Source organism: Paracoccus sp. Arc7-R13, from assembly GCF_004010775.1.
Taxonomy (GTDB): domain Bacteria; phylum Pseudomonadota; class Alphaproteobacteria; order Rhodobacterales; family Rhodobacteraceae; genus Paracoccus; species Paracoccus marcusii.
On record NZ_CP034816.1, the window covers coordinates 1 to 47,236 of the forward strand.

General features: G+C 58.7%; 47 protein-coding genes and 3 pseudogenes. 31 read left to right on the top strand and 19 right to left on the bottom strand.

Annotated features, from left to right (window positions below):
* Positions 1-93 precede the first annotated feature (93 nt).
* On the top strand, positions 94-591 hold the full coding sequence (locus EOJ32_RS19460; protein WP_164871519.1) for a helix-turn-helix domain-containing protein: 498 nt from the start codon (positions 94-96) through the stop codon (positions 589-591).
* Between the two features lie 2 nt (positions 592-593).
* Here EOJ32_RS19460 and EOJ32_RS19465 read toward each other — a convergent pair whose 3' ends face one another.
* Positions 594-842, bottom strand: a complete 249-nt coding sequence (locus tag EOJ32_RS19465; RefSeq protein ID WP_127899967.1) for a hypothetical protein — start codon at positions 840-842, stop codon at positions 594-596.
* A 153-nt stretch (positions 843-995) separates the two neighbouring features.
* Positions 996-1,127, bottom strand: a pseudogene (locus EOJ32_RS20725) (helix-turn-helix domain-containing protein); the annotation flags it as partial.
* A gap of 275 nt (positions 1,128-1,402) precedes the next feature.
* Here EOJ32_RS20725 and EOJ32_RS19470 point away from each other — a divergent pair.
* The 4 genes from EOJ32_RS19470 to EOJ32_RS19485 all read left to right on the top strand — a co-directional run bounded on the left by EOJ32_RS19470 (position 1,403) and on the right by EOJ32_RS19485 (position 3,490).
* The gene (locus EOJ32_RS19470) at positions 1,403-1,651 is read left to right on the top strand and encodes a type II toxin-antitoxin system ParD family antitoxin (RefSeq protein ID WP_127899968.1); all 249 of its coding nucleotides are present in this window, start codon (positions 1,403-1,405) and stop codon (positions 1,649-1,651) included.
* Positions 1,648-2,022 carry a type II toxin-antitoxin system RelE/ParE family toxin gene (locus tag EOJ32_RS19475; protein ID WP_206692794.1) on the top strand — a complete coding sequence of 125 codons (375 nt, stop codon included), beginning with the start codon at positions 1,648-1,650 and terminating at the stop codon, positions 2,020-2,022. The genes EOJ32_RS19470 and EOJ32_RS19475 overlap by 4 nt, the downstream gene beginning before the upstream one ends.
* Positions 1,976-2,518: a hypothetical protein gene (locus EOJ32_RS19480; protein WP_127899969.1), complete on the top strand. Its 543-nt coding sequence runs from the start codon at positions 1,976-1,978 to the stop codon at positions 2,516-2,518. The genes EOJ32_RS19475 and EOJ32_RS19480 overlap by 47 nt, the downstream gene beginning before the upstream one ends.
* A gap of 156 nt (positions 2,519-2,674) precedes the next feature.
* Positions 2,675-3,490: a phosphatase PAP2 family protein gene (locus tag EOJ32_RS19485; RefSeq protein ID WP_127899970.1), complete on the top strand. Its 816-nt coding sequence runs from the start codon at positions 2,675-2,677 to the stop codon at positions 3,488-3,490.
* 502 nt (positions 3,491-3,992) lie between these two features.
* Here EOJ32_RS19485 and EOJ32_RS19490 read toward each other — a convergent pair.
* Positions 3,993-5,012: an acyltransferase gene (locus EOJ32_RS19490; RefSeq protein WP_127899971.1), complete on the bottom strand. Its 1,020-nt coding sequence runs from the start codon at positions 5,010-5,012 to the stop codon at positions 3,993-3,995.
* Between the two features lie 923 nt (positions 5,013-5,935).
* Here EOJ32_RS19490 and EOJ32_RS19495 point away from each other — a divergent pair.
* Positions 5,936-6,241: a hypothetical protein gene (locus EOJ32_RS19495; protein ID WP_127899972.1), complete on the top strand. Its 306-nt coding sequence runs from the start codon at positions 5,936-5,938 to the stop codon at positions 6,239-6,241.
* Between the two features lie 145 nt (positions 6,242-6,386).
* On the opposite strand, the gene EOJ32_RS19500 is transcribed toward EOJ32_RS19495, so the two are convergent.
* On the bottom strand, positions 6,387-6,785 hold the full coding sequence (locus tag EOJ32_RS19500) for a hypothetical protein (protein ID WP_127899973.1): 399 nt from the start codon (positions 6,783-6,785) through the stop codon (positions 6,387-6,389).
* Between the two features lie 761 nt (positions 6,786-7,546).
* Here EOJ32_RS19500 and EOJ32_RS19505 point away from each other — a divergent pair.
* Positions 7,547-8,044: a helix-turn-helix domain-containing protein gene (locus EOJ32_RS19505; RefSeq protein WP_164871519.1), complete on the top strand. Its 498-nt coding sequence runs from the start codon at positions 7,547-7,549 to the stop codon at positions 8,042-8,044.
* 2 nt (positions 8,045-8,046) lie between these two features.
* On the opposite strand, the gene EOJ32_RS19510 is transcribed toward EOJ32_RS19505, so the two are convergent.
* Together EOJ32_RS19510 and EOJ32_RS20730 are read right to left on the bottom strand one after the other, a co-directional pair.
* Complete coding sequence (locus EOJ32_RS19510; RefSeq protein WP_127899967.1) at positions 8,047-8,295, bottom strand: hypothetical protein; 249 nt, start codon at positions 8,293-8,295, stop codon at positions 8,047-8,049.
* Positions 8,296-8,448: 153 nt separating this feature from the next.
* Positions 8,449-8,580: pseudogene (locus tag EOJ32_RS20730) on the bottom strand (helix-turn-helix domain-containing protein); the annotation flags it as partial.
* 275 nt (positions 8,581-8,855) lie between these two features.
* On the opposite strand from EOJ32_RS20730, the gene EOJ32_RS19515 reads away from it, so the two are divergent.
* The 4 genes from EOJ32_RS19515 to EOJ32_RS19530 all read left to right on the top strand — a co-directional run bounded on the left by EOJ32_RS19515 (position 8,856) and on the right by EOJ32_RS19530 (position 10,943).
* Positions 8,856-9,104 (top strand): type II toxin-antitoxin system ParD family antitoxin, encoded by a 249-nt coding sequence (locus EOJ32_RS19515; RefSeq protein ID WP_127899968.1) that lies wholly within the window; start codon positions 8,856-8,858, stop codon positions 9,102-9,104.
* A complete protein-coding gene (locus EOJ32_RS19520; protein ID WP_206692794.1) occupies positions 9,101-9,475 on the top strand; it encodes a type II toxin-antitoxin system RelE/ParE family toxin in 375 nt (124 codons plus the stop codon). Before EOJ32_RS19515 ends, EOJ32_RS19520 begins: the two co-directional genes overlap by 4 nt.
* On the top strand, positions 9,429-9,971 hold the full coding sequence (locus EOJ32_RS19525) for a hypothetical protein (protein WP_127899969.1): 543 nt from the start codon (positions 9,429-9,431) through the stop codon (positions 9,969-9,971). The genes EOJ32_RS19520 and EOJ32_RS19525 overlap by 47 nt, the downstream gene beginning before the upstream one ends.
* 156 nt (positions 9,972-10,127) lie before the next feature.
* On the top strand, positions 10,128-10,943 hold the full coding sequence (locus EOJ32_RS19530) for a phosphatase PAP2 family protein (protein WP_127899970.1): 816 nt from the start codon (positions 10,128-10,130) through the stop codon (positions 10,941-10,943).
* 502 nt (positions 10,944-11,445) lie between these two features.
* Here EOJ32_RS19530 and EOJ32_RS19535 read toward each other — a convergent pair.
* Complete coding sequence (locus EOJ32_RS19535; RefSeq protein ID WP_127899971.1) at positions 11,446-12,465, bottom strand: acyltransferase; 1,020 nt, start codon at positions 12,463-12,465, stop codon at positions 11,446-11,448.
* Between the two features lie 923 nt (positions 12,466-13,388).
* Between EOJ32_RS19535 and EOJ32_RS19540 the strand changes: the two genes are divergently transcribed.
* The 7 genes from EOJ32_RS19540 to EOJ32_RS19570 all read left to right on the top strand — a co-directional run bounded on the left by EOJ32_RS19540 (position 13,389) and on the right by EOJ32_RS19570 (position 20,033).
* Positions 13,389-13,694 carry a hypothetical protein gene (locus EOJ32_RS19540; protein WP_127899972.1) on the top strand — a complete coding sequence of 102 codons (306 nt, stop codon included), beginning with the start codon at positions 13,389-13,391 and terminating at the stop codon, positions 13,692-13,694.
* Between the two features lie 96 nt (positions 13,695-13,790).
* Positions 13,791-14,210 (top strand): transposase, encoded by a 420-nt coding sequence (locus EOJ32_RS19545; RefSeq protein WP_205963144.1) that lies wholly within the window; start codon positions 13,791-13,793, stop codon positions 14,208-14,210.
* Positions 14,207-14,563 carry an IS66 family insertion sequence element accessory protein TnpB gene (gene tnpB, locus EOJ32_RS19550; protein ID WP_071209476.1) on the top strand — a complete coding sequence of 119 codons (357 nt, stop codon included), beginning with the start codon at positions 14,207-14,209 and terminating at the stop codon, positions 14,561-14,563. The genes EOJ32_RS19545 and tnpB overlap by 4 nt, the downstream gene beginning before the upstream one ends.
* A 69-nt stretch (positions 14,564-14,632) precedes the next feature.
* A complete protein-coding gene (locus tag EOJ32_RS19555) occupies positions 14,633-16,198 on the top strand; it encodes an IS66 family transposase (protein WP_127897300.1) in 1,566 nt (521 codons plus the stop codon).
* Between the two features lie 418 nt (positions 16,199-16,616).
* Complete coding sequence (locus EOJ32_RS19560; protein ID WP_206692795.1) at positions 16,617-18,065, top strand: lipopolysaccharide biosynthesis protein; 1,449 nt, start codon at positions 16,617-16,619, stop codon at positions 18,063-18,065.
* A gap of 35 nt (positions 18,066-18,100) precedes the next feature.
* Positions 18,101-19,126 carry a phosphoribosyltransferase family protein gene (locus EOJ32_RS19565; RefSeq protein ID WP_127899976.1) on the top strand — a complete coding sequence of 342 codons (1,026 nt, stop codon included), beginning with the start codon at positions 18,101-18,103 and terminating at the stop codon, positions 19,124-19,126.
* 25 nt (positions 19,127-19,151) lie between these two features.
* A complete protein-coding gene (locus EOJ32_RS19570; protein WP_127899977.1) occupies positions 19,152-20,033 on the top strand; it encodes a glycosyltransferase family 2 protein in 882 nt (293 codons plus the stop codon).
* Between the two features lie 98 nt (positions 20,034-20,131).
* Here EOJ32_RS19570 and EOJ32_RS19575 read toward each other — a convergent pair whose 3' ends face one another.
* A complete protein-coding gene (locus EOJ32_RS19575) occupies positions 20,132-21,154 on the bottom strand; it encodes a glycosyltransferase family 2 protein (RefSeq protein WP_127899978.1) in 1,023 nt (340 codons plus the stop codon).
* Positions 21,155-21,322: 168 nt separating this feature from the next.
* The gene (locus EOJ32_RS19580) at positions 21,323-22,498 is read right to left on the bottom strand and encodes a nucleotide sugar dehydrogenase (protein ID WP_127899979.1); all 1,176 of its coding nucleotides are present in this window, start codon (positions 22,496-22,498) and stop codon (positions 21,323-21,325) included.
* A 181-nt stretch (positions 22,499-22,679) separates the two neighbouring features.
* Between EOJ32_RS19580 and mobV the strand changes: the two genes are divergently transcribed.
* Complete coding sequence (mobV, locus tag EOJ32_RS19585) at positions 22,680-23,969, top strand: MobV family relaxase (RefSeq protein ID WP_127899980.1); 1,290 nt, start codon at positions 22,680-22,682, stop codon at positions 23,967-23,969.
* Here the strand turns inward: mobV and EOJ32_RS19590 are convergent.
* Entirely contained in the window at positions 23,932-24,255 is a 324-nt protein-coding gene (locus tag EOJ32_RS19590; protein WP_127899981.1) for a hypothetical protein, read from the bottom strand. The two genes, mobV and EOJ32_RS19590, sit on opposite strands and share 38 nt — an antisense overlap.
* 274 nt (positions 24,256-24,529) lie before the next feature.
* On the opposite strand from EOJ32_RS19590, the gene EOJ32_RS19595 reads away from it, so the two are divergent.
* The 6 genes from EOJ32_RS19595 (at position 24,530) to EOJ32_RS19620 (ending at position 31,569) form a co-directional block, all read left to right on the top strand.
* Positions 24,530-25,462 carry an IS5 family transposase gene (locus EOJ32_RS19595; protein WP_127899982.1) on the top strand — a complete coding sequence of 311 codons (933 nt, stop codon included), beginning with the start codon at positions 24,530-24,532 and terminating at the stop codon, positions 25,460-25,462.
* 304 nt (positions 25,463-25,766) lie between these two features.
* Entirely contained in the window at positions 25,767-26,864 is a 1,098-nt protein-coding gene (locus EOJ32_RS19600) for a glycosyltransferase family 4 protein (RefSeq protein WP_164871520.1), read from the top strand.
* Between the two features lie 7 nt (positions 26,865-26,871).
* Positions 26,872-27,861 carry a glycosyltransferase family 2 protein gene (locus tag EOJ32_RS19605; RefSeq protein ID WP_127899984.1) on the top strand — a complete coding sequence of 330 codons (990 nt, stop codon included), beginning with the start codon at positions 26,872-26,874 and terminating at the stop codon, positions 27,859-27,861.
* A complete protein-coding gene (locus tag EOJ32_RS19610; RefSeq protein ID WP_127899985.1) occupies positions 27,858-28,832 on the top strand; it encodes a glycosyltransferase family 2 protein in 975 nt (324 codons plus the stop codon). The genes EOJ32_RS19605 and EOJ32_RS19610 overlap by 4 nt, the downstream gene beginning before the upstream one ends.
* Entirely contained in the window at positions 28,832-31,258 is a 2,427-nt protein-coding gene (locus EOJ32_RS19615) for a GNVR domain-containing protein (protein ID WP_127899986.1), read from the top strand. Before EOJ32_RS19610 ends, EOJ32_RS19615 begins: the two co-directional genes overlap by 1 nt.
* A 74-nt stretch (positions 31,259-31,332) precedes the next feature.
* Entirely contained in the window at positions 31,333-31,569 is a 237-nt protein-coding gene (locus tag EOJ32_RS19620; protein ID WP_127899987.1) for a hypothetical protein, read from the top strand.
* Between the two features lie 98 nt (positions 31,570-31,667).
* Here the strand turns inward: EOJ32_RS19620 and EOJ32_RS19625 are convergent, their stop codons facing one another.
* Together EOJ32_RS19625 and EOJ32_RS19630 are read right to left on the bottom strand one after the other, a co-directional pair.
* On the bottom strand, positions 31,668-32,753 hold the full coding sequence (locus EOJ32_RS19625; protein WP_127899988.1) for a mechanosensitive ion channel family protein: 1,086 nt from the start codon (positions 32,751-32,753) through the stop codon (positions 31,668-31,670).
* Between the two features lie 162 nt (positions 32,754-32,915).
* On the bottom strand, positions 32,916-34,007 hold the full coding sequence (locus tag EOJ32_RS19630; RefSeq protein WP_164871521.1) for an acyltransferase: 1,092 nt from the start codon (positions 34,005-34,007) through the stop codon (positions 32,916-32,918).
* A gap of 1,097 nt (positions 34,008-35,104) precedes the next feature.
* On the opposite strand from EOJ32_RS19630, the gene EOJ32_RS19635 reads away from it, so the two are divergent.
* Positions 35,105-35,707: a sugar transferase gene (locus EOJ32_RS19635; protein ID WP_206692796.1), complete on the top strand. Its 603-nt coding sequence runs from the start codon at positions 35,105-35,107 to the stop codon at positions 35,705-35,707.
* 434 nt (positions 35,708-36,141) lie between these two features.
* On the opposite strand, the gene EOJ32_RS19640 is transcribed toward EOJ32_RS19635, so the two are convergent.
* From EOJ32_RS19640 to EOJ32_RS19650, 3 genes are all read right to left on the bottom strand, one after another.
* On the bottom strand, positions 36,142-36,744 hold the full coding sequence (locus tag EOJ32_RS19640; protein WP_045983288.1) for a recombinase family protein: 603 nt from the start codon (positions 36,742-36,744) through the stop codon (positions 36,142-36,144).
* A gap of 139 nt (positions 36,745-36,883) precedes the next feature.
* Complete coding sequence (locus tag EOJ32_RS19645; RefSeq protein ID WP_127899991.1) at positions 36,884-38,179, bottom strand: O-antigen ligase; 1,296 nt, start codon at positions 38,177-38,179, stop codon at positions 36,884-36,886.
* Positions 38,179-38,964 carry a family 16 glycosylhydrolase gene (locus tag EOJ32_RS19650; protein WP_045983279.1) on the bottom strand — a complete coding sequence of 262 codons (786 nt, stop codon included), beginning with the start codon at positions 38,962-38,964 and terminating at the stop codon, positions 38,179-38,181. Before EOJ32_RS19650 ends, EOJ32_RS19645 begins: the two co-directional genes overlap by 1 nt.
* A gap of 118 nt (positions 38,965-39,082) precedes the next feature.
* Here EOJ32_RS19650 and EOJ32_RS19655 point away from each other — a divergent pair, with 118 nt between their 5' ends.
* Positions 39,083-40,195, top strand: a complete 1,113-nt coding sequence (locus tag EOJ32_RS19655) for a glycosyltransferase (RefSeq protein ID WP_164871522.1) — start codon at positions 39,083-39,085, stop codon at positions 40,193-40,195.
* 16 nt (positions 40,196-40,211) lie between these two features.
* Here EOJ32_RS19655 and EOJ32_RS19660 read toward each other — a convergent pair whose 3' ends face one another.
* On the bottom strand, positions 40,212-41,234 hold the full coding sequence (locus tag EOJ32_RS19660; RefSeq protein WP_240542622.1) for a replication initiator protein A: 1,023 nt from the start codon (positions 41,232-41,234) through the stop codon (positions 40,212-40,214).
* Between the two features lie 328 nt (positions 41,235-41,562).
* Positions 41,563-42,540 carry a glycosyltransferase gene (locus EOJ32_RS19665; protein WP_127899994.1) on the bottom strand — a complete coding sequence of 326 codons (978 nt, stop codon included), beginning with the start codon at positions 42,538-42,540 and terminating at the stop codon, positions 41,563-41,565.
* A gap of 111 nt (positions 42,541-42,651) precedes the next feature.
* Here EOJ32_RS19665 and EOJ32_RS19670 point away from each other — a divergent pair, with 111 nt between their 5' ends.
* The 4 genes and pseudogenes from EOJ32_RS19670 (at position 42,652) to EOJ32_RS19680 (ending at position 45,525) form a co-directional block, all read left to right on the top strand.
* Positions 42,652-43,314 carry a ParA family protein gene (locus EOJ32_RS19670; protein ID WP_127899995.1) on the top strand — a complete coding sequence of 221 codons (663 nt, stop codon included), beginning with the start codon at positions 42,652-42,654 and terminating at the stop codon, positions 43,312-43,314.
* On the top strand, positions 43,314-43,616 hold the full coding sequence (locus EOJ32_RS19675; RefSeq protein WP_045983283.1) for a hypothetical protein: 303 nt from the start codon (positions 43,314-43,316) through the stop codon (positions 43,614-43,616). Before EOJ32_RS19670 ends, EOJ32_RS19675 begins: the two co-directional genes overlap by 1 nt.
* A gap of 417 nt (positions 43,617-44,033) precedes the next feature.
* Positions 44,034-44,143 (top strand): annotated as a pseudogene (locus tag EOJ32_RS20735) (branched-chain amino acid ABC transporter permease); the annotation flags it as partial.
* A 449-nt stretch (positions 44,144-44,592) separates the two neighbouring features.
* The gene (locus tag EOJ32_RS19680; RefSeq protein ID WP_127899982.1) at positions 44,593-45,525 is read left to right on the top strand and encodes an IS5 family transposase; all 933 of its coding nucleotides are present in this window, start codon (positions 44,593-44,595) and stop codon (positions 45,523-45,525) included.
* A gap of 77 nt (positions 45,526-45,602) precedes the next feature.
* Here EOJ32_RS19680 and EOJ32_RS19685 read toward each other — a convergent pair whose 3' ends face one another.
* Together EOJ32_RS19685 and EOJ32_RS19690 are read right to left on the bottom strand one after the other, a co-directional pair.
* On the bottom strand, positions 45,603-46,088 hold the full coding sequence (locus EOJ32_RS19685; RefSeq protein ID WP_127899996.1) for a hypothetical protein: 486 nt from the start codon (positions 46,086-46,088) through the stop codon (positions 45,603-45,605).
* An 81-nt stretch (positions 46,089-46,169) separates the two neighbouring features.
* The gene (locus EOJ32_RS19690) at positions 46,170-46,568 is read right to left on the bottom strand and encodes a hypothetical protein (protein WP_127899973.1); all 399 of its coding nucleotides are present in this window, start codon (positions 46,566-46,568) and stop codon (positions 46,170-46,172) included.
* Between the last annotated feature and the right edge of the window lie 668 nt (positions 46,569-47,236).

Here is a 47,236-nt window from a genome sequence, read left to right on the forward strand (position 1 = left end):
TTGGAACGAAAGCGCTTAGAATTGGAACAGTTCCCAGAACGTCGCCTGCAAGGAACCTGGGTCCAGACCGAACGGTCCGCCCATGAAGCCTGGATGAACCTTATCGCCAAATCTCCGGTCGGCGCTCAGATCATGCATGCACTGACAGCCAGGCTCGGGGATCATAATGCTGTCGTGATCTCCCAAGTGGCGCTTGCCAAGATAATTGGACGCTCTGAGCGCGCAGTCCGGACAGCCCTGTCCGTCCTGAAGGCAGATAACTGGATTGAGGTCCGGCAACTTGGAAATGCTGCAACGGTGAACGCTTACATCGTCAATGATCGCGTGGCCTGGACAGGAAAGCGTGATGGCATCCGCTACAGCCTGTTTTCGGCAGCGGTCGTCGTTTCCGAAGAGGAACAACCGGATCGCGACAGCCTTGGCCATCAGGCCGCATTGCGGCGTATCCCGGATCTGCTTCCAGGAGAGATGCAGCTGCCATCAGGCGAAGGTCTTCCCCCGGTCTCGCAACCCATTCTGGAAGGGATGGAGCCGGATCTTCCAGCCCGCCAGAGATCTTATGATCCGCAAACCGGCAAGCGACTGGATTGACATCAACCGCCTGTCAGGCGCGCCCACAGCCCCCGTGGGCGCGATCTAGTTTCCCGCTCACCATCACTAGGTGGCGGCAAAAGCCGCATCTTCTCTTCTTCGGCTTGGTCCAAGCGCTTTCGGAGATCCAGGACCGTTGTCTGAAGGTCGTCGACACGCGCCTGCAACGCCTGCTTCAAATCTTCTCGGCCAGCCCTTTCGGCCTCCAGAAGCTCCTTAAGGTGTTTCACCCGCAACTCGACCTCGGACATGTCCCGTCCTGTCCCGTCCACTGTGTTTAGGACACCTCCGGACGCCACAGGACGGCTTGAATCCGGCGTGGTATTCCTGTCCGTTTCTGTCCTATCGACTCTGTCCCATGCCCCATCAATGGACAGAGAGAAGGGGAAAACACGGTGCAGCTCGGAGGGATCGATCTGATATCCACCCTTCTCATTCCGACCAGCGGACAGCTTTCCTTCCTTTATAGCGGTTTGAATTGTAGATTTTCCTCGCCCGCAGAGTTGCGCGGCCTCTCGCAGTGAAAGCATTGTCATACTGGCTGTCCCGCTATGTCTATCTCGCCTTGGTTGTGCTGTCCGAGATGTGTCCTACACAGAACCACCACAGGACAGGATCGCGCAATAGCAAAACCATCTCCCTCGTTGACGGGACACATTAAGGACAGATGACAGGACACTGATCGGACACACAAAAATGTCCTTCTTTGCGTATCTGATGGGGTGTGGGATGGTTCATAAACTGAGTGTCTTGGTAATTCAGTGCAAATGTATTACATATTGGTACAAGTCATCTTAGTTAGGAGCTTCTCATGCCGCGCACCACGTCCGTCTCGCTCGGTGAGCATTTCAGCGGCTTCATCAGCGCCCAGGTCGATGCCGGCCGCTACGGCTCGGCCAGCGACGTGGTCCGGGCGGGACTGCGGCTGCTGGAGGAGCATGAGGCGAAGGTCAAAGCCCTGCAGGACGCCCTGGTTGTGGGCGAGCAGTCCGGGGAGCCGCGCCCCTTCGACTTCGATAGCTTCAAGGCGCGGAAGCGGGCGGAGTTCGAGGCCGGATGAAACCCCTCGCCTTCTCGCCAGCGGCAGAGGCGGATATCGACGGCATCTGGGATTACAGCGCGAAGACCTGGGGGCCGGACCAGGCGGATCGGTACACCGACGAAATCCGCGATGCCTGTCTGGCCCTGGCCCATGACCGCAAACAGGGTCGCCCCGTCGATGTGCGCCCCGGATACCTGCGGCTCTCGACCGGATCGCATGTGATCTACTACCGGGATCGGGGCGACCGACTGGATGTCATCCGGTTCTGCACAATCGCATGGATGCCGACCGCCATCTCTGACCGAACTTGCAGAGTGATGCCTTCTTTCCCTTGGGACCAGGATGCAGAATGGTCATGCAGGAAACAGCGTCAGGGACAACGCGGATGAGGATGAGCTGGTAGGGTGTTCTGTTGTCCGCGCTGCTGGTCTTGGCGGGCGGCCCCGCCATCGCCAATCAGCCGAGCGCGCCCCCTCGGAACCCTTTGCCCTCTGTCCGCCGGTCGTGCGGAAGTTTCTGGAAGCGGTCGGGCTTTCGCCGGAGCTGCCGGACTATGCCCGGCCGATGGTGGTGATCGACACTCAGGGCCACCGCTCGACTGCCTGCCCCGAACGCTGCCTGCTCGGGAGCATGCCCAAGCCGCGGCGTTTCTGCATCAGAGCGGCATCATCAATGGCCCAGGACCAGGAGGCGGGATCCGTCTGCCGGATCGGTGAGGCGCGTCTCCAAGAGACGTCCTTCATCGGCCTCATCCTGTCTTATGACCTGGCCTGGATGAATAACCCGACCTGCCTACAGCAGGCGCAGCAGGACCTGGACGTGCTGCAGGATCGGTCGCCCGGAACGCCCCCTCACTCAACCCTGACCCTGCCTTCCTCCTCGTAATGGGTGTTATGCGCCGGAGCTGGGAACAGGGTGGGGATCAGCGCAGGGTTGTGGGGGTGGGTCACAAAAAGACAGGTGCTTCGCACTCGACCTGCTTTTTAAAAGCTTCTAATGTAACACTTCTGTGACAATTCAATTTTTAGTCTGGGAAGTTTTATGTTTTTTGACGACACAGCTAAGCCGCCTAACAACCACTATGGCTCTAAGCGTTTTTTGCTTTGTCTATTTTATTTGTTTTTACTGTTTTATTTATTTTTTGGTTGGTCAAAAAACCTCTGGATCATCTCTATTGATCACGGTTTTTTTAATTTTTTTGGCGAAATAACACGTCAATCTTGGGCATTGGACACATTGATTGTCCAGATGTTCCGTACCAACACGGCTAAAATCGTGCCGTTGCTTGCTTGCATCGTCTGGCTGCTGTTTGAGCGTAGACGCCAAGGAAAGAGTATTGAATTCTTTATCTTGCTGCTTATAGGATCGTTTCTAGCGATGACCGTGTCTCGCATAATGCAAAATTTTTCTGCCTACCGCCCACGTCCTCTTCACAATTCCAATATTGAATATCAGTTGCCCTTTGGCATTGAAATTTCCGCTCTCGAAGGTTGGAGTTCCTTTCCGAGCGATACGAGTGCACTTGCTTTTGCTATCGCATCCGGAATTTTTTTGGCATCCAAACGTTTAGGTGTTGTAGCGTTCCTATGGACTATTATTGTAGTAGCGTTTCCAAGAGCTTATGCTGGTCTGCATTACCCGAGCGATCTTGCGGGTGGCGCTTTAATTGGCCTGCTTTGCACCACAGGATTTGCTCCATTAATTCTTCATGCAGTCACACAAAAAGTAAAAGGTATTAATGATAAATGGATGCCTCTTCTATGGACATTAGTATTTTTATATCTGTTCCAGATGGGCACAATGTTTGACGATGTTCGGCGCTACGGGTCCTTTTTAAAGGAAATTATTGGGGTTTAGGATTAATACCTATGTCTTCTCTTTTGGACTGGAAGCAGCAGAATACCTATAGGGCCTCCTAAATCTACCATCGTTTCATATCACGGACCCGTCGTCCTCTGCCCTAGACCCAGAGGACCCTGCCAGATCACACTGAAGATCGACATTCCTTGGCGGTTTCGGGCACGGTTTCGGGCGGGGGCGGTTCTGCGATGGCGGATGCGATCATTCCGTCGAACAATCCAAGATCGTGCAGCCTGGCCTGAGTGACGTCCCAAACCCACTAACGGCTTTCCAGCAATTCTCTGCTTTCCCGAGTGAGATGGTTAACATCGCCGAAGCTGTAATTGCTTCTTTCGTTCGCGCACCGTGCCGGTAGTTTCCATTCGTCCTTCCTGCCCGTGCGCGATCGCCTGTGCCATGCATTCGGCAGACTGTCCAGCTTGGCACTGCCGGCACACCCTGATTCGCTTGCTGTGACCGACTTCAGCGGCGCCGGCTGGCGGGGCTGCCATTCGCGGAATCACGAAGCGGAAAGGGCGCGGTTCTTGGTGAGGGCAAGCGGGAAGTGGTAGAACCACCGCCCGCCCGCCCTTTCGGCGACGATCTTCAGCCCTAAAGACAGCAGGATAGCGGCGACCGTTACAAGAGGCACGCCCAGCATCGAGATCACCATTCCCCCTTGGGTTGCCTTCGCCAGAAGTGCAGCAAGAACGGCCACGATTGGCGAGTGCGCAACATAGATGCCAAGCGTGTTCTGCCCCAGATACACAGGAACGCGCCGAATGAGGTCAAAGCTGCACAGAAAAATCGACATTGCCAGTCCGACGACGATGCCCAAAATCGCCATCAGGAAGGTCATCGTTCCCATCACCGGCGTGGCAAAACTGCCTTTGTAGATGATCGCAAAGGCCACGCCGAAGGCCAGCAACGACAGTGGGAACGTCGCCGGGTGGCGAAGCGTGTCAGAGTTGATCAGCGGTTTTGCATACCATGCGCCGAACAGGAACATGGGCAGGAACTTTAGAACGTTGTTATGGGCATAATTCGCGAACTCGATTAGCCCCATGTAGGTTACTAGTGACAGCATCAGCGCCACAACGAAGATTGCGTCCCTGCGCACCGTCTCTCCGGCGCGGGCGATGCAGAAATAGATCGCGAGCGCCCAGATGAACCATAGAACGCTGCTGGGACTGTAGAAGAATTCGACCCACCTGTTGGCTGCCGGTGCCGACGTCAGAGGCGATACCGTTTCCCACAGCAGGTGAATGACGGACCACAGTACGAACAGGTAAATGAGCCCCGCCACTTTCCTGTAGAAAGCGTCAGTGCTTGCGCTTCGGGCCGATTTCTTCATTAGAAAGCCCGAGATGAAAAAGAACATTGGCATCCGGATCGGCGACATGAAGTTGTTGAGCAGCCAGTAATGCGCATCCGCCATATTCTGGCGGTCCAGAGCCATCGTCGCGTGAAACACAACGACCAAGGCAATAGATATTCCCTTAGCAAAATCAAGGTGATCAAGGCGGTTCTGCAGGGTCATCTGTCAACGAATCCTTTGCTGCTCCACGTAACCGCCCGATGAGTACATTTGAGGTTGCCAAAGTCTCAGGGCCAACGCCAAAAAATTGCAGTTTCGCGGGTCAAGTAGCAGGCTTGTTGCCTGCTGTCGCCCCTCAAGCGGTTTTTAAGCGGGAGGTCCAGGAGGGAGGATCTGGCGAAGCGGAACGGCCACGAAAACGGCCGGCGCTGGTTCCCCGCTCTGGCTGATCGGCTGCATCTGGGCGCGGTCGTGGCGAAGTGCGCGCGCTTCTGTGCCAGGCCTCATGCAAGAGGGCTTGTACGGATATAACCAGTATGCCTAATGCCAACTATTACCTCAATAATAAAAAATCCCCACCCATATTTCTTTGGATGGATTTTGTCCGGGGAATAGCTATTCTCGCAGTGATCTCGCTTCATTCCATTACTATAGCTGAAAAGCAAGGTTTCATTCCAAGCGAGGTTTGGAAAACCTGAACGAAACCCTGTCTCTATTTCGGATGCCAATTCTAGTATTTTGTCTGGTATGCTCTTATCAAGATCACTTACTAAACCGAGTCAGGCCTACCTAATGGATAAAATAAGAGGGATTTTATGGCCATTTCTTGTATGGTCAACGATCTATTGCGTCGTTATTGATATCCATTTTAGTAGCATATGGGAGCTTAGAAAGCTCTACACAGGTGGAAGTAATCTGTGGTTTCTTTTTTTTACATTCATTTATTATCTTGCAGCAAAGCCATTGGATAGAATAAACCCTCTTCTAGTTTCTGCTTTAGCCTTGTCATTGTCTTTTTCGTCACCGGATGGTGAAAATATTAGGAGCAAATTTTATATTTAATGTCATTTTTCTTTTTGGGCGCTTATACGAGTCATCGTTTTATTTATCTAATAAAATTTCTAGTTTCACGGTGGATCTAGTTGTTGGCCGCCATTGTAATTGGTACTTCTATCGCAACGGCAATGTACGAATTAAAATTCGGTCCAAATTGGACAGCTTTGTCATTTGCCGGCGTTATCTTCTTCAGCGCAATGGCACAAAGAATAGAAAATACCGGTATCAGCGCGGTGGTGAACTGGGTTGGCCAGCGGTTGATCGTTTTTTACGTAAGCCACGCGATTTTTATTGTGCTGACATATGATGTTCTATCTTACCTTGGCGTGACCAGCTATGCGGCAGCTGCAAGCGCTGCGATCTCTTTTGCCCTTCTCGGGGGCTGCGCTTTGTAAGCGCGACGCGGCCCCCCTCCTGCCGCGCCGTGAGAGCCACGGATACAAGTAGTCTTTTCATCATAAATATCCATCTATCAGCGTAAATTTATATAAATATATCAATGGTTCATTTATAAAATGAACCATTGATTAAAAAATAGAGTTACCAGACAACGTCTATCACGCGCCCGTCGCTGTGCTGACAAACGCCCACGCCGCCGCTGGTCGTGAAACCACTCGCATCAGCATATTGCAGCTGACAGGACAAAGAAGATCCTCGCGAACCGATCATGACGGCAACGGCATCGCCTGTAGAACTTGATCCAAACACCGATTCTCCGGACCAGGTGGTAGCCGTCATCGTTCGATTACCTCGCTGAACGGCTTTGCCTTGGAAGGTTTCGCTGCCGATCACAGCAGTCAACGTGTCGCTATCCATTCCTTGCTGATAGGAAAACTGAACCGCTTCGCCTGTGCCGCGCGTGACCCCCTGCATAGTGCCTGAGCAAGCGGATAGCCCAAAAAAGAAAGCAACGGGCCATGCCCTCGAAAGCAAGTTCATCGTGAGATCCCTTATCTGAAACCGGTCACACCATCGGATAGGATGGTCCTCACAAGCAAGCGAGGTTTACAACCCTGACGTGCTTTTTTTGCTTAAGATTTTCCGGCGCATAACACCCCATATCCGCCAGAGCGCAGCCAGAGGCTGAAGCGCCACTCTGCACCAGGCACCGTCTCACCAGAAAATCCGTCCGTTGCCACCAGCGCGACGGTCCAGATCCAGACCCGCCTCAAAGGCAGATTTGGTGCTCTCTGGGGATAACCCTTTCCCCTTCTTGCCTGATCATCCCCATTCCCGCGTGGCGCTCACCGAGGCGTCCCGAGCTTGCCAAACGACATTTCAAAGTCAAAGCGCGCTGACAGGGAACAACCGGGCCAGTCCGCGCCGGTCGGCGCTTGCTCCCCGGGGGCTGCTTCGCCCGACACGGCCCGTCCCGGTTGTTCCCTGTAGATCATTAGAAGGCAGAAAAATAAGGTGCTGTTTCTGAACAATTATTTTTATAACGACCGGCACCACGGTTCCGGTCGACCGGCACCACCGTTCCGGTCTTCTTTTGTTCTACCGGCACCACCGTTCCGGTATACCGGCACCACCGTTCCAAAAAATGGAATGAGATGTAAATTTCAAGTTGCCATTAGTAGATCCGTACGGCAGCGTGATTCCTGATTTTGGAACGAAAGCGCTTAGAATTGGAACAGTTCCCAGAACGTCGCCTGCAAGGAACCTGGGTCCAGACCGAACGGTCCGCCCATGAAGCCTGGATGAACCTTATCGCCAAATCTCCGGTCGGCGCTCAGATCATGCATGCACTGACAGCCAGGCTCGGGGATCATAATGCTGTCGTGATCTCCCAAGTGGCGCTTGCCAAGATAATTGGACGCTCTGAGCGCGCAGTCCGGACAGCCCTGTCCGTCCTGAAGGCAGATAACTGGATTGAGGTCCGGCAACTTGGAAATGCTGCAACGGTGAACGCTTACATCGTCAATGATCGCGTGGCCTGGACAGGAAAGCGTGATGGCATCCGCTACAGCCTGTTTTCGGCAGCGGTCGTCGTTTCCGAAGAGGAACAACCGGATCGCGACAGCCTTGGCCATCAGGCCGCATTGCGGCGTATCCCGGATCTGCTTCCAGGAGAGATGCAGCTGCCATCAGGCGAAGGTCTTCCCCCGGTCTCGCAACCCATTCTGGAAGGGATGGAGCCGGATCTTCCAGCCCGCCAGAGATCTTATGATCCGCAAACCGGCAAGCGACTGGATTGACATCAACCGCCTGTCAGGCGCGCCCACAGCCCCCGTGGGCGCGATCTAGTTTCCCGCTCACCATCACTAGGTGGCGGCAAAAGCCGCATCTTCTCTTCTTCGGCTTGGTCCAAGCGCTTTCGGAGATCCAGGACCGTTGTCTGAAGGTCGTCGACACGCGCCTGCAACGCCTGCTTCAAATCTTCTCGGCCAGCCCTTTCGGCCTCCAGAAGCTCCTTAAGGTGTTTCACCCGCAACTCGACCTCGGACATGTCCCGTCCTGTCCCGTCCACTGTGTTTAGGACACCTCCGGACGCCACAGGACGGCTTGAATCCGGCGTGGTATTCCTGTCCGTTTCTGTCCTATCGACTCTGTCCCATGCCCCATCAATGGACAGAGAGAAGGGGAAAACACGGTGCAGCTCGGAGGGATCGATCTGATATCCACCCTTCTCATTCCGACCAGCGGACAGCTTTCCTTCCTTTATAGCGGTTTGAATTGTAGATTTTCCTCGCCCGCAGAGTTGCGCGGCCTCTCGCAGTGAAAGCATTGTCATACTGGCTGTCCCGCTATGTCTATCTCGCCTTGGTTGTGCTGTCCGAGATGTGTCCTACACAGAACCACCACAGGACAGGATCGCGCAATAGCAAAACCATCTCCCTCGTTGACGGGACACATTAAGGACAGATGACAGGACACTGATCGGACACACAAAAATGTCCTTCTTTGCGTATCTGATGGGGTGTGGGATGGTTCATAAACTGAGTGTCTTGGTAATTCAGTGCAAATGTATTACATATTGGTACAAGTCATCTTAGTTAGGAGCTTCTCATGCCGCGCACCACGTCCGTCTCGCTCGGTGAGCATTTCAGCGGCTTCATCAGCGCCCAGGTCGATGCCGGCCGCTACGGCTCGGCCAGCGACGTGGTCCGGGCGGGACTGCGGCTGCTGGAGGAGCATGAGGCGAAGGTCAAAGCCCTGCAGGACGCCCTGGTTGTGGGCGAGCAGTCCGGGGAGCCGCGCCCCTTCGACTTCGATAGCTTCAAGGCGCGGAAGCGGGCGGAGTTCGAGGCCGGATGAAACCCCTCGCCTTCTCGCCAGCGGCAGAGGCGGATATCGACGGCATCTGGGATTACAGCGCGAAGACCTGGGGGCCGGACCAGGCGGATCGGTACACCGACGAAATCCGCGATGCCTGTCTGGCCCTGGCCCATGACCGCAAACAGGGTCGCCCCGTCGATGTGCGCCCCGGATACCTGCGGCTCTCGACCGGATCGCATGTGATCTACTACCGGGATCGGGGCGACCGACTGGATGTCATCCGGTTCTGCACAATCGCATGGATGCCGACCGCCATCTCTGACCGAACTTGCAGAGTGATGCCTTCTTTCCCTTGGGACCAGGATGCAGAATGGTCATGCAGGAAACAGCGTCAGGGACAACGCGGATGAGGATGAGCTGGTAGGGTGTTCTGTTGTCCGCGCTGCTGGTCTTGGCGGGCGGCCCCGCCATCGCCAATCAGCCGAGCGCGCCCCCTCGGAACCCTTTGCCCTCTGTCCGCCGGTCGTGCGGAAGTTTCTGGAAGCGGTCGGGCTTTCGCCGGAGCTGCCGGACTATGCCCGGCCGATGGTGGTGATCGACACTCAGGGCCACCGCTCGACTGCCTGCCCCGAACGCTGCCTGCTCGGGAGCATGCCCAAGCCGCGGCGTTTCTGCATCAGAGCGGCATCATCAATGGCCCAGGACCAGGAGGCGGGATCCGTCTGCCGGATCGGTGAGGCGCGTCTCCAAGAGACGTCCTTCATCGGCCTCATCCTGTCTTATGACCTGGCCTGGATGAATAACCCGACCTGCCTACAGCAGGCGCAGCAGGACCTGGACGTGCTGCAGGATCGGTCGCCCGGAACGCCCCCTCACTCAACCCTGACCCTGCCTTCCTCCTCGTAATGGGTGTTATGCGCCGGAGCTGGGAACAGGGTGGGGATCAGCGCAGGGTTGTGGGGGTGGGTCACAAAAAGACAGGTGCTTCGCACTCGACCTGCTTTTTAAAAGCTTCTAATGTAACACTTCTGTGACAATTCAATTTTTAGTCTGGGAAGTTTTATGTTTTTTGACGACACAGCTAAGCCGCCTAACAACCACTATGGCTCTAAGCGTTTTTTGCTTTGTCTATTTTATTTGTTTTTACTGTTTTATTTATTTTTTGGTTGGTCAAAAAACCTCTGGATCATCTCTATTGATCACGGTTTTTTTAATTTTTTTGGCGAAATAACACGTCAATCTTGGGCATTGGACACATTGATTGTCCAGATGTTCCGTACCAACACGGCTAAAATCGTGCCGTTGCTTGCTTGCATCGTCTGGCTGCTGTTTGAGCGTAGACGCCAAGGAAAGAGTATTGAATTCTTTATCTTGCTGCTTATAGGATCGTTTCTAGCGATGACCGTGTCTCGCATAATGCAAAATTTTTCTGCCTACCGCCCACGTCCTCTTCACAATTCCAATATTGAATATCAGTTGCCCTTTGGCATTGAAATTTCCGCTCTCGAAGGTTGGAGTTCCTTTCCGAGCGATACGAGTGCACTTGCTTTTGCTATCGCATCCGGAATTTTTTTGGCATCCAAACGTTTAGGTGTTGTAGCGTTCCTATGGACTATTATTGTAGTAGCGTTTCCAAGAGCTTATGCTGGTCTGCATTACCCGAGCGATCTTGCGGGTGGCGCTTTAATTGGCCTGCTTTGCACCACAGGATTTGCTCCATTAATTCTTCATGCAGTCACACAAAAAGTAAAAGGTATTAATGATAAATGGATGCCTCTTCTATGGACATTAGTATTTTTATATCTGTTCCAGATGGGCACAATGTTTGACGATGTTCGGCGCTACGGGTCCTTTTTAAAGGAAATTATTGGGGTTTAGGATTAATACCTATGTCTTCTCTTTTGGACTGGAAGCAGCAGAATACCTATAGGGCCTCCTAAATCTACCATCGTTTCATATCACGGACCCGTCGTCCTCTGCCCTAGACCCAGAGGACCCTGCCAGATCACACTGAAGATCGACATTCCTTGGCGGTTTCGGGCACGGTTTCGGGCGGGGGCGGTTCTGCGATGGCGGATGCGATCATTCCGTCGAACAATCCAAGATCGTGCAGCCTGGCCTGAGTGACGTCCCAAACCCACTAACGGCTTTCCAGCAATTCTCTGCTTTCCCGAGTGAGATGGTTAACATCGCCGAAGCTGTAATTGCTTCTTTCGTTCGCGCACCGTGCCGGTAGTTTCCATTCGTCCTTCCTGCCCGTGCGCGATCGCCTGTGCCATGCATTCGGCAGACTGTCCAGCTTGGCACTGCCGGCACACCCTGATTCGCTTGCTGTGACCGACTTCAGCGGCGCCGGCTGGCGGGGCTGCCATTCGCGGAATCACGAAGCGGAAAGGGCGCGGTTCTTGGTGAGGGCAAGCGGGAAGTGGTAGAACCACCGCCCGCCCGCCCTTTCGGCGACGATCTTCAGCCCTAAAGACAGCAGGATAGCGGCGACCGTTACAAGAGGCACGCCCAGCATCGAGATCACCATTCCCCCTTGGGTTGCCTTCGCCAGAAGTGCAGCAAGAACGGCCACGATTGGCGAGTGCGCAACATAGATGCCAAGCGTGTTCTGCCCCAGATACACAGGAACGCGCCGAATGAGGTCAAAGCTGCACAGAAAAATCGACATTGCCAGTCCGACGACGATGCCCAAAATCGCCATCAGGAAGGTCATCGTTCCCATCACCGGCGTGGCAAAACTGCCTTTGTAGATGATCGCAAAGGCCACGCCGAAGGCCAGCAACGACAGTGGGAACGTCGCCGGGTGGCGAAGCGTGTCAGAGTTGATCAGCGGTTTTGCATACCATGCGCCGAACAGGAACATGGGCAGGAACTTTAGAACGTTGTTATGGGCATAATTCGCGAACTCGATTAGCCCCATGTAGGTTACTAGTGACAGCATCAGCGCCACAACGAAGATTGCGTCCCTGCGCACCGTCTCTCCGGCGCGGGCGATGCAGAAATAGATCGCGAGCGCCCAGATGAACCATAGAACGCTGCTGGGACTGTAGAAGAATTCGACCCACCTGTTGGCTGCCGGTGCCGACGTCAGAGGCGATACCGTTTCCCACAGCAGGTGAATGACGGACCACAGTACGAACAGGTAAATGAGCCCCGCCACTTTCCTGTAGAAAGCGTCAGTGCTTGCGCTTCGGGCCGATTTCTTCATTAGAAAGCCCGAGATGAAAAAGAACATTGGCATCCGGATCGGCGACATGAAGTTGTTGAGCAGCCAGTAATGCGCATCCGCCATATTCTGGCGGTCCAGAGCCATCGTCGCGTGAAACACAACGACCAAGGCAATAGATATTCCCTTAGCAAAATCAAGGTGATCAAGGCGGTTCTGCAGGGTCATCTGTCAACGAATCCTTTGCTGCTCCACGTAACCGCCCGATGAGTACATTTGAGGTTGCCAAAGTCTCAGGGCCAACGCCAAAAAATTGCAGTTTCGCGGGTCAAGTAGCAGGCTTGTTGCCTGCTGTCGCCCCTCAAGCGGTTTTTAAGCGGGAGGTCCAGGAGGGAGGATCTGGCGAAGCGGAACGGCCACGAAAACGGCCGGCGCTGGTTCCCCGCTCTGGCTGATCGGCTGCATCTGGGCGCGGTCGTGGCGAAGTGCGCGCGCTTCTGTGCCAGGCCTCATGCAAGAGGGCTTGTACGGATATAACCAGTATGCCTAATGCCAACTATTACCTCAATAATAAAAAATCCCCACCCATATTTCTTTGGATGGATTTTGTCCGGGGAATAGCTATTCTCGCAGTGATCTCGCTTCATTCCATTACTATAGCTGAAAAGCAAGGTTTCATTCCAAGCGAGGTTTGGAAAACCTGAACGAAACCCTGTCTCTATTTCGGATGCCAATTCTAGTATTTTGTCTGGTATGCTCTTATCAAGATCACTTACTAAACCGAGTCAGGCCTACCTAATGGATAAAATAAGAGGGATTTTATGGCCATTTCTTGTATGGTCAACGATCTATTGCGTCGTTATTGATATCCATTTTAGTAGCATATGGGAGCTTAGAAAGCTCTACACAGGTGGAAGTAATCTGTGGTTTCTTTTTTTTACATTCATTTATTATCTTGCAGCAAAGCCATTGGATAGAATAAACCCTCTTCTAGTTTCTGCTTTAGCCTTGTCATTGTCTTTTTCGTCACCGGATGGTGAAAATATTAGGAGCAAATTTTATATTTAATGTCATTTTTCTTTTTGGGCGCTTATACGAGTCATCGTTTTATTTATCTAATAAAATTTCTAGTTTCACGGTGGATCTAGTTGTTGGCCGCCATTGTAATTGGTACTTCTATCGCAACGGCAATGTACGAATTAAAATTCGGTCCAAATTGGACAGCTTTGTCATTTGCCGGCGTTATCTTCTTCAGCGCAATGGCACAAAGAATAGAAAATACCGGTATCAGCGCGGTGGTGAACTGGGTTGGCCAGCGGTTGATCGTTTTTTACGTAAGCCACGCGATTTTTATTGTGCTGACATATGATGTTCTATCTTACCTTGGCGTGACCAGCTATGCGGCAGCTGCAAGCGCTGCGATCTCTTTTGCCCTTCTCGGGGGCTGCGCTTTGTAAGCGCGACGCGGCCCCCCTCCTGCCGCTTCTGATCTGACCGGGCCATTTTCTGTACGCATGAGCGTTGGAGGTGTTGGTTTGGAACGAGACGGCAAAGTGGGCGTCCATTTGGACGGCCCAGGGGACGGCAGGGTTTCTCGGCTAGAGGTGATCGAGGGGCCGAGCGGGCGTCGGCGGCGCACGAAGGCGGAGCGGGCGCGGGTCGCTGCGGAGAGCCTGGTGCCGGGGGCCTCGGTAACGGATGTCGCGCGGCAGCACGGGACGACGCGCTGGCAGGTCTACGACTGGCGGAAGAAGTTGCGGACGGGGCAGCTTGTCGTGCCCGAGAGCGTGGCGGCCCTGCCGATGTTTGCAGAGTTGGTCGTCGAGGGTCCCGCAGCGGCGATGCCGGCAGAGACGGAGGTCGCCACCGGCGTGGAGATCGTTGTCGGCGATGTCGTGATCCGCGTCGGGGCCGACGCCGATGAGATCCTGCTGACCAGGTCCATCCGGGCGGCGCGGACGGCGACATCATGATGCTCGGTCAGGGAGGGCCAACAAAGGTCTATGTGGCGACGCGCCCGGTGGACTTCCGCAAGGGGATCGATGGCCTCGCGCTGGCGGTGCAGGAGATGTCCGGGCTCGATCCATTCTGTGGGGCGGTCTTCGTCTTCCGCTCGAAACGGGCGGACAGGATCAAGCTGCTGGTTTGGGATCAGACCGGAATGGTGCTCGTTCACAAGCGCCTTGAGGGAGGCAAGTTCGTCTGGCCGCAGATGCGGGACGGAGTGATGCGGATCTCCTCGGCGCAGCTGGCGGCTCTGTTCGAAGGGTTGGATTGGCGGCTGGTGCGGCCGGAACGGGCGCGGCGTCCGCTGGTCGCAGGGTGAGCGGGCGGACGCACGGGAATTCCCTGTTTTTGCTAGCCAGAACCGCGTTTGCGTGATTCACTCCGAGGCATGGATGCCGATGCCCTCAGCCGTGAGAACGCTCATCTGAAGGCCCGCCTGACCGAGGTCGAGGCGGCGCTCGTGGAGGTGCAGGAGGCCAATCGTCGGCTGGAGGGCATCCTGCGGGCATCGCAGCGCGAGCGCTTCGGCAAGAGTTCCGAGAAGCTGTCACCCGACCAGTTCAATCTGCCGCTCGAGGATGCCGAACTGGCCCAAGGCGTCCTCGCGGCCGCGCAGGAAAAGGCAGAGGCCGCGCTTGCCCAAACGCGCGGGGAAGAACCTCGCAAGCCCGCGCGCAACCGCGGGCATCTGCCGGCGCACCTGCCCAGGGTCGAGCGCGTGATCGAGCCCGCCAGCATCCAATGCCCCTGCGGCTGCGGTGAGATGGCCCGGATCGGGGAAGATATATCCGAGCGGCTCGACGTAATCCCGGCGCAGTTCCAGGTGCTGGTGACGCGGCGCCCGAGATACGCCTGTCGCCGCTGCTCGCAGGCCGTCGTGCAGGCGCATGCCCCTGAGCATGTCGTCCCTGGCGGGCTGCCGACCGAACGGCTGATCGCGTGGATCATCGTCTCGAAGTTCGGCGACCACCTTCCGTTCTACCGCCAAGCGGGGATCTTCGAGCGGCAAGGTCTCCACCTCGACCGTGGCACACTCGGCAACTGGACGGGGCGCGCCTGCTTCCACCTGATGCCTGTCATCGACCACATGAAGGCTCATCTGCGCAGCGCCGACCGGATCTTCGTGGACGAGACCCGCGCGCCGGTGCTCGATCCGGGCCGGAAGGCTACCAAGAGCGGCTACTTCTGGGCCGTCGTGTCCGACGATCGCGGCCATGGCGGTGTCGGTCCGCCCATCGTGCTGTTCCACTACGCCCCCGGCCGAGGACGGGAGCATCCGCTAAAGTTCCTCGCCGGATACCGCGGCCGGTTCCTGCAATGTGACGCCTACCAGTCCTACAACGCGCTGACCGAGATCACGCGCGATGAGGGGCCGTGGCAGTTGGTCAATTGCTGGACCCATGTCCGCCGTCGCTTCGTGAAGCGCTTTGAAAGCGAGGGCTCGCCCATCGCCGAGGAGATGCTGCGCCAGATCGCATTGCTGTATCAGATCGAGAAGACCGTGCGCGGCCAGGCTCCCGCCGACCGTCTCGCCGTCCGGAGCGCCCAGGCCGCCCCGATCATCGCCGCGCTCAAGCCCTGGCTTGGAACTCAGCTGTCGCGCATCCCGCAGAAATCCCTTCTGGCCGAGGATATCCGCTATACCCTCGCGCATTGGCCCGGCCTGATCCGCTTCCTCGACGACGGCACCCTCGAGCTCGACACCAACCCGGTCGAAAACCAGATCCGTCCGATCGCGCTGACCCGCAAGAACGCCCTCTTCGCCGGCAACGAGGTCGGCGCCGAGAACTGGGCCATGCTCGCCTCGCTCGTCGCCACCTGCAAAATGGCCGGCGTGAACCCCGTCGACTATCTCGCCGACACCCTCCGCGCCATCCTCGACGGACACCCCAAATCCCGCATCGAAGACCTCATGCCCTGGCGGCACGCACAGCCGTCAAGCCTCACCGCATAGGGCCGCGACGTCGCGCTTACTGCGCTTTGGCTGTTTGGAAAGAAATTTGGAAACTGGCGTCTTGGCTATTTTCCTTACCTGGGTTAAGGCCACGGCTCCAAACTGTCCGACCTACCTAAGCCAACGGGCCGGGCCGGCACACCGTCGCTTGATCCGCTAACTTCATGCCACCTTTACCAAGGAGGCCACATGAATCTTATGGCAGGTAAGTGTTCTGCAACAACGCCTTCCCTTTGGACAAAAAATAGCTCTCTCAATACGTCTGCTCCCGCATTGCATCGTGCTTGCGCCTGAGGGCATCTGCAGCTGCAGTTACTATCAATAATGTGCAAGCCGCCGCAGCCATACATTAGGAATCAAGATCATAGACGACGACAGCAAACGGTTTGATCCGCCAGTCCAATCGATTGGTCGAGCAGTGAAACGAGGTGCGCTTGCTACCGGTGGGGCACAACTCGTCAAGCTGATCTGCCAGATCATTTCGGTCATTGTATTGTCACGCCTACTGCAGCCCGAGGACTTTGGGATTGTTGCTATGGCCGCGCCGGTTGTGGCTTTTGTGGGCCTGTTTTTGGACATGGGCCTGACACAGGCGACGGTGCAAAAAAAAGCCATCACTTCCGCCGAGATCAACAGCTTGTTTTGGATCAACATGGCTGTCAGTGCGCTACTGGGTGCGATCATGATCCTAATCGCACCCTTCGTGGCAAAGTTCTACGGTGAGCCACAGGTGGCTCCGCTTGTCGCCTTGATGAGCTTGCAACTTCTTGTCGCAGGACTTGGTGCACAGCATTATGCCCTGGTCACCCGCCGAATGGCTTTCGGGCGCCTTGCCATGCTGGACAGTTTAAGTGCGGTGTTAGGATTAGCTGCAGCAATTGTCTGGGCATATTATGAAAGGACTTATTGGGCGCTTTTCGTCGGTGGCATGACAACGATGATATGCTCCACCTTGGGCTGCTGGATAAGTTCGCGTTGGCGTCCCGGTATGCCGCGCTGGGTCAGTGGGACCAAGGAAATGGTCAATTTTGGGGCGGGCATTACCGGATTCAACTTTGCCAACTATTTTTCCCGTAACATCGACCAGATCCTGATTGGACGCCAATGGGGCAACCAGCAGCTGGGACTGTATGACCGTGCCAACAGGCTACTGCTGTTTCCCTTACAGCAAGTCATCTACCCGCTCGGTAAGGTCATGGTGCCTGCCTTGTCACGAATGAATAATGAACCTGAGCGGTATAGAAAGGCGTATCTGCGCGTAGCTCCGTTACTGCTGTTCGTAGCATTGCCGGGCGTGGCAGTAGCAATTGCAATGGCCGACCTGCTGATCCCACTGGCCCTAGGCCGTCAATGGGAGGGGGCAGTGATGATTTTTCAGGCGCTTGGGTTTGCAGGAATGTTGCAGCCGCTCAACAGCCCTGCAGGCTGGCTGTTCATCAGCCAAGGCCGAACGAGGGATTTCATGTTGTGGGGTATGTTTGGGGCAATGACAATGACTATGGCAGTGATCATCGGCCTTCCTTATGGGGCTTTTGGTGTCGCGCTGGCCTATGCAATTCTTGAATATCTGCGTACACCCTTACTTTGGATTTATGTCGGTCGCATAGGAGCTGTAGAAGCCAAGCACATCCTGCGCGTTGCTTCACCCTTTGTGGTGGGTGCCCATGTCGCAGTAGCCTTATTATGGTTCTTGCAGTCGCACCTGCCAGGCGGATCAGTCGTTACTCTGATCATAGCTACCATTCTAAGTTACATGATTGTTACGGTAATAGCCTCACTGTTTGCGGCAGGGCGTGAAACCTTGGCAGAAGTTCGTATCCTGGCATCGAGAATGCTTATCATCAGGCTTGGCGGCACGAAGACGTGAACCAAAGCTAAGTCCAATCAACATGGATAGCAGACATGAATTATAGATCCTTGGCAGATTTGAACGATGCCATAATCACCAACTTGCACCGGCTTCCCTCTGATATCGACTTGGTTGTGGGTATTCCTCGCAGCGGGCTTTTGGCGGCCAATCTGCTAAGTTTGGTTTCAAATATTCCTCTGACTGACCTAGACTCTTTTTTGGAAGGACGGATCTACTCTTCCGGCACTTCGACTAAACGCACGCAACGACTGGATCGTAGCCTAAGCGATATGCGCCGCATCCTAATTCTAGATGATAGTATCAAGAGTGGTGACGCAATGCGTCGTGCTCGGGCGCGAATTACGGAGGCTGGCGTAAAAGGAGAAATTATCTTCGCCGCCGTTTACGGACTGAAGAATACCCATCCTGATGTCGACATTATCTTTGAGCAAGTTAGCAACCCACGTATCTTCCAGTGGAACTTCATGCACCATATCGTGCTGGATCAAGCTTGCGTCGATATAGACGGCGTTCTGTGCGTCGATCCGACTAAGCAGGAAAATGACGATGGTGAGGCTTATCGCCGCTTTCTAAGCGAGGCGGTTCCTTTACATACCACCTCGCGCAAGATCGGTTGGCTGGTAACAAGCCGGCTTGAGAAATATCGCGATTTGACCGAGGCCTGGCTAAAGAGCCGAGGAATTGAGTATGGCGAACTAATTATGCTGAACCTACCTAGTGCTGAAGAGCGTAGACGGCAGGGGGTACATGGCAGCTTCAAAGCCGACTTTTACCGCAAAACTGAAAGTACTCTTTTTATCGAAAGCGAGGAGCGGCAGGCCGATATCATTGCGCGCTTGTCTGGGAAGCCCGTTCTTTGCGTGGAAACTCATCAGATTCACTTGCCGAACCCGCTGTCCTCTGCAGCTGTCCAGCAAAATATACGTAATCTTCCGAACCGCCTAAGGCAGCGTAAGCACAGTACGGGCAATCATTGGAAGGTCATGGTACGTGGTATTCTTGGGGATAGGACGTACCAGACCCTAAAGAAGCTGATTCGCCCGCAGCCCAAGTCCTGACCCAGCTAAGCAAAAGGTATGTCCAATGCAGAATAATGATCCTGTAATCAGCATCATCATTCCAGTTTGGAACGGTGAACGGCGCATTGTGCAGACGCTTGAAGCGATTAAAGCGCAGACAGTCAAACGTAACCACTTTGAGGTGATCGTTATCGATAACGGATCAACCGACGGCACGGCTAATGCAGTACGGAGCTTTGATTTCGTCACCTTGCTTTCGGAGCCAATCCCCGGTTCGTACCGGTCCCGCAATCGCGGACTGGCCGTGGCGCGTGGAAAATACGTTTTATTCACCGACGGCGACTGTGTGCCGGCCGCTAATTGGATAGAACAAGCTTTTGCCGTCTTGAAGCGTCGACCGGATGCTGGAGTTTATGCTGGAGACATCGTGCTCTTCCGCGAGGAAGGCGCTCGGCCAGTTGCCACCTGCTATGAAGAATTAACCGCCTTTAACCAACTTTATAACACTAAACATGGCTATTGTGTGACGGCGAATTGGCTTTGCCGACGCGACGATCTGCGCGCGATCGGCGGATTTGATGCTAATTTACTATCTGGAGGCGATGCAGAATGCTCACGCCGGATGGTCAAAGCTGGTCATAAGATTATTTATGTTCCTGAAATGATCGTTGGCCACCCTACCCGAGCTACTCTTACAGAATTGATCCGCAAGCGGCGTCGCATCGTTGGAGGACGTTGGCATATAGACGGTTTTCGCGACATCGGTACATTTAAGGCTCTTTGGCGGCTTGCTCTTGAAGCAACAGGTCAAGCACGGTGGATGGTCAAGACGGATGTAAGCATATGGAACAAGATTGGTATACTTGGGATTACCGGTACATTGATGCTTGCCGCACAGGGAGAGGTGTTGAGATTGTCAGCTGGTCGCTCCCCATATCGGTCTTAAAATATAATAAAAATACCTATTAATTTTTCGCGAATGCTTGGAATATTTATTAAATTATAATCAGTGTTTTTTATTTTCTATACTGTGAAATAATTGTATTATTTATTATATTTAGAGATTCCTTTAGACATGAATGTAGCCCTCATGGCCAATAGCAAAGAAAGCCCTATTTTAACTGGTGCGCTTGAATTCAAATAATTAGGGTACGTAGAGTCGACCTGCTGAAGCAAATAACCTCGCTGCCAATGATACTTCCACAAAACATTATATTTATTTTTTCCGCGGGTAAGAATGTAGTGTAAAAATATTGGGTAGGTGAAGAAAGCTGAAAAAATTATCATCTTCCTTTGTCCCACTGGCCTATCAGACTTTAACTGCTGCAAAGCGTATCCACGCCCATGCCGGAAGGCTCGTCCGGAAAAAAATTCAACAGTAGTTTGTTTTTTTCTAACTAAATGTTGCACTGCCGTTTTGTGGGTAAACCAAGTCTTGAGGTTTTCTTTACTCTCAATTCTAACACAAAATTCTGTTTCGCTACCCATCGCATAGTTTACTTTGTTGCTGGGGCCTATATCTTCGTCAAATTTATATCCCTTTTTCAGTATCCAACTCCGGACTGCCATATTCGGTCCGTAAACATGCGTTGCTTTAATTTTCCCCTCTGGGCGATCGTTCTTTGCGAACAGAACGCCAAAGTGTTCTTCACTGTCAAACAACCATGCCGGAGGCTTGTCCATGAATTCTGGAATGACAAGCCCGCCGAATATATCGTAGCTTGGTTGCTCTTTGGCGACTTGCAACCATCCGTCAAGAAAACCTGGCATCGGGATGGCATCGTCATCAGTAAACACGTAAAGATCTGCTTTAGGCCCCTCTTCCCTATTGAGCCCCGCATTTAGCGCCAAATTTTTTCCTGGTCTTTCTTCATTATATACTTGAAGCGGAAGAACTTCTTTATAGAAATTCAAGATATCGGCAGTGTCATCAGTTGACCCGTTATCTATTATTACCATGCGCCAATTTTTCGAGTGGTTTAGACGACGGTATCCTTCTAGTGTTTTTCTTAATGTTGCGGATCCATTTCTAGTCGCAAACATCACAGTCAAAAATAGTTCATTCATGATAGCCCCTCCAAATCTTCCAGATGATCTTTTTTTTCATATGCACTAACAATTGCGACGATCTTTTTTGAGAAAAATTCGCAAGATCTGGTTTCGTATAATTAAAGGATTACAAACCTATATTTTATATAAATACTCTAAAAAATAAAATTTGGTTATGGTAAAAAATTAATCGCCGCCGAACAGGTCACGGGTGAACACCCGGTCAGCCACGTCCTGAAGGTCCAGGGTCAGGCGGTTTGCCACGATCACGTCGGCGCGCGCCTTGAAGTCAGTCAGATCGCGGATCACCTCGGACCCGAAGAAGCGGGCGTCGGGCAGGGCGGGTTCAAACACGACCACCTCGACCCCCTTGGCCTTCAGGCGCTTCATGATGCCCTGCACCGCGGATTGGCGGAAATTGTCGGACCCGGCCTTCATCACCAGCCGATGGATGCCCACGACCTGCGGCTTGCGCGCCAGGATCGCGTCGGCGATCACGTCCTTGCGGGTGCGGTTCGCATCGACCACCGCACCGATCAGGTTCTGGGGCACGTCGTTGTAATTGGCCAGCAGCTGCTTGCTGTCCTTGGGCAGGCAATACCCGCCATAGCCAAAGGACGGGTTGTTGTAATGCGCACCGATGCGCGGGTCCAGGCCGACGCCTTCGATGATCTGGCGGCTATCGAGGCCAAGCGACATCGCATAGCTGTCCAGCTCGTTGAAATAGGCCACGCGCAGGGCAAGATAGGTGTTGGCGAACAGCTTGATCGCCTCGGCCTCGGTTGAACCGGTCAGCAGGACCGGCACGTCCGTGTCCAGCGCGGCCTCGGCCAGCAGGTCGGCGAAGGCGCGTCCGCGGGGGCTGTCCTCTCCGACCACGATGCGGGACGGGTGCAGGTTGTCGTGAAGGGCCCGGCCTTCGCGCAGGAATTCGGGGCTGAAAATCACCTGCTGGGTGCCAAGCCGCGCGCGGACGTCCAGCGTAAAGCCCACCGGCACGGTCGATTTGACCACGATCACCGCCTGCGGGGCCAGTCGTGTCACGTCGCGGATCACCGCCTCGACGCTGGAGGTGTTGAAGTAGTTGGTGACCGGATCATAATCGGTGGGCGTCGCGACGATGACGAAATCAGCGCCCGCATAGGCCGTGGCCGGGTCGGTCGTGGCGGTCAGGTCCAGCGTCTGCGTGGCCAAGTGGCGGGCGATGTCGTCATCGATAATCGGGCATTTGCGGTCGTTCAGCATGGCCACGCGGCCCGCATCCACGTCCAGCGCGCGCACGGTATTGCGCCCGGCCAGCAGGACCGCGTTGGAAAGGCCGACATAGCCGATGCCTGCGACGGCGATGATTTTTCCGGACATGGTAAACCCCTTATGATGCGGGCCGCACCATAGCGCGCAGTAGCGCCGTTGCAACCGCTAGAGGCTTCCTCCGAAGGAAGGTTTATGTGTCCCTTCCCCGCGTTGCGGGGCGAGCGATCAATTTGGCCTTGTGCCAAATTGTCTAGTGAGTACACATAAATCTTCCTTCGGAGGTCGATTCATGGGTGCGCGCAACGATGACGATGATGCCTGGCGGATCCGATTGGATCGCAGCATCGGCGGCAGGATGCTCCATGTCACCACTCCGCGCAGCTTCGCCATCCTCCGCTGTGCCAAGATCAAGACCATGGGCAACATGGGGGCAAGCCTCCAGCATACCTTCCGGGAACGCGACACGCCCAACGCCGACACCCGGCGCACCCCCGACAACACTATCCTGGTCGGCGGCGACACCAGCCGCGCCGTCCTCGATACCTGGAAGGACCGCGCCCCCGAAAAGATCCGCAGCAATGCCGTCCACGGGCTGGAGTATTTCGTCGGCGGTTCCCCCGAAGCCCTGAAGGCCATGAGCCGGGAGGAGCAAGACGCCTATTTCACCGATGCCCTGGACTGGCTCAAGGCCCGCCATGGGGCGGAAAACGTCCTCTCCGCGGTGATCCACCGGGATGAGTCTACCCCCCACATGACGGTAATGACCATTCCCCTGGACGAACGCGGCAAACTGAACGCCCGCGCCATCGTCGGCAGCCGGCAGCAGCTCTCCGCCATGCAGACCGACTTTGCGGAACGGGTCGGCAAGACCCACGGGCTGGAGCGTGGCCTGCAGGGCTCTCCGGCGCGCCATGAGCGGGTTCAGAGGGCCTATGCCCATCTCACCGACCCCGATGCCGCCGTGAGCCTCCCAGAGCGCCGCAGAGGGGCCATTCTGGGCATCGGCGGAGAGACGGAGGCGGAATGGCGGGAAAGGGCCTCACAGGACGTCTCAGACGCTCTCAGGGGCGTCCAGGCCGCCCGGCATCGCGAGAACCGCACGCACGCCGTCGAACTGTTCACCCTCAAGCAGCAGGTCACCGGCACCCCGAAGATGCGGGAGGAGGTCAGCCACCTTCAGTACCAGAACCGCAAGCTGCAACGCGAGCTGAAGGCCACCGAGACCAGGGCCGAGCTGATCGCCAAGGAGAACCGCCGCCTGCGCGCTGTCCAGGACGGCTTGATCGCTGGCGGCAAAGCTTTTGCCAAGGAACAGGGTCTGGATGAGAAAGCCCTCGTCACCCGCCTGCAGACCGCCGCCAAGGAGGCGCTGGATGCGTTCGATGCCCCGGCCGCAAAGCCAGTGGTCAAGGCGAAGGCTCCCATCAGGACCAGGATCACCCCGCAGGCCAAGGCGGCGGTCGCGGCTGTCGCCCACGCGCCGAAGAAAAAACCGGTCGTCCAGGAGCAGGTCCGGGATGAACCCGCCGCAGAGCATCGGATCAAGCCGAAGGACGATGCCTGGGATGACGGGCACTGAGCCCTGTCTCGGTCTTTTCGGCAAGGCGCATGAAGGGCAATTGGCCAAAAATGTGGAATGTTAACTTCGCGACGTCAACGTCGCTGTCCTGTTCCTGCTGGCTGGAACGGCTCTGGACGCGAAGAACGGCGACGTTGGCGAGTGTAAAAATTACACGTCCATTTCTTGCCAACAATACCCTCCAACAGGCGATGCAGATGAGTGCCGATGGCGGGAAATGCGAAATGCGAAATGAATGCGTCGCCAGAACAAAGCGCGGATGCCCAAATGAAAATTTGGTAGACATCGGCTATATCCTGCAACTGCAACACCCCTATGGGCCGCATTGAGGACAAACTCGATCGCATCCTGAGCATCCTCGGCGACCGAAAATAGCTCTTGGCACCCACAACCGCGGCACGACCGACCGTGCCGGGTTTCGGAAGTCATAAGACCCGGAGAGATCCGGGTCCTCTCTTCCAACTTTGCATAGTTCCCAAGCTTTTATGAGAAAGTACGGCTCTGTTGCACAAATCGCGTCAGGGATTCATCTCGTGAATCCAGCGTGGTAGCTGTGATGCATGAGCAGACCCACACCCACGACTTACAGGACCAGGAACTGGCCAGCCTACAATGAAGCACTCAAGCGCCGGGGCTCGCTGACGATCTGGTTCGATCCCGAGATGAACTGGGATGCCGCGCCGACAGGCAGGCGTGGTCGCCAGCAGACCTACAGCGATGCCGCGATCCAGACCTGCCTTTCGATGAAGGTGCTGTTTGGCATGGCGCTCCGGCAGACGACCGGCTTCGTCGAGAGCCTGCTGCGACTGGTTGGCCTCGACTGGACGGTGCCCGACTTCAGCACGCTGTCTCGCCGTCAGAAGGCCTTGGCTGTCAACATCCCCTACCGCGGCTCCAAGGGCCCGTTGCACCTGCTGATTGATAGCACCGGGATCAAGGTCGAGGGAGAAGGCGAATGGCACGCCCGCAAGCATGGCGGCCCCAGACGGCGTGTGTGGCGCAAGATCCATCTCGGAATCGACGAGCAAACACTGGAGGTTCGAGCCGTCGAGATCACGGGGAGCCACATCGGTGATGCCCCGGTGCTACCCGACCTGCTCGATCAGATCCCGGCGGACGAGCAGATCGGCAGCGTCACCGCCGACGGTGCCTATGACACACGCAAATGCCACGATGCCATTGCCGACCGCGGCGCACATGCCGTCATACCGCCCCGCAAGAATGCAAAGCCGTGGAAGACCCTCACCGCCGGTGCCGCCGCGCGAAACGAAGCCCTGCGCGCCGCGAAATATCTAGGCCGCGCGCTTTGGCGACGATGGAGCGGATACCACCGACGAAGCCGTGCCGAAACGAAGATGCACTGTATGAAACTGCTGGGGCAGCGCCTCATGGCGCGGGACTTTGACCGACAGGTCGCGGAGATCCAGATCCGCATCGCCGTCATGAACGGCTACACCGCGCTCGGTATTCCTGTCACAGAAACCGCGGGATAAATCCGTCCGGGGAAAGGGGAACCTCGGACATCAGAGGCTTTGTGCAACAAAGCCCCTTACCCCTTTGCGGATTCAACAGTTCACGCTTCCTTGTCGGCAGATCGCAAAAGTTGTCCTATTAGGCTGTTTTCCCGTGCGGCGGAATTGTCTATCCAGTGCCGACATTTCCTGGGCGGCCCCAAGTGCTGTCTGCATGTCCTGTCCCAAGACCCTTTGTAACGATTATCCTGCCGGAGACCCTTTTTTGCGCGTGACCTATCTTGCCCATGACCTTGACGACCCCTCGATCTGGCGAAGGGTCAGGATGCTGCGCCAGGGCGGGGCACAGGTTCGGGTCGCGGGGTTCCGGCGGGGGCAGGGGGCGCTGCCCGAACCTGCGACGGTGCTGGGACAGACGTCGAACGGCCGCATGATCCAGCGCGTCCGCGCGATCGCCGAGGCATGGCCCCGCATCGCGCGCCTTGTCCCTCCGCAGGACGGCGGCCCCGAGGTCATCCTGGCCCGCAATCTGGAAATGCTGGCCCTGGGCGCGCGGCTGGCACGCGCCAGGGGCGCGCGGCTGGTCTATGAGCTACTGGACATTCACGGCATGATGCTGGGGCAGGGCATGCCCGCCCGTATCCTGCGCCGGGTCGAGGCCGGGTTGATGGCGCGCACCAGCTTGGTCGTCCTGTCCTCGCCCGCGTTCCAGACGCGCTATCTGCGCCATTTCAAGCAGCCGGACGTCCCAGTCCTGCTGGTCGAGAACAAGCCCTTCGCCCGGCCCGTTCCGTCGTCGCCGCAGGCCGTTCCCGCACCCGGCGGGGCGGAGCAGGGGGGCCCGCTGATCGTCGGCTGGTTCGGGATGCTGCGCTGTCGCTGGTCCCTCCAGGTGCTGGATCAGGTCACCCGTGCGCAGCCCGGACGGTTCCGGGTCATCCTGCGCGGGCGTCCGGCCCTGGACGTCATGGAGGATTTCCACGCGGTCGTGGATGCCAATCCCGACCTGTCCTTCATGGGCGCCTATGACTGGCCCGACGATCTGCCCAAGATCTATGCGCAGTTGGACGTGGCTTGGCTGATCGACCGGTATCAGGCGGGGCAGAACTCTGATTGGTTGCTTCCCAACCGCCTGTACGAAGGATGCCTGAACGGCGCCGTTCCCGTGGTTCTGGATGGGACCGAGGTTGCACGCCGTGTCGCGGCTTGGGGATGCGGTTTCACCGTCGCGGCGCCCGATGCCGCGGCCGTCGCTGCAGCCCTGTCCGCCATCGATCCCACGGGTCTGGCCGCGCGCCGTGCCGCGGTCGCGGCTCTTCCCCGCGCCGCGCTGGAGATGGACGAGGCCGAATGCCGTCACCTGACGGCCGCCATCTGCGGGGCAGGGGACGCGGCCTCGGTCGCATCCGCCGCCGCTGCCTGAGGTCCCGATGTCAGAACCCCATGTGCTGATCGTCATTCCGGCCCTGAACGAGGCGCGTCACATCGACGGCGTCCTGACCTTTGCCGTAGCCTTTGCGGCGCGGGTGAACGGGCTGGTCGTGGTCGCCGATGGCGGATCGCTTGATGCGACCTGCGACATCGTCCGCCGCCGAGCCGCCGCCGATCCCCTGATCCGGTTGATCGACAATCCCGGCCGGCTGCAATCGGCGGGGATGAATCTGGCCGTGGACCGGTTCGGGGACGGGGCCGAATGGCTGCTGCGGCTGGATGCGCACAGCGATTATCCCGCCGATTACGGCGACGCTCTGCTGGCCGAGGCGCAGCGGACCGGTGCCGACAGCGTCGTCGTCACCATGCATGCCGAGGGCCAGGGGTTTCTGCAGCAGGTCATCGCCGAGGCGCAGAATTCGCGCTTGGGCAATGGCGGGTCGGCACACCGGCTGGCGGGCGGTGGAGCCTGGGTGGATCACGGGCATCACGCTCTGATGCGGATCGACGCCTTTCGGGCGGTGGGCGGCTATGACGCGCGCTTCAGCCACAACGAGGATGCCGAGCTGGACCACCGGCTGACAGCCGCGGGCCATCGTATCTGGCTGACCGGGCGGACCCGGCTGACCTATTTCCCACGGGCGCGCCTTGGCCCCCTGATCCGGCAATATTTCAATTTCGGGCGCGGGCGGGCCCGCAACCTGCAAAAGAACGGGACCCGCCCCGCGGCCCGTCAGGCCGTCGTGGCCATGCTGGCCCCGGCGGCGGCACTGGTCGTGCTGGCGCCGTTCGGCGCGGTCTTTGCCCTGCCGTTACTGCTGTGGCTGCTGGCCTGTCTGGTCGGCGGCGTCATGATCGCCCTGCAGACCGGGCGGCCCCGCGGGCTGGTTGCGGGATTGGTGGCGGGGACCATGCACATGGCCTGGTCTGCCGGGTTCTGGCGGGAATGGCTGTCCCGCAAGCCCGCTGCGGAACGGACCCCTGCATGAGCGCGCCGTTGTTTCAAGACAGGGTGCTGATCGGCATCTGCACCTTCCGGCGCCCGGAACTGGCCGCCACGCTGGCATCGCTTGCCGTGCTGACGCCCTGCGGCCTGCCGGTGGCCGTGGCCATCGCCGACAACGACGCGCAGCCCTCGGCCCGCGACCTGGTCGAAGGGATCGCCGCCGACCATCCCCTCGAGATCAGCTATCTGCATGCGCCCCAGGCCAACATCTCGATCGCGCGGAACGCTCTGCTGGATCATGCCCGCGCCACAGGCGCGCGGCTGCTGGTCTATCTGGACGATGACGAGACGGTCGAACCCGACTGGCTGATGCATCTTGTGGCGGCGTGGCGCGATGCGGATGCAGGCGCCGTCCTGGGGCCGGTGCGCGCCCATTACCGTCCCGACGCGCCGATCTGGATGGACCGCGCGCGGGCGCATGATACGCTGCCGGTCTATGGCCCGGATGGCTCGATCACCAGCGGCTATACCTGCAACGTGCTTGTCGACCTGGCCGACCCGGCGGCGCGACGGCTGTCGTTCGACCCGGTCCGGGGCCGTTCGGGCGGCGAGGACAGTGCCTTTTTTGCCGGTTTTCTGGCCGCTGGCGGGAAAATCGCCTTTGCGCCCCTGGCTGTCGTGCACGAAACCGTGCCATCGGACCGCGCGCGCCTTGCCTGGTTGCTGCGGCGCCGCTATCGGATGGGTCAGACGCATGCCAGCCTGATCGCCCAGGGACGCCCGCGCGCCGGGCGCATCCGCGCGGCCGGGGTGGCGGTGGCCAAGGCCCTGGTCTGCGGCGGACTGGCCGTGGTCGGGGTGGCACGTCCGGCCTGGCGCAACCGCCAGCTGATGCGTGCGGCGCTTCATGTCGGGGCGGCCGCCCATCTTGGCGGCGCACGGCAGATCGAAATTTATGGAACGGCGCCGGATCGGTCGGATACCGAACCCCGCTCGGGACCCAAGGAAAGCTGATGGGACGCGAACTCAAGCCCTATGACGGGAACATGGCCTATATCGAGGCACCGGCCGCGCCGGCCCAGACCATCGATCTGCGGCGGTTGATGGTGGCATTGCGCCGGCAGCGCACGACCATCGTGCTGCCCGCCGTGCTGCTGGGGATGCTGGGCCTGACCTATTCCATCGCCAAGCCTGAAACCTACACCACCTATTCCAGCCTGCTTCTGGACAGCAACGTCAACCGGTCCGTCCAGCAGGCGGGCGGCATCGCCAGCGCCGCCCTTCCGGTCGAGCGGATCGAGAACGCACGCGTCGTCCTGGAATCGAACAAGCTGGCCGACGACGTGCTGAACCTGACCGGGCTGCAGGAGAACCCGTCGTTCATGGACCCGCCGCGGTCGGCCTTCACCTCGGCCATCGGGGGCTTCCTGTCGACGGTGTTCTGGCCGGTGACCTGGATCCGCGACCAGCTGGTCGCGCTGACCACCCCCGCCGATGTCATTAATCCGGACGACCTGATGGCGTCCGACGCGACGATGGCGCAGGTCGACCCTGCGCGTCGCCTGGCCGCCGCGCGGCTGCGGGGCGAGATCCGGGTGGACCGGATCGGCCAGAGCTCTGCCGTGGCGGTCAGCTATTCCTCGCATGACCCCGAGATCGCGGCGCAGGTCGCCAATGCCTATGCCGATCTCTATGTCCAGGACATCCTGTCCTCGAATGCCGATTCCGTCGGCCAGACCAATGCCTGGATGCGCACCCGCCTGGAGGAGCTGCAGGCGCAGGCGCAGGCTGCCGCCGGCGCGGCCGAACGCTTTGCCGCCGAGAACAGCCTGGTCGAGTTCTCCTCGGGCGGGCTTCTGACCGAACAGGCGCTGAACGAACTGAACTCCAGCCTGACCGAGGTCCTGACCGAGGCCGCGCGGGCGCGGGCGGTTCTGGACACCTATGACCGCGCCGTCGCCGGCGGGGTCGAGGGGCTGACCAACAGCAACAGTTCGCTGGCCATCGGCGGCGAGGTGTCGGACGAACTGCGGGCGCGGCTGGATTCCTACAACGATGTCCAGGCCCGGCTGCAGCGCCTGCTGGCCTCGTCAGGACCGGACCATCCGCAGGTCCCCGGCCTGCAACAGACTCTGGTCAGCACTGCCGAACGCCTGTTCATCGAACTGCAGGCTCAACGCGCCGAGGCCCAGAGCACGCTGGACGTCGCCAATGCCCGCGTCGAGGCCTTGCAGGAAAGCGTCCAGCAGGCCTCGGCCCGCAACAGCGACCAGGCCGCCAACTTCGTCCGGCTGCGGGCCCTGCAGGAAGAGGCCGCGACCCTGTCCGCGATCTATCAGCAGACCCTGACCCGATCGCAGGAAATCGAGCAGCAGCAGTCCTTCCCGGTGTCGAACGTGCGGATCCTGTCCTATGCCCAGGTGCCGACCACGCCCTCGGGCCCGGCGGTGCTGCGCACGGCGCTGGCCGCGACGCTGCTGGGGATGTTCCTGGGCATGGCCATCGCCGCGCTGCGCGAATGGCGCGAACGCTCGCTGCGGACATCCACCGACCTGACCGAATATTCGGGCCTGCGGTTCCTGGGCCACCTGCCGGTGCTGCCCGCGGTTCGTCGTCCCCGTGCGGTGGGCGCGGCACCCGCGGCCACCCGAACGCCACCGGCCACGGCCAGCGGGCAGACGCTGCCCGTCCTGTCCAGGCTGCGGCCGCCGGTCATCCAGGTGCCGGTCCCGGTGCTGCACTATCCCGATTCCGTTTATGCCGAAACGCTGCGCCATGTCCGCCTTGCGGGCGAGGCGACGGGCCGGGCGCTGCCCGTCACGGGCGTCACGTCGTTCCATCCCTTTGATGGACGGTCCTCGGTCGCCTTCAACCTGGCGGGCCAGCTGGGCATCGGCATGCATTCTGTCCTGCTGATCGACGCCGACAGCCGCGGCCGCACGCTCAGCAGGATGCTGGGCCTGGACCGCAAGCCGGGCCTGACCGACGCGGTCAGCGGCGGCGGCAACTGGCAGGACATGCTGGTCGGCATCGCCAACACCAACCTGGTCGTGCTGCCCTGCGGGCTGGATCAGGGCGGGCCTTCGGACGACCTGCTGACCGGCCAGATGCTGGGCCAGATCGCGGCCGAGGCGCGCGATGGCGATTTCAGCCGCGTCATCGTCGATGTCCCGCCGCTGTACCCCGTGGCCCAAGGCCGGGCGATCCTGCACGAGCTGGCGCAGTTCGTCATCGTGGCCGAATGGGGCCGCACCTCGCGCGCCATGGCCGAGACCGCCCTGGCCGAGGATTCCCTGCTGGAATCGCGGTGCCTGGGCGTCGTCTACGACCGCGTGAACCTGCGCAAGCTCAAGTCGTTCCTGCTGCCCGGAGAGATGGAGAACTATCTGGCCGGCCCCAAATCCTACATGTCGCTCAAGCGTCGCATGACGGGTCGGTAAGGTTTTCTTAACCTTTGTCGCTCACCTTGATGTCTCCCGTGCTATAGCGGGGGCAATCTGATGAGAGATGCGGCATGTTTGTCATCTGTTACCTGCTGGCTGCCTTGACGACGACCGCGGTGGCCCTGATCGGGGGCTCGGCGGCGGGATATTCGGCTTGGGAAAGCTTGGGCATGGCATTGCTGGCTGTGGTTTTCCTGCAGATGGTGATTCTGGGCTATGTGATCCTGGCCACGATCCGCAACACCCGCGGATCGCGTGCCACCCGGCCAAGAACCGCGCGCAATCAGCTGTCCATCCAGCCCAAGTAAGACTGCCCGCCCTTTCTGTGCCGAACGCCGATCGACAAGGACGTCACGATCCCTGCGACATGCCTTCGGAAGGCATGCCATGGTGACAGCCGCAGGACCTAACCCTTGACCTCGATGATCCCCTTGTCGGCCAGACCCGCGGATCGATCGGGGCGGTCGTCCATCTGGATGCTGCCCCGGTGGCGGGGCATGGCATGGGGCTGATCCGTCTGCAGATAGGCCAGCAGGTGCTCCCTGATCTCGCAACGCAGATCGAAGGCACGTCCGGCGTTGCGGGCACTGGCCAGGATGCGCACCTCGGTCACGGTCTCACGGAAATCGGTGACCTGCAGGGCAAAGACGTCGCGGTCCCACAGGGGTGACGCCCGAACGATGCGTTCCGCCTCAAGGCGCAGGTCGGGAATGCTGACCGCGTAATCGACATAAAGCATCACCACTCCGATCAGCGTCGCATCCGCGCGCGTCCAGTTCTGGAAGGGCTGGTCCATGAAGTAGCTCAGCGGCACGATCAGGCGGCGCTTGTCCCAGATGCGGATCACCACATAGGTGCCGCCGATCTCCTCGACATTGCCCCATTCGCCTTCGACGATCACCGCGTCGTCGATACGGATGGGCTGGGTGATGGCCAGCTGGATGCCCGCGAACAGGTTGCGCAGCACCGGCTGCAGGGCCAGGCCCAGGACCAGCCCCGCTGCACCCGCCGAGGCCAGGAGGCTGACGCCGTATTGCCGCACGCTGTCAAACGACATCAATGCCGCACTGATGCCGACGGCAACGATCAGCAGGCTGCCCACCTGCTGCAGGATGCGGGACTGGGTGACATGCTTGCGCGCCAGCAGATTGTCTTCGACATCGATGCGGAAACGGCGCAGATGCAGCGCGACCCAGATCTGCAGCGCGGTGCGCGCCACAAGGGTCATGCAGGCGATGAAGCATAACAGCAGCACGTGGCGCAGGGTGGCGGTTTCCTCGACCGTCAGGGGCGCGATGCGGGTGGCAATGGACAGGGCGGCAATGATCAGTGCCAGCTGGACCGGCCCGCGGGACCGGGCCAGCAGTGGACGCCAGAAATCACTGCGCTGCGCGATCGGGCGCAGCAGAAGACGGTCGATCAGCATCCAGCCCAGCCATGACAGCGCAACGGCGGCGACGAAGATCAGGGCGGTATCGGTCCAGCGGGTCATGCAGTCCTCGGAAGGGTTGACGGGTCAACACCAACCTCCGACATGGCGCTTCGTTCAGGTGCGTGGGTCTCTAGGTGTGCTTACCTGCCTGCCTGATATCGAGCGCGTCAGTCCTGCTTTCCGATCAGGCGGGATGAGTTTTCCAAATGCCCTTATTAAGCATCAAACCGGCAGCACAGGAGGAATCGTACTGTCAGAGCGCTTGACCGGCCGCTTCTTGAGATATTTCCTGAGAGGCTCGTCAATGTAATAAGTGCATACCCAGGACAGCAACAGAACACTTGCGATTATCGAAATTCCGATGAGAGATTTATGATCAGCCCATCGGTCCCCCATAAATACCTTAAAGATCCCGGTTTGAAAAAGAACGATCGGGGCGTGAAGAATATAAATTCCATAAGATAGACGTCCAAGATGGTTACATAGCTTGGATGACAGTCCCGTGATTTGATAGGCGCCACCAAAGACAAGTGCCATTGGAAATACTGCAGCAATCCAGAGTATCCCCAACCAAAGCGCATCTCTTGGAATGGCAACGAACGCAAAGCAGAGCATGGACAAAGAGAGAAAAGCCTTGTTGCTGCTCATGTTTTTTACCTGATGCCGAAAGATCAGGATGCCGACGCTGAAGGAAAACCAGAAACGTGCCGAACCGCCCAGCATTGTGGCAACGCTCCATCCCATGTCGATGCTACCCCATTGGAGGGATTGGTGAATCAGGATGGCGAAGGAAATAGCGGAAACCCCAAGAAGAACCTTTGTTCCCAGTCGGATCGCCAGAAGGGCATAAAGAATGTTGTACCAGAATTCGAAGCTCAAGCTCCAGGCCGAGGGCGCGAAGGGATAGGGCGTGAACCCCCATTCTGCCGCAGGAGCCCAAGGGGCAAGAAGAATGGTGGCAGGGATGGCCTCCGACAGTTGCAGCATGCTGGGGGCGTCATCTGAACCTGTGAGGTATTTTACGAAGAAATACGTGAATCCTATTCCGCATGCCATCAGGTACAGCGGATACAGTCGCAATGCCCTTGCCCAGACGAAGGACCTGAAAGATCGAGTGCCACTGATAAGCGATCTTTCATAGGACAGCGCAATAACAAATCCACTCATCAGGAAAAAAAGATCGACGGCCAGGAAAGATCCTTGAAGAAACTGCAAGCCGCCGAAATAGTCGCTGATATGGTAAAGAAATACTGAAATGGCGGCAATTCCGCGTGCGCCATCCAAGGCAGGATAATGCGCATTTTTATGGATCATGATAGTTCTGCAGTTCCCATGCATCAGGCTTAAGCTGTCCGTGGACCAGTTCAAGCGTAAGGCTGCTTCATCGACGATGGGAACGCTCTTACTGCAGAGGCATATGCCTCGCCACCTGTCTTAATGCGCTACATGCTCAAGCAACCTTTCAACGCCGGCTCACCTCATCGAACGGGCCAGTGCCCGCACTTGGCCGACGGTTCGCACGCCTAAGGCTACTCGACCTTGCTGGTATGCAGCCTTGGTGCAGGGTGCCGCACATAAGGTGCACCACGAGCGCTAGTACTTATCGGAGGGGGTGGTGCTTGGGGTCCCACACTTGTGCGGGTTGGTCCTCATGCCAACCGCCTGGAGGGCAAGATACCGGGCAACAGGGGATTGTGCCGTAAGACATTCCAGAGAGCGATAACTGCGCAATTAACAACCAAAAGTTTACAAAACTACAATAAATCAACTTAAAGTTTAATTACGTAAGTAAGCAGCCTTTATAAGGATGTATCAAAATAGGGAATTACAAAGATATTATCTTGCGATGCTTGAGGAGACGAAGAATTCAGGTGTCCTTCTGATGCAGCGGCTTGAGAGTAGGTGTTCAAATTCCTGTCATGCCAAACCGGAAAACGGGTCATTTCCGGTGTATAGAGTGGTGAAACCTGCCTTTTCATTCCCATGTTGCTTACGGCTTGGACTGGCTGCAAAAAGTTTGGTGACCACAGCGTTTCCTGTAGGCACTTGATTCAACCTAACTAAAAAGACAGCCACGGGGCATTTGCAGAAAAAACCTTTTCATGTCGGCTATTTAAGTGGCGACGCTTTGGAGTGGTGATTTTGCATGATGTGTTAACCATATCTTACGGATTGCTAAAATTTTAACGAGATGATGTAGAGTGCCTTCCCAGGACGATGGCGGCACGCCGTCCGCATCTCTTGGCATCATTCGGCAAGAACGTTTAGTTATCATGAGGTTGGTTGTTAATATGCGAACGATACGTGCACAGCGAGATTTCGTGTCGAACTGTCGCCCCTCCCTCGCGGCCAACACCTCTCTTGCGGGACTGCATCGGGCGCGCGCAAAAAGGGCCGCCCCTGTGGGTGGCATGGCCAAGCGGGGGCTGGATGTCACGTTGGCGGTCCTGGGCCTGCTGCTGCTGGCGCCGCTGATCCTGGCGCTGGTCATCGTCCTCAAGCTGACGGATTCCGGGCCGCTGCTCTACGGGCACCGCCGCGTAGGCTTCGGCGGGCGCGAGTTCCGCTGCTGGAAGTTCCGCACCATGGTCGTCAACGGCGACGCCGTTCTGGAGCAATACCTGCGCAAGCATCCCGCCAAGGCGGCCCTGTGGTACGAACAGCGCAAGCTGGTCGACGATCCGCGCGTCACCCCCTTGGGCGCCGTGCTGCGCAAGCTGAGCCTGGACGAGCTGCCCCAGCTTCTGAACGTGCTGACCGGAGAGATGAGCCTGGTCGGCCCGCGTCCGGTCGTGCGGGCAGAGCTGGACCATTACGCCAGCTCGACCCGCCACTATCTGGCGGCCCGCCCCGGCCTGTCCGGCCTCTGGCAGATCAGCGGCCGCAGCAACACGACCTACATGGAGCGCGTGCAGATGGACCGCTTCTACGTGATGAAGTGGAACCCGTGGATGGACCTGCGCATCATCTTCATGACCATCCCCGCCGTCGCGCTGTCCCGCGGAGCGCATTGAGCGGGCGGCTGTATCCGATGTAGTCCAGGTGATAAGGCCTTTAGGCCTCACCGTTACCTTCCGCATCTATCCGGCACTGGCCATAGGATCATGTGCCTGACCCACGCCGCTCCCACAACGGAAGGGAGTGGCCGCAACGTTGCCTTGGGCAGTGCGAAGCATGCTGCTTTGAAACACCGGCCTGCCAGCGTCCGCTGCGGTGCTGACCTGCTAGGAACACCGCTAGTGCCCGGTTCACGGTCACCATGATCGCGTCATCGACCGTGCCGGAGGACGGGCACAGCTTGTCCATGGGCAAAGTGGCCGCCTTGTCAATTATTGAGCAAGGATTCGGAGTAATTTCTGGTTCTTTTTACTGTTAGCCAGGGTCTCAGTTGATGCGTTTGATCACGTGAATCTCGCCTTCAAAAGGTGAACAAAACTTTGACCGCAGGCTACTCGGGCAAAGCCGGTTTGGGGCTTCCTTGGATCAGACTGCGGGTCCTTGCCTGCGGAAAATAGGCATAGAAGGTGGCCCTGCTGACATCTAGGCGCCGGGCGATCTGGGCCACGGGAATGCCGCGGTCCCGGAGCAAGGCGCGGGCCATGGCAAGGTCCGCCTCGGTCAGCTTGCGCCGGCGTCCGCCCTTGCGGCCGCGGGCGGCAGCGGCCTTCAGCCCCTCGATCGTCCGCTCGCGGTTCAGGTCCAGGAAGTATTCGGCAATGGTGCCTAGGAAATTGAACATCAACCGCCCTGTGGGCGTCTCGGTGTCGATGGCCTCGGTCAGGGATCTCAGGCGCACCCCCTGCCCCTGCAGCCTGTGGGCGGTGTCCAGCATCTCGCGCAGGCTGCGGCCCAGCCTGTCCACCTTCCACACCACCAGCTGATCCTCGGGGCGCAGAAAGGCCAGCGCGGCCTCCAGGGCGGGACGCCCGGTCCCGGCACGGCCGGATTCCTTCTCTTCGAAGATCCGTTCGCAGCCTGCCCGTTTCAGGGCATCCCGCTGCAGGTCCAGTTTCTGGTCTTCTGTCGAGACGCGGGCATATCCAATCAGCATGTCCAAATCGTAGGCCAAGAGGGTATTCCGGACAACTGATTTCCGGACAGGGTTTCCGGACAGAAAAGGGTTCTGAAACCATGCCTGCGGACGGGCCGGTCAGGCCTGTCCGGAAAACGACCGTTTGATTGACGCTCGATCAGCGGAAGGTGATGCGGATGGGACGGCGTGCCCGGCGCGGGACCGGCTTGCCGATATGGTCCCTGAAACGGTGGGTATAGCAGATGGCGGCGATGATGATCGCGGTCCCGGCGCTGAACTGATAGAAATACACGACCTCGATCCACATCAGCATGAACAGCCGCACCATGAACAGGGCGAAGAAGACCGATGCGGCCGACGGACTGCGGATTGCCCAGCCCAGGCAGGCCCACGCGGCAGCGATGAAGATCAGGGCCTGAGCGGCAGTCGCCAGGATCCCGATCTCGACCGCGTTCGAGATGGGCGTGTTGTGGAAGTTGAACCCGCTGCGGCCCGCAATGCCGAAATCCGCCCAGAGCTGTTCGGCCAGCGGCTGTCCGGGAACCCAGAAGGCCTGGAACCCGACCCCCAGCAGGGGCCTTTCGGCGATCTGTCCGAATGCCACCGCCCACAGGTCTGTCCGGCCGGTCAGCGTGATGTCCTTGCCGGTCACGTCTAGGAACAACCGCGCCAGCTCATCCGAAAGCGAGGACAGCAGGATGGCAATCGCCGCGCCCAGCACGACTGCCAGGGCGATCGCGACCAGGCGCATGTAGGGCGTCAGGCGCTGCATCAGGATGATGACGCCGAAGACTAGGATGACGGCCATGGTGCTGACCAGCGCCCCGCTGGACTGGCCCATCACCAGAAGCACCGCCCCCAGGAACATGGCGGCCAGCGCAGGCAGGCGCCAGCGCATCGAAAGGCGCCGGTCGACCAGCACCGCAAGGGAGGCGATGATCAGCACAGAGCTGGCATCCGCGAGGGCGTTCTTGCTGGCATGGATGCCCAGATATCCCATCCCGTCGGACCGGGCCCGTCCCAGCAGAAGGCTGGCCAGCCCCCCCATCGCGCTGGTGGCAAAGACGATCTTCACGAAGGTCATCGGGGCCAGCCGATAGCCGATGGCGACCGCGATGATCACCGTCAGCACCAGCTGGATACCATAGCGCAACGTCAGCGAGGTATAGTCCGACCAGGCAAAGGACATCACGCACCACAGCGCCACCAGCACGATGGGCCATTCGCGCCGCAGCGAGGCCAGCACCTCGCCGGGCCGGGTGGCCACCAGGGCCATGCCCCCCAGCAGGAACAGCAGCGCGCCCTTGGACCCCAGGGGGGTGATGAAGGTCAGGCCGAAGATCGCGATGAATGCCGCGATGGCGTTGGGGGAATAGCTCAGGACCCGGCGTCGCGGCTGGCGTGCCGGTCGTCTGGCCGTCATGGGCGCGCCGGCGGGCATGGTCTCGACCATCAGCGGTCCTCGCAGGTGACCGAACCCTCGAACAGGCAGGACGCATCCAGCGGGGTGAAGGCCACCCAATCGATCTCATAGGCCAGGGGGCCGTCCTGCGGCTCCTGGTGGCCCATCCAGTCGGTCAGGGTCGCGGTGCTCCAGAAGGACATGTACAGCTTCTGCGGATGGGTCGGCAGGATGCTGTCGGGTTCCGTGCGGTGGACCTCCCGGCCGTCCAGAAACCAGGTGATCCCCTCGGGCGCCCACCGGAAGCCGACCGTGCGGAAGTCCTCGTCAAAGGCCGTATCGGAAGGCGTGGTGCCGCCGTTGTGGGGCTGGCCCGAGACATAGGTGTTCATCGTCATCACGCCCGGATCGCGGGTCAGGATCTCGATGTCGATCTCGTCATGGGGAGAGTCGTGGACCGGCCCGGCATAGGTGAAGACAGAGGCGTTCAGCCCCGACTGGCGCGGGGTGCGGATGCGTGCCTCGTAGGTGCCGTGCTGCAGATAGGCCTTGCTCTGGATCTCTCCGCACAGGGCGGGCCGGTCGCTGTTTCCCGGCGCCGGGATGTGGAACAGCGTCAGCAGGCCGCCGCGCACCTGGACCGCCCGGCCCGACCAGTGGCAGTCCTGCCAGTCGCCGTTGGTCCAGCCGTCCGACACGTACCAGCGGTCCTTGTCCAGCCCGTTCGTGAAATCCTCGAAGAAGCCGTCCGCATCGGGATGCGGGTCCGCCTGCTGGGCAGACAGGGGCTGCGCCGCCAGGATGAGCGCGAGGGCGAGAGCGGATGAATGGCGCATGTGCAAAGCCTCTTGGCCGCATGGTTGCCGTGCAGACCCGCCCGGCTTATGGAAGCCGCAGCCAAACGGGTCAAGGGAAAGGCGTTCACATGTCGGGCAATCGGACGGGACGGAACGCATGACGCCTCCCGTGGTATCGGTGGTGATGGCCAATTTCCGGGGTGCGGCGCATCTGGCCCGCGCGATGACCTCGGTCCTGGCCCAGTCCGAACGGCGGCTGGAGCTGATCCTGTCCGACGATGCCTCGGACGATGACAGCCTGGCCATCGCCCGCCGGATCGCCGCGACCGATGACCGGGTGCAGGTCATCGCCGCGCCGCGGAACGCAGGGCCCGCGGCCACGCGCAACCGGGCTCTGGATGCCGCGCGCGGTGCGTGGATCGCTGTCGTGGACAGCGACGACCTGATCCATCCCGACCGGCTGGCGCGCCTGATCGCCGCCGCGGATGCGGCGGGTGCCGATCTGGTCGCGGATGACCTGGTCTATTTCGGGACGGTGCCGCAGGGTCGGACCCTCCTTCAGCCCCTCGGCCTGTCCGCGCCCATGATGCTGGATGCGGCGCCCTATCTGCGCAGCAACGACCCCGGCGCGTCTCTGCCCCCCTACGGCTATCTCAAGCCGGTGATCCGACGCACCGCCCTGGCGGGCCTGCGCTATGACGCCGGGCTGAGGATCGGAGAGGATCACGACCTGGTGCTGCGCCTGCTGATCGGGGGCGCGCGCTTCCTGCTGCTGCCGGACCCGCTTTATGCCTATCGTCGCCATGCGGGGTCGATCTCGCACCGGCTGTCCGTCGCGACCGTCGAGGCGATGCTGCAGGCGCATCGCGCCCTGCCCCCGATGCCCGACCCCGAGACGCGCGCGGCCGCCGCGTCGGTGGACCGCCAGCTGCGCCGAGCCCTGCGCTATGAGCATCTGGTCGCCGACATCAAGACCCGTCGCTGGCTGGGCGCCCTGCCCCGGCTGGTCGACCCGGCCATGCTGTCGCGCTTGGCGGAAAGCCTGCGCGACCGCCGCAGCCGTGCGGTGGACCTGCCCCAGGACGCAACCGCCCTGTCCGACCCGTTGCCGCGGATGCCGCAGCCCGGCCAGGCCTGGGACCGGCCCCCTGCCCCCTGTGCTGCCCGGATCGCGGCCATGGCCGCGCAGGGTGGCCGCCTGCCGTCCGGGGCTCCGTCCTGGGCGGTCTGGCTGTCAGAAGCGGTGGTGGACGCCGGTTCGGCGCAGTGATGCCGGGGCGCCTTCGTCAGGGACTGCCGCGTTTCTCGTACCAGGTCCGGCAGAAGCGGACGAAATGGCGCGAGGGATGCTTGGGCTCGATCTCTTCGGCGGCGCACCAGCGGCGCCATTCCACCTCGAGGTAGCGCACGTCCCAGCCCGGCGCCGCGGCGCGGGCCTCTTCGTGGATGTCGGGGTCCAGGAAGGCCTCGAAGACCTCGGCCACGGGCGCGGTGCCGCGGTTGCGGAACACGACTTTGGTCTCGTCCGCAGAGAAGCGCAGCGAATAGTCGGGCATGTGCGAATGGGCCGTGTCCTCGCGGATGACATTGGCCACCAGCCGCCTGAACTCGAAGCTGGTCGAGGACGAGCCGCATTTCTTCTGCAGCAGGTCCAAGCCGATGGACCATTCGCGCTGGTTGCCGCAATGCTTGCGCGCCAACTCGTAGAGACGGCGTTCCAGGGGGCGCCGCAGCCGGAAGTAGTCGCGGCTGATCGTCAGAACCTCGTGCGCGCGGATCGCGTTGAAGACCCAGTCAGACAGCTTGATCTCGATCTCCTGCATGCGCCCCTCGCGGGTCTGACGCACGATGCGGGCGCTTTCGATCAGGCCGAAAGTCTCGAAGACCTCCTTGCCGCCGGTGGTGATGTTGGTCGAGATCCGCGTCCCCGCAAGCCGCTCCATCGCGGCCTTGAGCAGGTCGTAGCCGCGGCCCGTGGTCATCCGGTTGGTGGCCCGCAGAAGGTCCGAGGCCTGAAAGCGGACCAGCTGGCTGACCTCGCGGCCGTCGTTCAGGGCGCGGATCAGCTGGCTGATGCAGAAGATCAGGATGTCACGGTCGTGGACGGTGGCGATGCCGTCGCTGGAAGGCTTGATGTCGATCGACAGGCCGTTGTGCTCGTAGTGCCGCGGCCTCAGGTCGGGCTTGGTCGAGAGCGAGAAGATCGGGTGCTCCATCGACCCCACATCCGCCTTGGGCGCGGCGTTGATGATGTCGCAGACGAAGAAGTCACGCTGCGGATGTCGGTCGGGAAGAAGCGGACTGCTCATCGGTTCTCTGGCATTTAACGACACTTCACCCATAACGACACTTCACCCATAAAACAAGCTTAACGACACTTCACCCATAAACACTGGAGAAACGACACTTCACCCATAGCGAATCACCACTTCACCCATGAAGAAACGACACTTCACCCATAAAGGGCTCCAGTAAGCAATTGATTTTATTTCTTAAAAGAGGCTTCGAAAGCCCCTTAACACATATATAACCCCTTTTAACACAGAAGACCTGTGGATAACTCCGCGCGTCGACGCACATCCAGGCCCTTTGGTTGAGGGGTGGGACATGCTTGTGAGGGGATGGTGGAGAACCGTCCTACTCGATCAGCAGGCGACCGATCCGGGAGGCGGGGGCCGGCCTGCGGGCCGAGAGCTTGTCCCTCAGGATGCCGCGCGCGATGGGGGCCAGGGTCAGCGGATCCCGGCAGGCCGAGAGCAGGGCCCCTGCCCTGCCCGCCTGAGCGCGCCGATCCAGGAAAGCGCGCAGCAGGAAGCGTCGCCGCAACTCTCCTGCGTGGACACCCAAGGCCGCACGGGCGGTCTCATCCATTCCCTCCGCCGCCAGATGCGCCAGAGCGGCCGTATGGAGCGCCTGAAGGTCGGCCGTGCTGTGACGCGAGCTGAGCGAATCAAAGCGCCAGCGCGCGGCATAGCCGACCTCGGTCGAGACCCGGAACCGCGCCCGCTTCTGCAGCATTCTGACGTAGAGATCGTAATCCTCGCCCAAACGCATCGTCTCGTCATAGCAGAGGCCATGGGCCTGCAGGAAGGCGCGGCGCATGACGGGCTTCAGAAACCCCCATTCCTGCCGCTTGCTGCCACGGACGGAATGGTTCGCGCGCACGAAGCCTGCAAGATCGAGGTCAATCACCCGAGGACTGACCACAGGCGCTGCCGGCAGATCGCCGGGACCCGCGCTTTCGGCGACGAACAGGATGTTGTCGGCGATCATGTCGGCGCCGGGGATCGCCAGCAGTCGGGCGAAGCGCCCGGGCAGAACAAAGTCATCGGCATCCAGAACGGCCACGAAATCGCCCATGGCAATGTCCAGGGCCCGGTTGCGAGCTGCGGCGGGCCCGCCGTTCACGGCACAGCGGAGCACCGTCAGCCGGTCGTCGCCTTGGCCCGCCCTCTCGGCCACCGCTGCGGTATCGTCGCCCGATGCGTCGTCGACAACGATCACCTCTGCGGTCTCGGCCTCGGCCAATGCTGTCCAGACGGCATCCGCGATGGTGTCGGCGGCGTCATGGGCGGTGATGATCACCGAGACGGTGGAGGCTGCAGCTGTGTTCATGACGGTTCACGTGGCAAGATGGTGCAGGAAAGTCCAGACTGCTATACGGATAGGGCTTGATTGAAATCGGATTATTCATATTATCCGGTTAGTTCAATAATCAGGTAATCCATGCCCACGATCGTGATCGCGTCCCCAAAGGGCGGCGCCGGAAAATCCACCGCCGCGACCATCCTGGGGACCGAGTTGGCCCATGCAGGCGCCACGGTCACGATGCTTGATTGCGACCCGAACAAGTCTTTGTCGCTTTGGGCGGGGCGCGGAGCATTGCCGCCACGCATCCGCGTCCTGTCGGACGTAGGCGAGGGTGAGCTGGTTCGTACCATCAAGCGTCACGATCAGGACGGCGAGATCGTCATCGTCGACTTGGAGGGGATCGCATCACGACTGGTCAGCCGGGCGATCTCGCAAGCCGATCTTGTCATCACGCCGATGCGCGCCACCACCTTGGACGCGACGGTAGGCGTGCGGGCCCTGCAACTCATCCATGAGGAGGAGGAGGCGCTGGACCGGGCCATCCCGCATGCCGTGGTCTTCACCATGACGCGCGCGGTGCGGTCGCGTCAGCACAGCGGCATCGAATCATCGTTGCGCGATCAGGGCGTCGACCTGATCGAACCGGCGCTGATGGAGCGGACAGCATTCTCGGCCCTGTTCGAGTTCGGGGGTGATCTGAGAACCATGCCCGCCCAGGGCAACATGGCAGCCGCGATCGAAAACGCTGAGGGCTTTGCCCGCGCGGTCTATGCGCGTCTTGCGGCGGAGGAGCAGTGATGGGCGACAAACCCTTCAGCATCGACCTGGGTCGTCTGCGGTCGCGTGAAAAGGATCGCAGCCCCGCTGCGGTGGAACGTGCAGACCGGGCGGGGGAGGAGTTGGGCTTCGTCGACCGCGAGCCGGGCAAACGGCGCGGTCGCAAACCCAGTCCTCGCACCGGGCAGGTTCATGCCAAGGTTCTGCCGCCCGTCGCCGACGAGATCGCCGCCGAGGCCCGCCGCCGTGGCGTGCAACAAGGCGTCATTCTGGAGGAAGCTTGGGCGCTCTATAAAAACCGATACGAAAACAAATCCGGTTAATGAATATATTGGATTTATAATGAAACCAGGTTAGCGGAAACTTGCCATCAGCCAGCAATGCGGGGCAATTTGCCTGAAAAGAGGGCAGGGTTCATCAAGAACCACCGTGTCATCAAGCAATGTTGCAAGGCATCGACCCACGACGGCCTTTCTGGGAACCGCTGGATATCGACGTGGGATGTATCGCGCTTCTGGAGCTATGCTGAAGAGTGGTCTTGATCCGCAAAAGACGGCGAAGCAGTGCGATCCGGAGATATGGATTATCCTGCCATCAGCGCGGCAGTCCAAGCAAACCTGTCAGGGTTCATTCCTCATCTTCGGACACGCCATGCATCGAATCTTGAAAGCGACCTGCTGAACCTGCGGGTCACACTGATCGCGGCAATCCTGATGATGGCGCTGAGGGCATCCACATAAACCAAGCAGGGCCGTGCCATGTGCGCCGTGGCCGATTACGATCAGGCGGCCATGTCGGTGGGCATCAGCCGCGCTTTATCTGGGTGATGGGCCGGTCGATCGCCAACTTTACGGTTCGAAGACATTGCCATGACAGGTTTCAGGTCAGGTCAGGTCAGGTCAATGGGAATGCCACGTCATGATCATAAGGGGTGATGGAGCATGATCTCTATCAGTCGATCTGCAAAGGCGTTGCCTGCCGCGGCATCACCCGACTGAAGTCAGATTACTATCGATTACGACAAATCCCTCATCAGCACTCTTTTAAGGCGACTTCAATAAGATGATTTCATCCTGAAATTCGGGTATTAGGCATGCTTCACCGCGGCACTGGTATTTGCAGATTTGCTATGCGATATTCTTGCCGCGGTGCAGCAAAGCTGGGCGCGCGTTCGTTTGCGACGTCTGACTGCTTTATGCTGAAATGCGCGCTTCTCTAAGTCGAAAAAACCCGAGTGGCTCTGTTGCACAAATCGCGTCAGGGATTCATCTCGTGAATCCAGCGTGGTAGCTGTGATGCATGAGCAGACCCACACCCACGACTTACAGGACCAGGAACTGGCCAGCCTACAATGAAGCACTCAAGCGCCGGGGCTCGCTGACGATCTGGTTCGATCCCGAGATGAACTGGGATGCCGCGCCGACAGGCAGGCGTGGTCGCCAGCAGACCTACAGCGATGCCGCGATCCAGACCTGCCTTTCGATGAAGGTGCTGTTTGGCATGGCGCTCCGGCAGACGACCGGCTTCGTCGAGAGCCTGCTGCGACTGGTTGGCCTCGACTGGACGGTGCCCGACTTCAGCACGCTGTCTCGCCGTCAGAAGGCCTTGGCTGTCAACATCCCCTACCGCGGCTCCAAGGGCCCGTTGCACCTGCTGATTGATAGCACCGGGATCAAGGTCGAGGGAGAAGGCGAATGGCACGCCCGCAAGCATGGCGGCCCCAGACGGCGTGTGTGGCGCAAGATCCATCTCGGAATCGACGAGCAAACACTGGAGGTTCGAGCCGTCGAGATCACGGGGAGCCACATCGGTGATGCCCCGGTGCTACCCGACCTGCTCGATCAGATCCCGGCGGACGAGCAGATCGGCAGCGTCACCGCCGACGGTGCCTATGACACACGCAAATGCCACGATGCCATTGCCGACCGCGGCGCACATGCCGTCATACCGCCCCGCAAGAATGCAAAGCCGTGGAAGACCCTCACCGCCGGTGCCGCCGCGCGAAACGAAGCCCTGCGCGCCGCGAAATATCTAGGCCGCGCGCTTTGGCGACGATGGAGCGGATACCACCGACGAAGCCGTGCCGAAACGAAGATGCACTGTATGAAACTGCTGGGGCAGCGCCTCATGGCGCGGGACTTTGACCGACAGGTCGCGGAGATCCAGATCCGCATCGCCGTCATGAACGGCTACACCGCGCTCGGTATTCCTGTCACAGAAACCGCGGGATAAATCCGTCCGGGGAAAGGGGAACCTCGGACATCAGAGGCTTTGTGCAACAAAGCCAGAAAGTACGATAGATAATTCTATTAGTTGCTTAGCAAAAACTGGTAAAAACAGGATTGAGTTAGCCCTAGAACAGCTTTCCCTTGTTGTTGCCCCATAGTGCCACACCACCCATTCTCACCGAAAACACTTTGCGTATGACCGCCACTGGGAAGATATCCAACCCGTTCACCAGAAGAGCTATAAAAGTTTATAATCCCATTATCGCCAAATACATAATACCCAAGAAATGTACGATCTTCCGATATAATTCTTTGATTGCCGCTAGAGGTATTGCTATATTTTGAGGGACTATTTTCATACTTAGAAGGGTTGTTGTCGTATTTACTAACTGAGTTATCATATTTAGAGGGGCTATTGTCGTATTTGGAGGGGCTGTTATCGTATTTCGAAGGACTTAAATCATAGGGCAAACTGTCCTCATCAATTACAATTGCGGCAATATCTGCCCATGACGGGCTTGTCATACTTGCCGTGAGAGCCACGGATACAAGTAGTCTTTTCATCATAAATATCCATCTATCAGCGTAAATTTATATAAATATATCAATGGTTCATTTATAAAATGAACCATTGATTAAAAAATAGAGTTACCAGACAACGTCTATCACGCGCCCGTCGCTGTGCTGACAAACGCCCACGCCGCCGCTGGTCGTGAAACCACTCGCATCAGCATATTGCAGCTGACAGGACAAAGAAGATCCTCGCGAACCGATCATGACGGCAACGGCATCGCCTGTAGAACTTGATCCAAACACCGATTCTCCGGACCAGGTGGTAGCCGTCATCGTTCGATTACCTCGCTGAACGGCTTTGCCTTGGAAGGTTTCGCTGCCGATCACAGCAGTCAACGTGTCGCTATCCATTCCTTGCTGATAGGAAAACTGAACCGCTTCGCCTGTGCCGCGCGTGACCCCCTGCATAGTGCCTGAGCAAGCGGATAGCCCAAAAAAGAAAGCAACGGGCCATGCCCTCGAAAGCAAGTTCATCGTGAGATCCCTTATCTGAAACCGGTCACACCATCGGATAGGATGGTCCTCACAAGCAAGCGAGGTTTACAACCCTGACGTGCTTTTTTTGCTTAAGATTTTCCGGCGCATAACACCCCATATCCGCCAGAGCGCAGCCAGAGGCTGAAGCGCCACTCTGCACCAGGCACCGTCTCACCAGAAAATCCGTCCGTTGCCACCAGCGCGACGGTCCAGATCCAGACCCGCCTCAAAGGCAGATTTGGTGCTCTCTGGGGATAACCCTTTCCCCTTCTTGCCTGATCATCCCCATTCCCGCGTGGCGCTCACCGAGGCGTCCCGAGCTTGCCAAACGACATTTCAAAGTCAAAGCGCGCTGACAGGGAACAACCGGGCCAGTCCGCGCCGGTCGGCGCTTGCTCCCCGGGGGCTGCTTCGCCCGACACGGCCCGTCCCGGTTGTTCCCTGTAGATCATTAGAAGGCAGAAAAATAAGGTGCTGTTTCTGAACAATTATTTTTATAACGACCGGCACCACGGTTCCGGTCGACCGGCACCACCGTTCCGGTCTTCTTTTGTTCTACCGGCACCACCGTTCCGGTATACCGGCACCACCGTTCCAAAAAATGGAATGAGATGTAAATTTCAAGTTGCCATTAGTAGATCCGTACGGCAGCGTGATTCCTGATT

What these genes read in the sequence shown, in the direction of transcription:
- EOJ32_RS19460 (WP_164871519.1), top strand. Translation starts at nt 94, where the DNA reads ATGAACCTTATCGCCAAATCTCCGGTCGGCGCTCAGATCATGCATGCA.
- EOJ32_RS19465 (WP_127899967.1), bottom strand. Translation starts at nt 842, where the DNA reads ATGTCCGAGGTCGAGTTGCGGGTGAAACACCTTAAGGAGCTTCTGGAG.
- EOJ32_RS19470 (WP_127899968.1), top strand. Translation starts at nt 1,403, where the DNA reads ATGCCGCGCACCACGTCCGTCTCGCTCGGTGAGCATTTCAGCGGCTTC.
- EOJ32_RS19475 (WP_206692794.1), top strand. Translation starts at nt 1,648, where the DNA reads ATGAAACCCCTCGCCTTCTCGCCAGCGGCAGAGGCGGATATCGACGGC.
- EOJ32_RS19480 (WP_127899969.1), top strand. Translation starts at nt 1,976, where the DNA reads ATGCAGAATGGTCATGCAGGAAACAGCGTCAGGGACAACGCGGATGAG.
- EOJ32_RS19485 (WP_127899970.1), top strand. Translation starts at nt 2,675, where the DNA reads ATGTTTTTTGACGACACAGCTAAGCCGCCTAACAACCACTATGGCTCT.
- EOJ32_RS19490 (WP_127899971.1), bottom strand. Translation starts at nt 5,012, where the DNA reads ATGACCCTGCAGAACCGCCTTGATCACCTTGATTTTGCTAAGGGAATA.
- EOJ32_RS19500 (WP_127899973.1), bottom strand. Translation starts at nt 6,785, where the DNA reads ATGAACTTGCTTTCGAGGGCATGGCCCGTTGCTTTCTTTTTTGGGCTA.
- EOJ32_RS19505 (WP_164871519.1), top strand. Translation starts at nt 7,547, where the DNA reads ATGAACCTTATCGCCAAATCTCCGGTCGGCGCTCAGATCATGCATGCA.
- EOJ32_RS19510 (WP_127899967.1), bottom strand. Translation starts at nt 8,295, where the DNA reads ATGTCCGAGGTCGAGTTGCGGGTGAAACACCTTAAGGAGCTTCTGGAG.
- EOJ32_RS19515 (WP_127899968.1), top strand. Translation starts at nt 8,856, where the DNA reads ATGCCGCGCACCACGTCCGTCTCGCTCGGTGAGCATTTCAGCGGCTTC.
- EOJ32_RS19520 (WP_206692794.1), top strand. Translation starts at nt 9,101, where the DNA reads ATGAAACCCCTCGCCTTCTCGCCAGCGGCAGAGGCGGATATCGACGGC.
- EOJ32_RS19525 (WP_127899969.1), top strand. Translation starts at nt 9,429, where the DNA reads ATGCAGAATGGTCATGCAGGAAACAGCGTCAGGGACAACGCGGATGAG.
- EOJ32_RS19530 (WP_127899970.1), top strand. Translation starts at nt 10,128, where the DNA reads ATGTTTTTTGACGACACAGCTAAGCCGCCTAACAACCACTATGGCTCT.
- EOJ32_RS19535 (WP_127899971.1), bottom strand. Translation starts at nt 12,465, where the DNA reads ATGACCCTGCAGAACCGCCTTGATCACCTTGATTTTGCTAAGGGAATA.
- tnpB (WP_071209476.1), top strand. Translation starts at nt 14,207, where the DNA reads ATGATGCTCGGTCAGGGAGGGCCAACAAAGGTCTATGTGGCGACGCGC.
- EOJ32_RS19555 (WP_127897300.1), top strand. Translation starts at nt 14,633, where the DNA reads ATGGATGCCGATGCCCTCAGCCGTGAGAACGCTCATCTGAAGGCCCGC.
- EOJ32_RS19565 (WP_127899976.1), top strand. Translation starts at nt 18,101, where the DNA reads ATGAATTATAGATCCTTGGCAGATTTGAACGATGCCATAATCACCAAC.
- EOJ32_RS19570 (WP_127899977.1), top strand. Translation starts at nt 19,152, where the DNA reads ATGCAGAATAATGATCCTGTAATCAGCATCATCATTCCAGTTTGGAAC.
- EOJ32_RS19575 (WP_127899978.1), bottom strand. Translation starts at nt 21,154, where the DNA reads ATGAATGAACTATTTTTGACTGTGATGTTTGCGACTAGAAATGGATCC.
- EOJ32_RS19580 (WP_127899979.1), bottom strand. Translation starts at nt 22,498, where the DNA reads ATGTCCGGAAAAATCATCGCCGTCGCAGGCATCGGCTATGTCGGCCTT.
- mobV (WP_127899980.1), top strand. Translation starts at nt 22,680, where the DNA reads ATGGGTGCGCGCAACGATGACGATGATGCCTGGCGGATCCGATTGGAT.
- EOJ32_RS19590 (WP_127899981.1), bottom strand. Translation starts at nt 24,255, where the DNA reads ATGTCTACCAAATTTTCATTTGGGCATCCGCGCTTTGTTCTGGCGACG.
- EOJ32_RS19595 (WP_127899982.1), top strand. Translation starts at nt 24,530, where the DNA reads ATGAGCAGACCCACACCCACGACTTACAGGACCAGGAACTGGCCAGCC.
- EOJ32_RS19600 (WP_164871520.1), top strand. Translation starts at nt 25,767, where the DNA reads ATGCTGCGCCAGGGCGGGGCACAGGTTCGGGTCGCGGGGTTCCGGCGG.
- EOJ32_RS19605 (WP_127899984.1), top strand. Translation starts at nt 26,872, where the DNA reads ATGTCAGAACCCCATGTGCTGATCGTCATTCCGGCCCTGAACGAGGCG.
- EOJ32_RS19610 (WP_127899985.1), top strand. Translation starts at nt 27,858, where the DNA reads ATGAGCGCGCCGTTGTTTCAAGACAGGGTGCTGATCGGCATCTGCACC.
- EOJ32_RS19615 (WP_127899986.1), top strand. Translation starts at nt 28,832, where the DNA reads ATGGGACGCGAACTCAAGCCCTATGACGGGAACATGGCCTATATCGAG.
- EOJ32_RS19620 (WP_127899987.1), top strand. Translation starts at nt 31,333, where the DNA reads ATGTTTGTCATCTGTTACCTGCTGGCTGCCTTGACGACGACCGCGGTG.
- EOJ32_RS19625 (WP_127899988.1), bottom strand. Translation starts at nt 32,753, where the DNA reads ATGACCCGCTGGACCGATACCGCCCTGATCTTCGTCGCCGCCGTTGCG.
- EOJ32_RS19630 (WP_164871521.1), bottom strand. Translation starts at nt 34,007, where the DNA reads ATGATCCATAAAAATGCGCATTATCCTGCCTTGGATGGCGCACGCGGA.
- EOJ32_RS19635 (WP_206692796.1), top strand. Translation starts at nt 35,105, where the DNA reads ATGGCCAAGCGGGGGCTGGATGTCACGTTGGCGGTCCTGGGCCTGCTG.
- EOJ32_RS19640 (WP_045983288.1), bottom strand. Translation starts at nt 36,744, where the DNA reads ATGCTGATTGGATATGCCCGCGTCTCGACAGAAGACCAGAAACTGGAC.
- EOJ32_RS19645 (WP_127899991.1), bottom strand. Translation starts at nt 38,179, where the DNA reads ATGGTCGAGACCATGCCCGCCGGCGCGCCCATGACGGCCAGACGACCG.
- EOJ32_RS19650 (WP_045983279.1), bottom strand. Translation starts at nt 38,964, where the DNA reads ATGCGCCATTCATCCGCTCTCGCCCTCGCGCTCATCCTGGCGGCGCAG.
- EOJ32_RS19655 (WP_164871522.1), top strand. Translation starts at nt 39,083, where the DNA reads ATGACGCCTCCCGTGGTATCGGTGGTGATGGCCAATTTCCGGGGTGCG.
- EOJ32_RS19660 (WP_240542622.1), bottom strand. Translation starts at nt 41,234, where the DNA reads ATGAGCAGTCCGCTTCTTCCCGACCGACATCCGCAGCGTGACTTCTTC.
- EOJ32_RS19665 (WP_127899994.1), bottom strand. Translation starts at nt 42,540, where the DNA reads ATGAACACAGCTGCAGCCTCCACCGTCTCGGTGATCATCACCGCCCAT.
- EOJ32_RS19670 (WP_127899995.1), top strand. Translation starts at nt 42,652, where the DNA reads ATGCCCACGATCGTGATCGCGTCCCCAAAGGGCGGCGCCGGAAAATCC.
- EOJ32_RS19675 (WP_045983283.1), top strand. Translation starts at nt 43,314, where the DNA reads ATGGGCGACAAACCCTTCAGCATCGACCTGGGTCGTCTGCGGTCGCGT.
- EOJ32_RS19680 (WP_127899982.1), top strand. Translation starts at nt 44,593, where the DNA reads ATGAGCAGACCCACACCCACGACTTACAGGACCAGGAACTGGCCAGCC.
- EOJ32_RS19685 (WP_127899996.1), bottom strand. Translation starts at nt 46,088, where the DNA reads ATGATGAAAAGACTACTTGTATCCGTGGCTCTCACGGCAAGTATGACA.
- EOJ32_RS19690 (WP_127899973.1), bottom strand. Translation starts at nt 46,568, where the DNA reads ATGAACTTGCTTTCGAGGGCATGGCCCGTTGCTTTCTTTTTTGGGCTA.